This is a genomic window from Streptomyces bicolor, from assembly GCF_000719285.1.
Lineage (GTDB): Bacteria > Actinomycetota > Actinomycetes > Streptomycetales > Streptomycetaceae > Streptomyces > Streptomyces bicolor.
The window spans coordinates 115,344-171,489 of sequence record NZ_JOFS01000030.1; the positions used below are offsets into that span (position 1 = coordinate 115,344).

Below are 56,146 nucleotides of genomic sequence, written 5' to 3' on the forward strand. Positions count from 1 at the left end.
CCGGATCTCGATCAACGACCTGGACCGGCGGCCAGGCCCACTGCCACACGCTGATGCCCGGCGTGCGGGAGAACCGGATCTTCCCGCGGGTGCCCTCGACTGCGACGCGCGGCCAGGATTCGGCAATGCGCGCCCGGTCCGAGCCGTGGGACCGCAGCACATCGGCGAGGACGGTGACCGTGTCGTAGCCCTCGAAGGCGACGAAGGAGGGCGCTTCGGCCAGCCGCTCGTGGAGGGCGGTCTCGATGCGCGCGCCCAGGGGGCTGAAGCGCTCGGGCAGGTAGCGCAGGTACGGGATCCCGGCGCCGTCGCCGCCCAGTAGCGTCGCCCACTCGGCGAACTCCGGTTGTCCGGCCGGCGCACCGATCATGATCTCGGTGAGGCGCGGGTCGCGGCGGACGGCCTTGACGATCGGCACCGCCGGCTCCGGGTGGCCGACCAGAAGGAGCAGGGCTGTCGCGCCGTTGTCGACGAGTGCGTCGCACACGGCCGTGGGGGCGAGCGCGCTCATGTCGAGCTCGTCGACGGTGCCGCCGCGTGGAGCCAGGTAGTTCCGGAGGATGCCGACTCCGGATGCCCAGTAGACACTCGGCTGGACTGCCACGGCGATACGACTGTGGCCCGCGCCGAGGAGGAAGTCCGCGTAGATCTGCCAACCGTGCGACTGCGCCGGGCAGAGGCGGGCGACCCATTGCGTCGGCTGTTCGGTGAGCGCGTCGAGGACCGCTGACGAGCAGAGGAACGGCAGGCCGAGGGCATCGGTCCTGGCGGCAGCGGCGCGAGCGACGACGCTGTGATATTCCCCCGCCAAGGCAGCCACGCCCAGGCGAGCCAGTTCGTCCACGGCCGCCGCGGCCCTCCGCGGATCGGCCGCGGTGTCCCGGACCAGCAGCTCGAGCGGTCTTCCGCCGATCCCGCCTGCGTCATTGACGTCGCGAACGGCCAGCTCGAGTCCGGCGAGCAGATGTCGGCCGGCCGCGACCCAGCCAGGCCGAGTGAGCGGAACGAGAGCGCCGATCCGGACGGATGATCCGTCGGTACGCTCCGCTGCAGGTGACGATGGTGGCGCATTCATGGGTGGGCGTCTCCAGTTGGGATCCGGTTCTCAGCGCCACCGGCGCGAATGCCGGCGGAGATTGCATAAACGTACATCGAAACGTATAGTCATGCCCTCTAGGAGGAGGATTCCATGGCGGTACGTGCGGCAGTGGCCGGAGCGAGCGGATACGCGGGCGGGGAACTGCTGCGTCTGCTCCTGGCGCACCCCGAGGTCGAGGTGGGGGCCCTGACCGGCCACTCGAACGCGGGACAGAGGCTCGGATCACTGCAGCCGCATCTGCTGCCGCTCGCCGACCGCGTGCTCCAGGAGACCACGGCCGAGGTACTGGCCGGCCATGACGTCGTCTTCCTCGCCCTGCCGCACGGGCAGTCCGCCGCCGTCGCCGAGCAGCTCGGCCCGGACGTGCTGGTCGTCGACATGGGCGCCGACTTCCGGCTGAAGGACGCCGGTGACTGGGAGAAGTTCTACGGCTCCCCGCACGCCGGCACCTGGCCGTACGGCCTTCCCGAACTGCCGGGTGGCCGCGCCGCGCTGGAGGGGTCCAAGCGCATCGCGGTACCCGGCTGCTACCCCACCGCCGTCTCCCTCGCCCTCTTCCCGGCCTACGCCGCCGGACTCGCCCGGCCCGAGGCCGTGATCGTCGCCGCCTCCGGCACCTCCGGCGCGGGCAAGGCCCTCAAGCCCCATCTGCTGGGCAGCGAGGTGATGGGCTCCATGTCGCCGTACGGCGTCGGCGGCGGCCACCGCCACACGCCCGAGATCACCCAGAACCTCAGCGCGACCGCAGGCGAGCGGGTCTCGGTCTCCTTCACCCCGACCCTCGCCCCGATGCCGCGCGGCATCCTCGCCACCTGCACCGCCTCCGCGCAGGACGGCGTCACCGCCGAGTCCGTCCGCGCCGCGTACGAGAAGGCCTTCGCCGACGAGCCCTTCGTCCACCTCCTGCCCGAGGGGCAGTGGCCCGCCACGGCGTCCGTCTACGGTTCGAACGCCGTTCAGGTGCAGGTCGCATTCGACGCCGCCGCGAACCGCATCATCGCGATCAGCGCCATCGACAACCTGACCAAGGGCACGGCCGGCGGCGCCGTCCAGAGCATGAACATCGCCCTCGGGTTTCACGAGAACACCGGGCTTTCCACGATCGGAGTCGCACCGTGAGTGTCACGGCAGCAAAGGGATTCACGGCGGCGGGCATCGCCGCCGGGATCAAGGAGAACGGCAACCCGGACCTGGCCCTCGTGGTCACCAACGGCCCGCGCCGCGCCGCCGCCGGCGTCTTCACCTCCAACCGTGTGAAGGCCGCACCCGTCCTGTGGTCCGAGCAGGTCCTGAAGAGCGGTCAGGTCTCCGCCGTCGTCCTCAACTCCGGTGGCGCCAACGCCTGTACGGGCCCGAAGGGCTTCCAGGACACCCACGCCACCGCCGAGAAGGTGGCCGAGGTGCTCGGCCGGGGCGCCATCGAGGTCGCCGTCTGTTCCACGGGCCTCATCGGAGTGCTGCTGCCCATGGACAAGCTGCTCCCCGGCGTCGAGACCGCCGCCGAACAGCTCTCCGAGCACGGCGGTGAGAAGGCCGCCATCGCCATCAAGACCACCGACACCGTCCACAAGACGTCCGTCGTGACGAAGGACGGCTGGACCGTCGGCGGGATGGCGAAGGGCGCCGGCATGCTCGCCCCGGGCCTCGCCACCATGCTCGTCGTCCTCACCACCGACGCCGAGCTCGACAACGACGTACTCGACAAGGCCCTGCGCGCCGCCACCAAGGTCACCTTCGACCGCGTCGACTCCGACGGCTGCATGTCCACCAACGACACCGTGCTGCTGCTCTCGTCGGGCGCCTCGGGGATCACCCCCGCCTACGACGAGTTCGCCGAGGCCGTACGGGCCGTCTGCGACGACCTCGGACAGCAGCTGATCCGGGACGCCGAGGGCGCGAGCAAGGACATCCGGGTCGAGGTGATCAACGCCGCGACCGAGGACGACGCGGTGGAGGTGGGCCGCTCCATCGCCCGCAACAACCTCCTCAAGTGCGCGATCCATGGCGAGGACCCCAACTGGGGCCGTGTCCTGTCCGCGATCGGCACGACGTCCGCCGCCTTCGAGCCCGACCGGCTCAACGTCGCCATCAACGGCATCTGGGTGTGCAAGAACGGCGGCGTCGGCGAGGACCGCGAGAAGGTCGACATGCGCTACCGCGAGGTGCACATCGTCGCCGACCTCGCCGCCGGCTCCGAGACGGCCACCATCTGGACCAACGACCTGACCGCCGACTACGTCCACGAGAACAGCGCCTACTCCTCATGAGCAACGTACCCGCGCGGAAGCACACCGCCCTTCCCAAGGCCCAGATCCTCATCGAAGCGCTGCCCTGGCTGGTCCGGCACAACGGCAAGACCGTCGTGATCAAGTTCGGCGGCAACGCCATGATCGACGAGGAGCTGAAGGCCGCGTTCGCCCAGGACGTCGTGTTCCTGCACCACGCCGGCCTCAAGCCGGTCGTCGTGCACGGCGGCGGCCCGCAGATCAGCGCCGCCCTCGACAAGCACGGCATCGTCAGCGAGTTCAAGGCCGGCCTGCGCGTCACCACCGAGGACGCCATGGACGTCGTACGCATGGTCCTCGCCGGGCAGGTGCAGCGCGAGCTGGTCGGCCTGCTCAACGAACACGGGCCGCTCGCCGTCGGGTTGACCGGCGAGGACGCGCACACCATCACCGCCACCAAGCACCAGCCCGAGATCGACGGCGAGTTGGTCGACATCGGGCGGGTCGGCGAGATCACCGACATCGACACGGGCGCGATCGAGGCACTGCTGGCCGACGGCCGGATCCCGGTCGTCTCGTCGATCGCCCGTTCCCAGGACGACGGACATGTCTACAACGTCAATGCTGATACGGCGGCTGCGGCACTCGCTGCTGCGCTGGGCGCCGAAACCCTCATGGTCCTCACGGACGTCGAGGGTCTCTACGAGGACTGGCCCAACTCCGACGAGGTGATCAGCCGCCTCACCGCTTCCCAACTGGAGAAGCTGCTGCCGGAGTTGAGCTCCGGCATGGTGCCGAAGATGGAGGGCTGTCTGCACGCCGTGCGCAACGGTGTGAACACCGCCCGGGTGATCGACGGCCGGGTCCAGCACTCGATCCTGCTGGAGATCTTCACCGACGAGGGAATCGGCACGATGGTCGTGCCGGACGCGCCAGAGGGGGACGCGCAATGACCGGGAACCAGGAGTACGCCCAGCGGTGGCAGGGCTCGCTCATGAACAACTACGGCACCCCGCGGCTCCCCCTCGTGCGCGGTGAGGGCCTCATGGTCTGGGACGCCGAGGGCAGGCGGTACCTCGACTTCGTCGGCGGCATCGCGACCAACGCGCTGGGCCATGCACACCCGGCGATCGTCGAGGCGGTCAGCAAGCAGATCGCGTCCCTCGGCCACATCTCCAACTTCTTCATGGCGGAGCCGACCCTCGCGCTCGCGGAACGGCTGCTCCAGCTCTTCGGCCGGGACGGCCGGGTTTTCTTCTGCAACTCCGGCGCCGAGGCCAACGAGGCCGCGTTCAAGATCGGCCGGCTGACCGGGCGCACCCACATCGTCGCCACCGAGGGCGGTTTCCACGGCCGTACCATGGGCGCCCTCGCGATGACCGGGCAGCCCGGCAAGCGGGAGCCGTTCCTGCCGCTGCCCGGTGACGTCACCCACGTGCCGTTCGGCGACGCGCAGGCGCTCGCCGCGGCGGTGACGGAGGAGACGGCTCTGGTGATCATCGAGCCGATCCAGGGAGAGCTCGGCGTCGTGGTGCCGCCCGCCGGATACCTGAAGGCGGCTCGGGCGATCACGGCCTCCACGGGGGCGCTGCTCGTCCTCGACGAGGTGCAGACCGGCATCGGCCGTACCGGGCACTGGTTCGAGTACCAGGCCCACGAGGGCGTCCTCCCGGACGTCGTCACCCTCGCCAAGCAGCTCGGCGGCGGGCTGCCGCTGGGTGCGACGGTCGCGTTCGGGCGGGCGGCGGAGCTGCTGCAGCCCGGTCACCACGGGACGACCTTCGGCGGGAACCCCGTCGCGTGCGCCGCGGGGCTGGCCGTGCTGGACACCATCGCGAACGACGGGTTGCTGGAGAATGTCAAGCGGCAGAGCGAGAAGTTGCGTGACGGCATCGAGGGCCTCGGCCACCCGCTGATCGATTATGTCCGGGGCGCGGGCCTGCTCCTGGGTATCGTGCTCACCGAGCCGCTCGCCGCCCGCGTGCAGCAGGCGGCTCAGGACGCCGGTTTCCTGGTGAACGCGCCCGCCCCCGATGTCGTACGGCTCATGCCGCCGCTGAACCTCGGTGACGACGAAGTGGAGGCGCTTCTTCAGGCCCTTCCCGGCATCCTGGACGAGGCCGGCGTGGCCGACGGGGACAGATGATCCGGAGAATGAGACGACGATGAGTCAGGCGCAGGACCACGGGCAGACCGGGGCGAACGAGGCGAACGGCGCCGCCGGGCCTGCCGTGCCGCAGACCCGCACCGCACGTCACCGCCGGATCGTGGACATTCTCAACCGGCAGCCGGTGCGGTCCCAGAGCCAGCTGGCGAAGCTGCTCGCGGACGACGGGCTGAGCGTCACTCAGGCGACGCTCTCCCGGGATCTGGACGAGCTGAACGCGGTGAAGATCCGTAACAACGACGGTGACCTGATCTACGCGGTGCCGAGCGAGGGAGGATTTCGGACCCCTCGGGCGCCGCTGGGGGAGTCGGCGAAGGAAGAGCGGATGCGGCGGTTGTCGCAGGAGCTGCTCATCTCCGCGGAGGCTTCGGCGAATCTCGTGGTCCTGCGTACGCCTCCGGGGGCTGCGCAGTTCCTTGCCTCGGCCATTGATCAGGCTGAGCTGCATGACATTCTGGGGACCATCGCCGGTGATGACACGTTGTTGTTGATCAGCCGGAATCCGACGGGGGGTCAGGCGCTGGCCGACCATCTGTTGAGGTTGGCGCAGAACGGCCACTGAGTGGGGTGGTGGCGGGCGACTGCGGGTGGATCGTGGCTGGTCGCGCAGTTCCCCGCGCCCCTTGGGGCGTTGCCCTCGCCTGCGACGCCTTGTCACCCTGCTCCAGCCGCGGGCAGTCGTGCCGCTGGGGCGGCTCCCGACAGAAGGGCGGCACCCCGTTGGCGCCGGGCTGCGCGATACCCCTGCCCAGCCCCCACGTACGGTCACCGTTCAACCGAGCCGCGCCGCCAGTCCCCCCGTGCACCGCACCTCGTCACCCGCCGTGATCAGCAACGCCTCCACCCCCGGCAGCGACTCCAGCCACCGCAACCCCTGCCGCGACCCCATCGCGAACGCCGCCGTGGCCCAGCAGTCCGCCCAAGTCAGGCGAGGGGCCACCACGGTCACCGCAACCAGATCGGTCACCGCCGAGCGCCCCGTGCGCGGGTCGACGATATGCGCGCCCCGCTCCGCCGTACCGGACGTGGCCACCGCCAGTTCGTCCAGCCCCGCCGCCGAGATCACCGCGGCCAGCCCGCCCGGGCGCAGGGGATCGGACACGCCGACCCGCCACGGTCGCTGCGGACCCGGCACGCCCAGCAGCTGCACGTCGCCGCCGCCGTTGACGCTCACGCCGGTCACGCCGGGGACGTCCGCGAGGAGGCGGGCCGACCGTTCCACCGACCAGCCCTTGACGATGCCGGTCGGGTCGAGGCGGCCCTCGTACGTCGTGCTGAACCAGCCCTCGCTGAGCCGCTCCGCCTCGGCGGCGAGGTCGAGCACCTCGGCCACCTCCGGATCGCAGTCGCCGACGGTCAGCTCACCGCGTGCCAGCCGGGAGACCTGGCTGTCGTCGCGGTAGGTGCTGAACACCTCGTCGACCCGGTGCAGCCCGGCGACCGCCTCTTCCAGTGCCGACCGCACGGCACCGGGATCCCCGCCGCGGACGTCGAAGGAGAAGACCGTCCCCATGACCTCCTCCGCATGACGTACCGCGGCGGGAGCTTGTGTCGGTTCCGCCACCGTGTCAGCCACCGGCCTGGTCCAGTGCCGACTGGAGGGATTCCTTGTAGCCGGCGCTGGTGTAGGTGGCGCCGGAGACGGCGTCGATGTCGGCGCTGCCGGCTGCCACGGCCGCCTGGTTGAGTTTCGGTACGGCGTTGGCGGTGATGTTGGTGCTCTGGCCGCCGCTGGGTGCCTGGACGGTCTCGGCCTTGGTGATCTTGCCGCCGCTGACGGTGATGCGGACCTGGACGGGCCCGTACTGGGTCTGGACGGCGTCGCCGGTGACCGTACTGGCCTGTGCGGCGCCCGCATCCTGCGAACCGGAGCCCTGCGACGAACCGCCGCTCGCCTTCGCCTTGTCGATCGCCGACTGGAGGGATTCCTTGTAGCCGTTGCTCGTGTACGTCGCCCCGGACACGGCGTCGATGTCGGCGCTGCCGGCTGCCACGGCGGCTTGGTTGAGCTTGGGTACGGCGTTGGCGGTGATGTTGGTGCTCTGGCCGCCGCTGGGTGCCTGGACGGTCTCGGCCTTGGTGATCTTTCCGCCGCTGACGGTGATGCGGACCTGGACGGGCCCGTACTGGGTCTGGACGGCGTCGCCGGTGACCGTGCCGGCCTGGGCGGCGCCCGACCCCTGCGAACCGGCGCTCGCCTTCGCCTTGTCGATCGCCGACTGGAGGGACTTCTTGTAGCCGGTGCTGGTGTACGTCGCCCCGGACACCGAGTCGATGTCGGCGCTCTGTGCGGCGACCGCCGCCTGGTTGAGCTTGGGCACGGCGTTCGCGGTGATCTGGTCGCTCTGGCCGCCCTTGGGGGCCTGGACCGCCTCCGCCTGGGTGATCTTGCCGTTGCTCAAGGTCAGCCGTACCTGCACGGCCCCGTACTGGGTCTGCGCCGCGTCACCGGTGACCGTGCCGGTCCCGGCCGCCTGGGCGCCGCCCTGGGCCGAGGCCGCCGGCGGTGCCCCGATGCCCGCCGCCTGCGCGGAACCCGGGTCCGTCGCCGGCTTCAGCGACAGCAGCAGCACGATCCCGGACACGGTGGCGGCACCGGCCAGCACGACACGCCGGATGGGGTGACTCTTCCTCATCGCTTCAACAGCTCCTGAAGTCTTTAAGTCCCGTCGCTCACATCTCGAACGACTCGTGATGGATGCGGCGGGCGGGCACACCCGCGCCGCGCAGTGCTTCGTACACGGTCTGCGCGAAGCCGGCCGGCCCGCACATGAACACGTCGTGCTTGTCGATGTCCGGCAGCTTCTGCTTCAGCCGCTCCGCCGAGATGTCCGGCCGCTCCCCGTCCGGGCTGTTCACCGCGTACATCAACCGGGCACCGCGCTCGTCGGCGATGGCCGCGAGCTCGTCCCACAGCGCCAGGTCCTGGGTGCTGTTGGCCCGGTACAGCAGGGTGATGTCGCCAGCCGCGCCCGGCAGCGTCTCGAACAGCGCCCGCATCGGCGTGATGCCGACGCCGCCCGCCACCAGCAGCACCTTGCCCCGGCTGCGGCGCTGGGCGGTCAGCGCGCCGTACGGGCCCTCGGCCCACACCTTGGTACCCGGCTTCAGGTCACGCAGCCGGGACGTGTGGTCGCCGATCGCCTTGACCGTGATCCGCAGCATGTCGGGGCGGGGCGCCGCCGACAGCGAGTAGGGATGCGAGCTGAACCGCATGCCCGGCGCCTTGAACCGCCAGCGGAAGAAGTGCCCCGCCTCCGCGCCCATGCGGTGCAGCTTGCGCCCGCCGATCAGCACCGACACGACGCCCGGCGTCTCCTCGATGACCGCCTCGACGTACATCCGGTGCCGCAGGTTCAGGCGGATCGGGGTGAGGATCCGGTACCAGACCACGGCCGCGGTCACGGCGCCGTACAGCCCGTACCAGAAGGTCTTCGCGGCAGGCTCGACGGCGAACTCGTTGCCGGTGGTGATCTGGTGCCAGAACGTCAGGTACACGGCCGCGTATGTCAGCAGGTGCACGTGGTACCAGGTGTCGTACGGGATCCGGCGGCGGACGCCCCCGACCGAGATGAACGCGATGAAGAACAGCAGGCCGGTGCCGATGGCCGCCTTGCCCATGTCCGGCAAGGTGTTGATCGAGTCGATCGTCTGCTGAACGATGTCGCCGAGCGTCTTGCCGGCCTGGAGCGCGTACGCCCACATGGTGAGGAAGACGTGCGCGATGACCAGGCACACCGTGTACCGGCCGCTCATCGCGTGCCAGCGCGCCACCCGGTCCGAGCCCACCCGCCGCTCCAGCGCGGGCACCCGGGCCATCTGCAGCACGACGAGCGCCATCAGATAGCCGGCGAGCAGGCCGGTGATCCGGCCCGCGGCGAGGATCTTGGCGGTGTTGTCCGCGAGGGACGGCGTGTTGTCCCACCACAGCCACAGCACCGCCGCCGCGCCCGCCCATAGGGCGATGACCAGCGGTACGGCCGGGGAGCGGCGCGGACGGATGCGGCGCATCGTCTGGCGTCGGGCGGCACGGCCGCCCGCGAGCGTGGTGGTCACGGTTCCTCCGGGGACGGGAGCAAGGGGAGTGCGTGGTTGACGTGGTCCCTTGGCCCAGAGATACGTGCGGGGAGGTCCGTGTGTTCAGTGGTGTCGGCTCCGTGCTCGCTCAGTACCGGGTGATCGCCGTGGGGCCGTCCGCCGTCCCGATCGCCATGTGCGGCCTGCGCCGCGGATCGGCCCACTGGAGGATCCGCCTCATCGCGTCCTGCGGCACCGAGACACAACCGGCCGTCGCCCCACGCCCCTTGACATGGAGGAAGATCCCGGCGCCTCGACCCTTCACCGGACGCTGGTAGTTGAAGTCGATGACGAGCGCGTACGCGTACAGCGCCCCGTACGAGATCAGGTGCTCGGACTCGGCGGCCCGGCAGTCACGCGCCAGCGGCTCGGTCCAGCGGTTGTAGGCGCGGGAGTCGTTGTCCTGGCACCACCAGGAGTCCTCGTGAACGCGGCGGTAGGTGTACGTCGTGGGCGGCGCCGCCTCGATGCCGAAGGCGTACGGCAGTCCGTACAGCCCCGTCGGCGTCGTGTTCGTGCCCTGCTTCCGCTCGGTCCCCTCGACGAGCCCCTTCGCCCCGAACCGGGCCGTCGCCGAACCGGCCTCCACCCACTGCCCGTCCACCCGGTCCCACCACGTGACCGTCCCCGACGTCGAGCCGGCCTCCGGCGCCACGGCGGTGATCAGCTGGCTGCCGCCCCCGGTGTCGGCCATCCGCGCGGGCAGCGGCTGCGGCGGGGCTCCGCCGGGCGCGGCACCGAGCACGAGGAGGGACGCGGACGCGAGGGCTACGACACCGGGGCGCATGGCTCAGACGCTAGAGGGAGGCAGCGGCAACGGCAGCCCGGGTAGGCCATCCAGGCTGGTCGCGATGTGCTCCTTCTTGGCGAAGTAGGCGCTGAGCGAGTCGTCGTCCTCGCGCGCGAACCGCTTGCCGTGCAGGTCGCGGTCCTCGTCGTACGTCATGAGGGGCACCGCGTACCCGCAGGAGTCGCGAACGACTTCGGCCCGCACCACGATGATCGCGCGCAGGCCGTGCAGCGACGGGTCGATGTCGGGGAAGTGGCCGAGCAGTTCCTCGAACCGTGGGTCGTCGCGGAAGACGGCCTCACCGCGGCCGTGCACACGGACGATGTTGGGCGGTCCCTGGAAGGCGCACCACATGAGGGTGATCCGGCCGTTCTCCCGCAGATGGGCGATGGTCTCGGCGTTGGAGCCGGCGAAGTCGAGGTAGGCCAGGGTGACTTCGTCGAGGATCGCGAAGGAGCCCTTGAGGCCCTTGGGGGAGAGGTTGACCGTCCCTTCGGCGGACAGGGGAGCGGTCGCAGTGAAGAAGAGGGGCTGCTCCTCGATGAACGTGCGCAGCCTGCCGTCTATGCGTTCGTAAGTCTTTCCCACGTCAACCGAGTATGAACGGTGATCGTTCGACTGTCTGAGGAATTGAGGGGTCCCTTTGCCGTCACCACGGCCGCCCCGGCCGGCGTGCCAACGGGGCGGCCATGGCTGCCTCTCACCTCACTTGACGAGGGTGCAAGCGGCCAGGGAGTTCAGGCCCTGCGGCTTCGCGGCGGTGCGGCCGATCGAGATGGCGATGCGCTCGATGGCGGCCGTGCGCTTGTCCTTCAGTGGGCCGAGGATGGCGTTGTTGACGAAGTTGGGTCCGCCCTGGCCGACGGTGTTGACCAGGCGCGTGTTGGCCTCCTGGATCTGGGTGTTCAGGAGCGCGAGGTTGCGGTCGACCTCGGCCTTGGCGGAGGCCGGGACCGCGGGCAGCTTCGACCGCACGTCGGGGCAGCTGATCGTGCCGACACGGCCCGCGTTGCCGCCGTTGCCCGTGTTTCCGCCGGCCTGCTGTCCGGCGGTCGCCTTCGCGCTGGGCGTGGCCTTGGCGCCGCCGCCCGCATTCGTCCCGGCGGCGTTCAGGGTGCACGCCGCCAGCGCGTCCAGCCCCTGCGGCTTGGCCGCCGTACGTCCGATCGCCGTTGCGATGCGGTTGACCGTCGCCACGCGCTTGTCCTTCAGCGGGCCGAGGATGGCGTTGTTGACGAAGTTGGGTCCGCCCTGGCCCACCGTGTCGACGAGTCGCTTGTTGGCCTCCTGGATCTGGGTGTTCAGGAGCGCGAGGTTGCGGTCGACCTCGGCCTTGGCGGAGGCCGGGACCGCGGGCAGCTTCGACCGGACGTCCGGGCATGTGATCGTGCCGGGGCTCGCCAGGGTGCGGGCGCCGGTCCCGTTGTTCTTGGACGTCTCCCCCGCGAGGGCGAAACCGGCGATCACCGTGCCGGACAGTGCCACCGCGGCAGCGCCGCCGATGAACGTGACGCGACGCTTGTTGTACTTCGGAAGAGCCCTGGACATGCGGATGCCTCACTCGGGTCAGGTGGTCGTGGTTGACAAACGCGGCGCCTGCGTTCGGCGAGAGATACGGGTAAGCGGTTTCCCGCGTTCAAAGGCGCCTCGGATTTCCCACCGCCGTCGACCCAGATCGACGCCAGATTGACGAATCATGCAGAGCTCTGCATACTCATGCAGGTCACTGTGTGGTGAGTTCGCACTAGCCTGACGACCGCCTCCCCGTTCACGCCACGGGGAGGCGGTGCCACACCAGACCCTCCCGAGGAGCACGCAAGTGAGCAGCAACAGCGGTGACGTACGGCTCTGGGGCGGCCGTTTCGCCGACGGTCCCGCCGAGGCCCTGGCCAAGCTGTCCGCGTCCGTCCACTTCGACTGGCGGCTGGCGCCGTACGACATCGCCGGTTCGCGTGCCCACGCGCGCGTGCTGCACAAGGCGGGGCTGCTCACGGAGGACGAGCTTCAGCGCATGATCGCGGGCCTCGACCAGCTCGAGGCGGATGTGGCCTCGGGTGACTTCGTGGGCACCATCTCCGACGAGGACGTCCACACCGCCCTGGAGCGCGGTCTGCTGGAGCGCCTCGGCCCCGACCTCGGTGGCAAGCTGCGCGCCGGCCGCTCCCGCAACGACCAGGTCGCCACCCTGTTCCGGATGTACCTGCGCGACCACGCCCGGATCATCGGCGGTCTGATCGCCGACCTCCAGGACGCGCTGATCGGCCTGGCCGAGGCCCACCCGGACGTGGCGATGCCCGGCCGCACCCACCTCCAGCACGCCCAGCCGGTGCTCTTCGCCCACCACGTCCTGGCCCACGTCCAGTCCCTGTCCCGGGACGCCGAGCGGCTGCGCCAGTGGGACGAGCGCACGGCGGTCTCCCCGTACGGCTCGGGCGCCCTGGCGGGCTCCTCCCTCGGCCTGGACCCGGAGGCGGTGGCGAAGGACCTCGGGTTCGAGCACGGGTCGGCCGCCAACTCGATCGACGGCACGGCGTCCCGTGACTTCGTCGCCGAGTTCGCCTTCATCACCGCGATGATCGGGGTGAACCTCTCCCGGATCGCCGAGGAGGTCATCATCTGGAACACGAAGGAGTTCTCCTTCGTGACCCTGCACGACGCGTTCTCCACGGGCTCGTCGATCATGCCGCAGAAGAAGAACCCGGACATCGCGGAGCTGGCGCGCGGCAAGAGCGGCCGCCTGATCGGCAACCTGACGGGCCTCATGGCCACCCTCAAGGCCCTCCCCCTCGCGTACAACCGCGACCTCCAGGAGGACAAGGAGCCGGTCTTCGACTCCTGCGACCAGCTGGAGGTCCTGCTCCCCGCCTTCACCGGCATGATGGCCACCCTCACCGTCAACCGCGAGCGCATGGAGGAACTGGCCCCGGCCGGCTTCTCCCTCGCCACCGACATCGCCGAGTGGCTGGTCAAGCAGGGCGTCCCGTTCCGCGTCGCGCACGAGGTCGCGGGCGAGTGCGTCAAGGTCGCCGAGGCCGAGGGCAAGGAACTGGACGACCTGACGGACGAGCAGTTCGCGAAGATCTCGGCTCATCTGACGCCGGAGGTGCGCTCGGTGCTGAACGTGCCGGGTGCGCTGGCGTCCCGTAACGGCCGTGGCGGTACGGCGCCGAGCGCGGTCGCGATCCAGCTGGCCGAGGTGAAGGCTGACGTGGCGGCACAGCACGCGTGGGCCACGGCCAAGCAGAGCTGACCCGTTCCAGCGTTCCGAAGGGGCCCGGACCTCCGTCCATCGGGCCCCTTCGTGCTGCCCGCCTGCTCGGTAACGGAAGGAAATCAGCCACTGGCCGAAACCTTGACTTGCCCTTACTCGGAAGTAACGATTCCGGTTCCGGTCGACATGGTCGAACGCCGACCGGTTGCTGCCGAGCATGAAAGGGACGTCATGCGCGCAAGACGTACAAGACGAACTGCCCGCCTCCTCGCCCTCACCGTCATGGCCGCGCTCTGCGCATTCGGCCTCAGCGCCCCCGCGGGCGCCAACAACTGGTCCTGCAAGACGGACTCCGCTCATCCGCAGCCCGTGGTCCTGGTGAACGGCACCTTCAAGACCTCGTACGAGAACTGGCTGACCCTGTCGCCCGCCCTCGCGAACGCCGGTTACTGCGTCTTCTCCTTCGAGTACGGCGGCCTGGAGACCGCCCCGGTCGCGGACTCGGCGGCCGAACTGCGCGACTTCGTGAACGCCGTGCTCGGCGCGACCGGCGCCAAGAAGGCCGACATCGTCGGCCACAGCCAGGGCGGCATGATGCCCCGCTACTACGTCAAGTTCCTCGGCGGCGCGACCAAGGTCGACGACCTCGTGGGCATCGTGCCCTCCAACCACGGCACCACCAACCCGCTCGCCCTCGTGGCCGGCGCCACCGCCTGCCCCTCCTGTGTCGACCAGACCGCCGGCTCGGACTTCCTGCAGAGGCTCAATGCCGACCCGGAGGCGCCGGTGGGTCCCGACTACACGTCGATCGCCACCCGCTACGACGAGGTCGTGCTGCCCCACACCAGCTCCTTCCTCGACGGCCCGGGCTCCTACGTGACCAACGTGCTGCTCCAGGACCGCTGCCCGCTCGACGTCACCGAGCACGACCAGGCGCCCAAGTCCCCGCTGGTCAAGCAGTGGGTGCTCGACGCCCTCAAGCAAAGGGGACCGGCCGACCCGGCCTTCGGCCCGCGCTGCGCCGGCTCCGGCTGAACCGCCCGGGGCTGGGTAGATTGGTGCCGGATCCCTCTTCGCCGATCGTGCCGGGAGCGCCCCATGCCCTTCAGTCGTCTGGCCACCGTGACCACCCCCACAGCGCACATCGGTCTGGGCCTGGCTGCCGTCGGCCGCCCCGGCTACATCAATCTCGGCCGGGAGGGCGACCTCCCGGCGGAGCGCACCGTCGACGCCCTGCGCCATCGCACCCACGAACTCCTCGACGCCGCCTACGTCCAGGGCGTCCGCTACTTCGACGCCGCCCGCTCGTACGGCCGCTCGGAGGAGTTCCTCGCCGACTGGCTCAAGGCCCGCCCCGCGTTCGACGACATCGTCGTGGGCAGCAAGTGGGGTTACACCTACACCGCGGACTGGACGACCGACGCCGACAAGCACGAGGTCAAGGACCACAGCCTCCAGACCTACGAGCGTCAGCGTGCCGAGACCGACGCCCTGCTCGGCGACCGGCTCGACCTCTACCAGATCCACTCGGTGACCCCGGACAGCCCCGCGCTCACCGACAAGGACCTCCACGCCAGGCTCGCCGAAGCCGCCGCACAGGGCCTCACCATCGGCTTCTCCACCAGCGGCCCCGCCCAGGCCGACGCCATCCGCGCCGCCCTCGCGGTGACCGTCGACGGCGAGCCCCTCTTCCGTACCGTCCAGTCGACGTACAACGCCCTGGAGACCTCGGCCGCCCCCGCCCTCGCCGAGGCCCACGACGCCGGGCTCACCGTGATCGTCAAGGAGGGCATGGCCAACGGACGGCTGGCGGACCCGTACGCGCCGGACGCGCTGAAGGCCGTAGCCGAGGAAACCTCGCTGGGCTCCGACGCGGTCGCCCTCGCGCTGATCCTGCGCCAGTCCTGGGCCGGCGTGGTGCTCTCCGGCGCGGCGACGACCGTGCAGCTCGCGTCCAATCTGCACGCGGCCGTCGTGGATCTGGACGAGGATCAGCTGGAACGGTTGGCCGCGCTGGTGGAGGAGCCGGGCGCGTACTGGGAGCGGCGCGGGCAGCTGCCCTGGCACTGACGGCGGACCCCTGTTGATCAGCGGCTATGAGCCACACATGCCTGCTATGAGACATCAATGTCTCACATGCGCTACTCTTGTCTCATGGCTGTCGATCGTGACCACGTGCTGCGCACTGCGGCCGCCCTGCTGACCCGTAAGTCCACCGCGACCATGGACGAGGTCGCCAAGGCGGCCGGGATCAGTCGTGCCACGCTGCACCGGCACTTCGCCGGGCGCGACGCCCTCGTCCGAGCGCTGGAGTCGCTCGGCATCGCCGAGTGCGAGGCCGCGCTGGACGCGGCCCGCCTGGACGAGGGGGCGGCGCGGGACGCCGTACACCGGCTGGTCCGCGAGATCGAGCCCGCGGCCGGACTGCTCGCCTTCCTCTACACGGAGAACCAGCTCTTCGAGGGCGAAGAGCAGAACGCGGGCTGGGCGCGCATCGACGAGCGCATCGCCGCGCTGTTCCGGCGCGGTCAGCAGAGTGGTGAGTTCCGCATCGACCTCACCCCGGCCTGGCTCACCGAGGCGCTCTACGGCCTGCTGGCCTCCGGGGCCTGGGCGGTCTCGGAGGGCAGGGTCGCCCGCAACGACTTCACCCACATGATCGTCGAGCTGCTGCTCGGCGGCGCACTGCGCCAACCCGAACAACCGAGAGAGGAATCATGACCAGCACCCTGCAGCCGGCGGAGACGACCGAGGCGGTGAGCAAGCGCCCCGGCCGATGGCTCGCGCTGTCCGTCCTCGTGCTCGCCGTGCTGCTGGTGGCCGTCGACGCGACCGTCCTCGGTCTCGCGACCCCCTACATCAGCGAGGACCTGAAGCCCTCCGGCACCCAGCTCCTCTGGATCGGCGACGTCTACTCCTTCGTGATCGCGGGTCTGCTCGTGTCGATGGGCAGTCTCGGAGACCGAATAGGCCGCAAACGGATCCTGCTCGTCGGCGCCACGGCGTTCGGCGCGATATCCGTGCTCAACGCCTACGCGACGACACCGGAGCTGATGATCGTGGCCCGGGCGCTGCTCGGTGTCGCGGGCGCGACCCTGATGCCCGCCACCCTCGCCCTGATCCGCAACCTCTTCCACGACCCGCGCGAACGCAGCCTCGCCATCGGCATCTGGGGCGCGACCGCCTCCGCCGGTACCGCCGTCGGCCCGATCGCCGGTGGCTTCCTGCTCGAACACTTCTGGTGGGGCTCGGTCTTCCTGATCAACCTGCCGGTGATGGCGGTCCTGGTCGTCGTCGGGATCAAGCTGCTGCCCGAGTCGCGCAATCCGAACCCCGGCCCCTGGGACATGATCAGCGTCGCCCTGTCCCTCGTCGGCATGATCGGTGTCGTGTACGCCGTCAAGGAGGCGGCCGCACACGGCTTCACGTGGCCCACGCCGGCCGCGGGCCTGCTGGGCGCCGCCGCGCTGTACGGCTTCGTCCGTCGCCAACTCACGCTGCCCACCCCGCTGCTGGACATGCGGCTGTTCCGCAGCCGAGGCTTCAGCGGCGCGGTGCTCGCCGACCTGCTGACCATCCTCGGCCTGTCCGGCCTGGTGTTCTTCCTCTCCCAGTTCCTGCAACTCGTGCAGGGCCGGGGCCCGTTGGAGGCGGGTCTTGCCGAACTACCCGCCGCGATCGGCGCGGTGGTGGCCGGACTGATCGCCGGCCGTGCGGCGCGCCGCTTCTCGGTCCGGGCCGTGGTCTCCGGCGGCCTCGCGGCGATCGGCCTCGCCCTGGCCGCGCTCACGGTGATCGACCGGTCGACGGGCTACCCCCTGCTGGGCGCCGCCCTGCTGGTCGTCGGCATCGGCGCGGGCTTCTCCTTCACGGTGACCTCGGACGTGATCCTCTCCAGCGTGCCGAAGGAACAGGCGGGAGCGGCGAGCGCGGTGTCGGAGACGGCGTACGAGCTGGGCGCGGCCATGGGAATCGCCGTACTCGGTTCGATCGTCACGGGCGTCTACCGGGACTTCACGGGCCCGGCGGGCACACCGGCGGAGGCCCACGAGTCGCTGGGCGGCGCGGTGGAGGCGGCGGCGGGCCTGCCGGCGCAGACGTCCGAGGCGATGCTGGACGCGGCCCGGAGTTCGTTCGTCGACGGTCTCGCCCTTGCGGCGGGAGCAGGAGCGGCCGTACTGCTCGCTGCGGCGGTGGCCGCCTGGTTCCTCCTCCGCGGCCAACGGCTGGACAACGCCGCTTAAGCGGCGCGGGGCGTCGTGGTCGCCGAGACGATGGGGGAGGGATCGACGTTCGTACTGTGCCTGCCGGCTCCGGGCATGGAACACACGAATGGCGGGCCGCCTGATGAGCGACCCGCCTCAGAAGCGCCCCCTCAGGGGCGCGGGGCTGTGTTCACTATGCGGCTCCGCCGCGCGGGCGCGACGAGCCACAACGGACCGGTGGCCAAGAACCCGCCCGCAGCCCCCGAACCCCCTCGGCCCAACCAGCGGAGCTACGCCGCCTCTTTCGCCTTGCTCGCGTACATGTCCACGTACTCCTGCCCGGACAGCCGCATGACCTCCGCCATCACCGAGTCGGTCACCGCCCGCAGGACGTAACGGTCCCGGTCCATCCCCTCGTACCGCGAGAACTCCATCGCCTCGCCGAAGCGCACCGTCACCTTGCGCGGCCGCGGCATGCCCGCACCACCCGGCTGGATCTTGTCCGTGCCGATCATGGCGAAGGGCACGACCGGCGCCCCGGTCATCAGCGTCAGGCGCGCGATGCCGGTACGGCCCCGGTACAGCCGCCCGTCGGGCGACCGTGTGCCCTCGGGGTAGATGCCGAAGACCTTGCCCTCCTCCAGGACCCGGCGCCCGGTCATCAGCGCCGCCACGCCGCCCCGGCCGCCGTCCCGGTCCACCGGGATCATGCCGACGCCCGTGAAGAACCAGGCCATCGCACGGCCCTTGAGGCCCTTGCCGGTGACGTACTCGTCCTTGCCGATGAAGAAGACCTGACGGTCGCAGACCAGCGGCAGGATCATCGAGTCGATGAACGTGAGGTGGTTGCCGGCCAGGATGACCGGACCGTCGCCCGGGATGTGCTCCGCGCCCTCCACCTGTGGGCGGAACATCAGGCGCATGATCGGTCCGAGCACTGCCTTGATGAGCGCGAAGCGGGACAACGTGCCCTCCGGTGTCACGGGATTCGGATAAGTCTGTGCAGGTGAGGACGATACTCGCGGTCCCGGGTGTCCCGCACATCGGGTGGGCCGACTTCACCGAGGTCTTACGCACTGTTGACGCGGGTTTACCTGCGGTGGCGTGCCGATGGCGGGGCGTAACGCGCCCGCCACGGTGTGACGGACATCGCCCCCGGGCATACCGGACGCGTTCCCCGCGTCGCCGAACCGAATCCGACGGACCGTCACCACTCCCTTCACGTACGACATCCAGCGTCACCCGCGAGTTCCGCCGCAGGTCTCCCGTCCGTCATGTGCGCGCACCTACGATCGGCCCGCACTGATGATGGAACGGGCAGAGAGGTGCTCATGGGAACCCAGGAGAACGAGCAGACGGGCGTAACCGGACGGCGGATGCTTCTCGGCGCGGCCGTGCTCGGCGCGGGCGGAGCGGTCCTCGGGCTGTCCGGTACGGCGAAGGCCGCCGAGGCCCGGCACAGTGGCGGTGTGAAGAGCCTGCCCAAGCCGACGATCATCGGCCACCGCGGCGCCAGCGGCTACCGTCCCGAGCACACTCTCGCCGCGTACCAGCTGGCCCTCGACATGGGCGCCGACATCGTCGAGGCCGGCGACCTGGTCCCGACCAAGGACGGCCACCTCGTCTGCCGTCACGAGCCGGAGATCGGCGGCACGACCGACGTCGCGAACCACCCCGAGTTCGCCGACCGCAAGAAGACGAAGTCCCTGGACGGCGTCTCCACGACCGGCTGGTTCACCGAGGACTTCACGCTCGCCGAGCTGAAGACCCTGCGCGCCGTCGAGCGCATCCCGGCCAACCGCCCGCACAACACCCTCTACAACGGCCGCTGGGAGATCCCGACCTTCGAAGAGGTCCTGAAGTGGCAGGACGAGCAGACACGCAAGAGGGGCAAGCAGGTCTGGATCTACCCCGAGCTCAAGCACCCCACCTACTTCCGCAAGCAGGGCCTCGCCCTGGAGGAGCGGATCGCCAAGGTGCTGCACAAGCACGGCAAGGACAGGCGGAACTCGCCGGTCATCATCCAGTCCTTCGAGCCGACCAGCATCCAGCGCCTGAACAAGCTGGTCGACAACCCGCTGGTGGTCCTGCTCTCCGGCGCGACGACCCGCCCCTGGGACTTCGTCGAGACGGGTGACCCGCGCACGGTCGCCGACCTGGTCAAGCCGGCCGGCCTGCGCGAGATCGCGTCCTACGCCCAGGGCATCGGCTGCACCCTGGACCTGATCATCCCGAAGGACGCGAACGGCAACCTCACCACGCCCACCACGCTGGTGGCCGACGCGCACAAGGTCGGCCTGCTCCTGCACCCCTGGACGCTGCGCAACGAGAACCCCTTCCTCCCCGCGAACTTCCGCAAGGGCACCGACGCGGACGCCTACGGCGATGTCTTCGGCGCCTACAAGGCGTACTTCGCGACCGGCATCGACGGCATCTTCACCGACCAGCCCGACACGGGCCTGCTGGCCCGCGAGGACTTCGTCAACAGCTGAGCGAAACGCCCCGGTTGGGGTGACCGTAGGCCGCCCGGGCAACCCAGCGCCCGGGCGGCCGCGTCGTGCCGGATATGACGGACGACCTGGTTGCCGCGCTGCGGCCCCTGCTCACCGCCGAGGCCTCAGCCGAGGCGCACGCCTGTGGAGCGGAGCCCGGCGACCTGGAACAGGCGGTCTGGCTCCGCCTCCTCGAACGCCTCGACTCGCACGGCCCGCCCGTCGACCCGCCGGGCTGGCTGCGCAGGGCGGTCCGCTCCGAGGCACGCCGAAGCCGCCGTACGACTCGGCTCGAACGGCCGTATGAGAACGAGCCCGCGGACGAGAGCGCCGACGATCCGGAACACCTCGCCCTCGCGGCCGCCCGCCGGCGCGCCCTGCGCGAAGCGGTCCGCCGCCTCCCCGGCCGCTGTCCCCGCCTCGTGGAGGCGCTCCTCTCCCCGAACGACCCGACATACCGGGAAATCGCGGGGGAGTTGGGTATCTCACAGGGCAGTCTCGGCCCGGAACGTTCCAGATGCCTGGGATGTCTGCGTCGTTTGCTCACACCGGAGGTTGCGGCCCGCGGAGCGCGGGGATAGGAGTGAGGAACGACAGGCGATCAGGTGAGCGGGAGGCGTGCGCACATGGGCATGAGCGTTTCCATCTCGGCGGCGACCGAGCAGGATGCGGAGCAGATCTTCAGGCTGCAGTACCTGTGCTTCCAGAGCGAGGCGGCGCTGTACGGCAATTACCGCATCGACCCGCTCGTCCAAACCCTGGACTCGGTCCGCGCGGAGGTCGCCGCGGACTGTGTCTTCGTGGCGCGGCTCGGCGAGGAGGTCGTCGGCTCGGTCCGCGGCAGCGTCACCGCGGACGGCGCCGCCGCCATCGGCAAGCTCTGCGTCCACCCCCGCCTCCAGGGCCACGGCATCGGCGCGAGGCTGCTGCGCGCGGCTGAAGCGGCCCTGGCCGAGCAGCGCGGCGCCAAGAGGTTCCGCCTGGAAGCGGGCCACCGCAGCGAGGGCAACCTCCGCCTGTACCGCAAGGTGGGTTACGAGGCGGTGGGCACGTCGAAGGGCGCGGACGGGGTACCGATGATCGTCCTCGAGAAGCCGGCGGAGGCGTACGCCACTACTGCTTGACGGTTCGTGCCTTGCGGAGCCAGTACATCGCCGACAGGGGCAGCAGTACGGGGATGAACAGGTACCCCATGCCGTAGTCGGACCAGACCGTCGCATCGGGGAACGCCGAGGGCTCCACCAGCGTCCAGGTGCCGACGATCAGCACACCCGCGAGCTCGGCGGCGCAGCACACCAGCGCCGCCTTGCGGGCCGTTTCGCCGCCCCTGACAAGGGTGTACGTGATGAAGCCGTAGACGAGACCGGCGACCGCCGACAGCGCGTACGCCAGCGGCGCCCGGTCGAACTCCGTCGCGATCTGGTACGCCGATCGCGACACGGCCCCGACCACCATCACGCCGTACAGCCAGACGAGCAGGATCCCCGGCCCGCTGATCAGCCGAGTCGGCTTGTCCTCCGTCACGGCCACCTCAGCCTCCCCAGATGTCGAAGAGCCGTACCTCGAGGACGGCCAGCACCACACCGCCGGCGGCGACCGTCACCGACCCCCACTTGGTCCGCTCGGCCAGCGACATGAACCCCGCGGCGGGGATGCACGCGAACGCGCCCAGCAGGTACGCCACGAAGATCGTCGTGCCCTGCTCCGGCTCCTCGCCCCGCGCCAGCAGCACGATCCCGACCACCAGCTGCACCAACGCCAGCACCGTCACCACGGCCATGCCGATGAAGTGCCAGTCCTTGGTCGGCTGATCACGGTACGCCGCCCACCCGCACCACGCGGCGAGCAGCAGCGCGGCGACCCCGGTCACCAGCGTCAGGGCATCAAACATGCGGCGAGCCTATTACGGCCCAAAAGGCCTGGTGCGGCCGCCCCCGGCGGGCACCGTAGGGTCGAGGGCATGAAGATCCGTGCACAGGCCCTCCTGTTCGACAACGACGGCACCCTCGTCTCCTCCCTCGACTCGGTGGACCGCTGCTGGGCGCGCTGGGCCGAGGAGTACGGCATCACGGAGGAGTTCGGCAGGGTCGAACTGCACGGACGCCCGGCCGTCGAGATAGTCGCCGAGCTGCTGCCCGCCGACGTCGTGCCGGAGGCCCTGGCCCGGATCGAGACCCTCGAGGTCGAGGACGTACCGAACGGCGGCGTGCACCTGCTGCCCGGCACGAAGGAGTTCCTCGACTCGCTGCCCTCCCCCAACTTCTCGGCTTCGCTCGAAGCCGGGGGGACCCCCATCCGCTGGGCCGTCGTCACCTCCGCCACCCGCCGCCTCGCCGAGGCCCGGCTCGACGCCGTCGGCATCCTCCCCAAGACCATGGTCACCGCCGACGACATCAAGCGAGGCAAGCCCGACCCCGAGCCCTACCTCCTCGCCGCCCGCGAACTGGGCGTTGACCCGGCCCGGTGCGTCGTCTTCGAGGACGCCCCCGCGGGCCTCGCGGCCGGTCGGGCCGCCGGCATGACCACCGTGGCGTTGACCACAACCCACCGGCCCCACGAACTCGACGCCGACCTCGTCGTGCCGGATCTGTCGGCCCTGTCCGCGCTGGTCACCGACGGGGGCGTGGAGATCTCCGTCCACGCCTGAAGACTGTCCGCCGGGTGTCCACCGCTGTCCAGAATGCGGACAGCGGCGGCCGGTAAGGACCGTAGGTCTGGTTTACTGATCGCATGACCACGACGAGCTACCGCACTGCTGCGACCGAGGCGACCATGACGCCCGGTGCTCGTTGTCTGTGTCGAATGTGCGCCTTCTAGAGGGCCCCTGCACCACCCCTGAGCCTCGCGCCCCGAAGCGAGCCGCCGTGGCATGTCCGTACGCAGTTCGCCGTACGTGACCACGTTGCCCCGCGCACATCTTCTCTCCCGTACCAGGGCACACCCACGCCCGCGTACTCGACAGTGACGGAATCCCCAGTGATCACCACATCGGGCCTGACCAAGGTCTACCGCTCGCGCGGCCGCGAGGTCACCGCCCTCGACGGCGTCGATCTGCACGTCCGCGAAGGCGAGGTGTACGGCGTCATCGGCCAGTCCGGCGCCGGCAAGTCCTCGCTCATCCGCTGCGTCAACCTGCTGGAGCGCCCCACTTCCGGGACGGTGACCGTCGCCGGACAGGACCTCACCGCCCTGGCGGGACGCGGTCCCCGGGCCGGCAAGGAGCTGCGCCGGGCGCGCAGCCGTATCGGCATGGTCTTCCAGCACTTCAACCTGCTGTCCTCCCGCACCGTCCAGGACAACGTCGAGCTGCCGCTGGAGATCCTCGGCAAGTCGGGCAAGGAACGCTCCCGCAAGGCGCTCGAACTGCTCGACCTGGTCGGTCTCGCGGACAAGGCCAAGGCCTACCCCGCCCAGCTCTCCGGCGGCCAGAAGCAGCGCGTCGGCATCGCCCGCGCCCTGGCCGGCGACCCCAAGGTGCTGCTCTCCGACGAGGCCACCAGCGCCCTCGACCCGGAGACCACCCGTTCCATCCTCCAGCTGCTGCGCGACCTGAACCGGCAACTGGGCCTGACCGTCCTGCTCATCACGCACGAGATGGACGTCGTGAAGTCGATCTGCGACTCCGCCGCGCTCATGGAACGGGGCCGCGTCGTCGAGTCCGGCACGGTCAGCGAACTGCTCGCGACCCCCGGTTCCGAACTGGCCTCCGCGCTCTTCCCGTTGGGCGGCGAGGCCCCCGCCGACGACCGCACGGTCGTCGATGTGACCTTCCAGGGCGAGGCCGCCACCCAGCCGGTCATCTCCCAGCTCTCCCGCACCTACAACATCGACATATCGATTCTCGGCGCCGCCATCGACACCGTCGGCGGACTCCAGGTCGGCCGGATGCGCATCGAACTGCCCGGCCGCTACGAGGACAACGTCGTGCCGATCGGGTTCCTGCGCGAACAGGGCCTCCAGATCGACGTGCTGGGCCAGGAGCCCGTTCTGCTGAAGGAAGGTGCCCAGCTGTGACCTGGTCCGAGATGCAGCCCCTGCTGGAGCAGGCGTGTTGGGACACCCTTTATATGGTCGGCTGGTCCACCCTCATCGCCGTGGTCGGCGGCCTTCCGCTCGGCATCCTCCTGGTCCTGACCGACCGGGGCGGCCTGCTCCAGAACGTGCTGGCCAACAAGGTCATCGGGCAGATCGTGAACGTCGCCCGCTCGATGCCGTTCATCATCCTCATGGTCGCGCTGATGAGCTTCACGCGCTGGGTCACCGGGACGACCATCGGTCGCGAGGCCGCCATCGTGCCGCTCGCGATCGGTGCGATCCCGTTCTTCGCACGCCTGGTTGAGACGGCTGTCCGCGAAGTGGACGGTGGGCTGGTCGAGGCCGTGCAGTCGATGGGCGGCAACACCTGGACGGTCGTACGCAAGGTCCTCGTACCCGAGTCCCTGCCGTCCGTCATCGCCAGCACCACGACCACGATCGTCGCCCTCATCGGCTACTCCGCCATGGCCGGCACGGTCGGCGCCGGCGGCCTCGGCGACATCGCCATCCGCTACGGCTACCAGCGCTTCGAGACCGAGCTGATGTGGCTCACCGTCGCCATCCTCGCCGTCGTCATCTCCCTCATCCAGTTCGCCGGCGACTACGCGGCGCGCTCCCTGCACCGCCGCGGCGGCCAGTCGGGTCCGGCGCCGAAGCTGCGGCTGCTGAAGGCGTCCACGGCCACGAGCAAGACCGTCTGAGCCCCCCAGATCTCCCCGTCATACCCCACGGGGCTGCACCACCCATAAGGAAAGGCACTTTTCGTGCGTAACACCGCCAAGTTCACCACTGCCGTCCTCGCCGCCGGAGCCCTCACCCTCGGGCTCACCGCGTGCGGCTCGGACAAGGACTCCGGTTCCGACGCGAGCGGCCCGCTGACCGTCGCCGCCACACCCACCCCGCAGGGCGAGATCCTCACCTACATCAAGGACAACCTCGCGCAGAAGGCCGGCCTCGAACTCCAGGTCAAGGAGTTCACCGACTACGTGACGCCCAACACGGCCGTCCAGCAGGGTGAGGTCGACGCCAACTACTTCCAGCACCAGCCGTACCTGGACGACTTCAACAAGAAGAACGGCACCGACATCGTCGCCGTGCCGAACGCCACGGTGCACCTGGAGCCGCTCGGCGTGTACTCACAGGGCGTCAAGAAGCTGACGGACCTCAAGAAGGGCGCCACGATCGCCCTGCCGAACGACACCACCAACGAGGCCCGTGCGCTGAAGCTGCTGGAGGCCAACGGCGTCATCAAGCTCAAGGCGGGCGCCGGCTACGAAGCGACCCCCAAGGACATCGCCGCCAACCCGAAGAACATCGAGTTCAAGGAGCTGGAGGCCGCCCAGCTGCCGCGCTCCCTCGGCGACGTCGACGCCGCCGTCATCAACGGCAACTACGCGCTGGAGGCCGACCTCAGCCCGGCCGAGGACGCCATCGCCGCCGAGTCGCCCGAGAACAACCCGTACGGCAACTTCCTCGCCGTGAAGAAGGGCAACGAGGACGACCCGCGCGTACAGAAGCTCGCGAAGCTGCTCACCTCGCCCGAGGTGAAGAAGTTCATCGAGGACAAGTACGACGGAGCGGTCGTCGCCGCCTTCTGACGGCGCGTATACGGCGTATCGCCACGCACGGGGTCCACTCCTTCACTTGGTGTGGACCCCGTAGTGCGGTTCGGTGCTTTCATGCTGCATGCTGGGCAGTTCAGCAGCCCTTGAACATTTTTCGAAGGTTACGGAGCGGCGCATGACTAGCACCTTCCCCAACATCTCCATCAGCACGGAGCGGTTGGTGCTGCGTCCCCTCGACGAGGACGACGTGCCCGCACTGGCCGAGATGATGAACGACGAGCAGGTCGGCGCCTGGACCGACGTCCCCCAGCCCTACAGCGAGGACCGGGCCCGCACCTGGATCACCGAGTACGCGCCCACCGAGCGTGAGGCAGGCCGCGGGCTCGACCTCGCCGTCACCGAGTTCCTCACCCAGCGCCTGGTCGGCATCGTCCAGCTCGCCAAGACCAACTGGCATGTCCGGTCCACCGAGATGTCGTACATCGTCGCCCCCTGGGCGCGCGGCGAGGGCTACGCCTCCGAGGCGGCGCTGGCCACCGCCCAGTGGCTCCTCGGCGACCAGAAGTTCGAGCGCATCGAGCTGCGCACGGCCGCCGACAACACCGCCTCGCAGCAGGTCGCCCAGAAGATCGGCTGTATCAGCGAGGGCGTCCTGCGCAACGCGTGCATAGCGCACGTCCGCAGGGAGGACGGCACCTGGACCGACGTACGCACCGACTTCATCGTGTGGAGCCTCCTCCCGGAGGACCTCGACGGCGCCGGGGAGCAACTCGCCGACACCGGCGGCTTCACCTCGTTCGGCGACTGGAACTGACGGGAACCGAACCCCCGGGCACGGGCGGCGCCGACCCGCCGAACAGGTACTCTCACGGAGCCCCCTCGGGCTGCCCATGACGACCTGCGCAAATCCTGGAGACTGACGACGATGGCCGACCGCGTCACGGTGATCGGCTGGGACGGCTCGCCGCTGACCGCCGCGGCACGCTCCGCCCTCGGTGCCGCCACGCTGGTGGCCGGTGCCGCGCACCACCTGGCGCTTCCCGAGGTGCCCGCCGCCGCGGAACGCGTCCGTCTCGGCAGCACAGCCCTCGCCGCCCGCCGCATCGCCGGCCACCGGGGCACCGCGGTCGTCATCGCCGACGGGGACCCGGGCTTCTTCGGAGTCGTACGAACCCTGCGCGCACCCGAGTTCGGCCTGGAGGTCGAGGTCGTCCCCGCCGTCTCCTCGGTCGCCGCCGCCTTCGCCCGGGCCGGCATGCCGTGGGACGACGCACAGGTGGTCGTCGCACACCGGCGCACCCTGCGACGCGCGGTGAACGTGTGCCGCGCCCACCCCAAGGTCGCCGTCCTCACCTCACCCGGCGCCGGACCCGCCGAACTCGGCCTGCTCCTGGAGGGCGTCCACCGCACCTTCGTCATCTGCGAGGCCCTGGGCACCGAACACGAGCAGGTCACCGTCGTCACTTCCGACAAGGCCGCCGACCACGCCTGGCGGGACCCGAACGTCGTCATCGTCATCGGCGGCCCGGCCGGCGCGGGGGAGTCCGGGGGCTGGATCGCCGGACGAGACCCGTCCGCCGCCCCGCGCGGCTGGACGCTGCCCGCCGAGGCTTACGGCGGCCTGATGGGCGAAGGCGAACTGGAACCGCTCCGCACGGCCCAACTCGCCCGGCTCGGCCCGCGCGTCGGCGACCTCGTGTGGGACATCGGCTGCGGCAGCGGCGCCTTCGCCACCGAGGCCGCGCGGGCCGGAGCCGCCGTCATCGCCGTCGACAGCGACCCGCGGGCCTGCGAGCGCACCCGGGCCAACGCGCGCGCCTTCGGGGTCCAGCTGCAGATCGTCCAGGGCACCGCACCGCACGTCCTGGAGAACCTCCCCGAGCCGGACGTCGTACGCGTCGGCGGCGGGGGAGCCGCGGTCGTCTCCGCCGTCGCCGACCGGCGCCCGCAGCGCATCGTCACGCACGCCGCGACCCGCGACGACGCCGAACTCGTCGGCCGCGACCTGACCGAGCACGGCTACGACGTGGAGTGCGCGCTCCTGCAGTCCGTGGAACTCGACACGCGGGCCTGGACGGAGCGGGAGCGCACGGTCGCGTTCCTGCTCAGCGGGGCACTTCCCGACCGTTCGGTATGACCGAGTACCTCTCCCCGTGATCCTGTTGTCGTACCGCGCGCGGTAGGCTGGCCGATCGTTGTACCGCACTCGGTCGCCCGGCTTTTCGTCGGTCAATGTCCGGAAAAACACGCCCCGTTTGGGGTGTGTGTGGTACGGCGGAACCGGAGGACGCGCAACGTGGCGCAGTCCACAGCGGCCTGTCGCGGATCAACCTGTCGCGACGGCCGAATGGCCACGACAATGCCACTCAATGGCTTTGTCGCCTTTTTGGGCGGGTCGTTCGTGCCGCTGGGCATGCACGCTCGTTCTTCACTACGGGGGCGGTCGGTGCGCCGTTCCCGGGTGAGCTGGTCGTAGAGGCACTAACCGATGGGCGAGGGGTACGCATGACCGACACCGGCCAGGTCCCGGGCGAGGGACTGCCGGAGAGCGCAGGCATGGAGCAGCCGGGCGTCCCCGCGGCGCACGGTGCGTACACCTACCTCTCCGAGACCACCGCCGAGGACGAAGACCTGCTGTTGCCCGGCTCCCAGGGTGCCTGGGGCAACGAGGTCGCCCCGCCCGCGCCGGAGCCGGTCGTCGAGGCCCTCCACGAGCCGGGCCCGCACGAGATCTCCGGCCGCGACAGCGGCTCGGTCGACCTCAGCGGCGTCCGCCTCCCGAACCCGACGCCCCCGTCGACTCCGATCCCGCCCATCACGCCCCGACGCCCCCTGCACCTCGGTCCGCCCATCCCCGACGCCTCCGCCAGCCCGGTCCGCTCCCTCGCCGACCGCGGCGCCGTCGGCGCGCCCTCACGCCACCCCGGCGCGACGGGCCCCGAGTACCTCGACGTCCCGCAGCACCGCGAGGCGTCGACCCCTCAGACGGCGGCACCCTGGGGCGCGCAGGCCCCCGCGCCGGTGAGCGTCGAGGCCCCGGCTGCCGAAACGGTTGTTCCGACCGGGCAGCCGGCAGGCGCGGCGCAGGCGGTGGTGGCCCGGGTCGCCACCGAGGCCGTGGCCGCGGGGGGCGCTCCGCAGGGTACGGCGGAGGCGGCGCGGGTTGCGGCGTCGGACGGTCCGCAGGGTGCGACGGATGTCGCGCAGGTCGCGGCTTCCGACGGGCCGCAGGGCGCTACGGACATCGCGCAGACGGCTGCTTCGGACGCGCCGCAAAGTGCCGCAGTGGATGTGGCAGTTCCGCAGGAGGGTGCGTACGGCGTCGAGGTGCCGCCGGCCGGTGATGCCTCACCGGCCGTTGGTGCGGAGCCGGGCGCGGAGAGCGGCCACGCTCCGGGAACGGAGTCGGCCGCGAGTGCCGGGGAGCCGGCCGGCGGTGCTCAGGGTCCGGCCGGGGAGATGCCGGGCGGCGGGCAGGTTCCGGACGCCGGGGAGATGCCGGGTGCCGCGCAGGCACCGGGTGCCGAGGCGGCGCACGGCCAGGACGCCGGTCAGTCGGCGGTGGCCGCGGCTGATCCCGGCGTCGGGGACGCCGCTGCGGCCGGGGCCGGTGACGCCGTGGCGGGCGTGGCCGATTCCGGTGCCGGTACGGCCGAGGTGGCCCCGTCCGATACCGACGGCGGGGAGGCCCCGGTGAGCGGGGTCGACCCGGATGCCGGGCAGGTGCCTGGCGCTGCCGGTGCCCCGGATGCCGTACAGAGCCCGGGAGTTGGCAGCGCTGAGGAGGGGAACGGAGCTGGGCCCGAGCAGGTTCCGGCAGGCGTGCCGGTTGCCGAGGGCACTGCGGACGAGGGCGCGCAGGCCGCCGGTGCGGGCGTTCAGGCTTCCGGGGGCCCCGTGATTGACGCCGCCCCGGCCTCCGAGATCCCTGTGAGAGACGCCGCCCAGACCCACGAGCTCGCCGTGCCCGAGGCCGCCGAGGTTTCCGGCCAGGCCGTGCCGGGGGCCGCGCCGACTGGCGAGGATGCTGCGGCTGACCCCGAGGACGTCGTCGAGACAGCCGCGCCTGAGGCCGTGCAGGCAGTCGCGGCGCCCGCCGCTGAGGGCGAGCAGGCCGTGGTATCGCCCGCTGAGGGCGACCAGGCCGTGGCAGCGCCCGCTGAGGGCGAGCAGCCCCTCGCAGCCGCCGCCGTTGAAGGCGAGCAGCCCCTCGCGGCGCCCACCCCCGAAGCCGAGCACGCCCTCCCCGCGCCCACCCCTGAAGCCGCGCAGATGCCCGAGACGCCCGTCGCCGATGCCGAGCAGAACCCCCGAGTTTCCTCCGCCGAGGCTGCTCAGGTCGCCGACGCCGAGGCGCCCGAGGTTCTTGCCCAAGTCGGCGGAGAGCCCGTGCCCGAGGGCGCCCCGGCCCCCGAGGCCGTTCCGGCAGTCGATGTTGCCCAGATCCCGGCCGAGGGTGTCGCCCCGGCTCACGTCCAGCCGGTCCCCGAAGCCACCCCCGACCCTACGGCCCCCGAAGCGGCGTCGGCTCCCCAACCCGGCGATGCCGAGCAGCCCGCCCACGACGCCTCCGCCGCCGTAACGCCCGACCCGACCGCGCACCCCTCGGACGCCGGGCAGGCCCCTCAGCAGCAGACGGACTTGGCCGCCCCGGTCGCGGACCCGGTGGCGGAACCGAGCCTCGCGCAGGCCGCGCCGCCGACTCAGGACGGCACACCGACGGACGCCGACGCAGCCGCCGCCGCACAGGCCGTGGCCGCGAGCGCGACCGCCCCCGAAGCGCAGCCCCCCCTCGCGGACGCGGCAGCCCAGATGCCGGCCGCCCAGCAGACCCCGGACATGCCGACCGAGTCGGCCGAGGCCCCTCAGCCGCTCGCCGCGGCCGCCGCCTCGCACACCTCCGCCCCGGACTCCACCACCCCCGACGCGGCCACCTCAGCCCCGGCGACCCCGGACTCGTCCGACCCGCAGCCGTCCCCTACGGACGTCGCACCCGCCGAAGCCCCCGAGCCGTTCGTCGCGGAACCCGCCGGACCGCAGCGCCAGCCCGCGGCCCACTCCGCGCCGACGCCCCAGGATGTCCAGGACCCGGCCCAACCGCCCCTCTCACCCGCGGAGTTCAGCGGCGACGGCGGCGCCACGGCCGTCCTCCCGACCGGCACCCACCTGGAGCCCACGCCCGAGCAGCCCCTGGGCCAGTTCGTCCCGGTCGACGGCTCGGTGCCGACCACCCCGCACCTCGCGCCGACCCCGCCTCAGCCGCTCGTCCTCCCCACGGAGGAGGCGGCGGCCACCGTCCCCGCACCCCGTGAGGGCGACCCCGGACTCGTACAGCACGCGGAGGACCTGGACACCCGGGCCGCCGACCAGGAAGACCTTCGAGAAGAGAGCACGGCCGCAGTGGAAGAAGTACGTGAGTCCACCGGCCCCGCCGCGCCCGCCTACGACGACGCCGAGCGCGAGGCCGTCCTCAAGGTCATGCGCGAACGGCGCGACATCCGCAACGGGTTCCGCAGCGACCCGATCCCGCATGAGGTCCTGCTGCGTGTCCTGGAGGCCGCCCACACCGCGCCCTCCGTGGGTCACTCGCAGCCCTGGGACTTCGTCGTCATCCGCTCGGCCGAGACTCGGCGCACCATGCACGAACTGGCCCAGCGTCAGCGCGAGGCGTACGCCAAGTCCCTCCCCAAGGGCCGGGCCAAGCAGTTCAAGGAACTGAAGATCGAGGCCATCCTCGACACCCCGGTGAACATCGTCGTCACCGCCGACCCGACCCGCGGCGGCCGCCACACCCTCGGCCGGCACACCCAGCCGCAGATGGCGCCGTACTCCGCCGCGCTCGCGGTGGAGAACCTGTGGCTCGCCGCACGCGCTGAGGGCCTCGGCGTCGGCTGGGTCAGCTTCTTCGACGAGCGCGAGATGGTCCGCGCCCTCGGCCTGCCCGAGCACCTGGAGGTCATCGCCTACCTCTGCGTCGGGTACGTCGACGAGTTCCCGGACGAGCCCGAGCTGATGCAGGCCGGCTGGTCCAAGCGCCGCCCGCTGTCGTGGGTCGTGCACGAGGAGACGTACGGCCGTCGCGCCCTGCCCGGCGAGGAGCCGCACGACCTGCTCGCCGAGACCGTCGCCCAGATCCGCCCGCTGGACGCCAAGGCGCTCGGCGAGGCCTGGGAGCGGCAGAAGCGCATGACCAAGCCGGCCGGTGCGCTCGGCATGCTGGAGATCATCTCCGCCCAGCTGTCCGGCCTGTCCCGTCAGTGCCCGCCGCCGATCCCGGAGCCCGCGGCCGTCGCGATCTTCGCCGGCGACCACGGTGTGCACGCCCAGGGCGTCACCCCCTGGCCGCAGGAGGTGACGGCGCAGATGGTCGCCAACTTCCTCGGCGGCGGCGCGGTCTGCAACGCCTTCGCCGGTCAGGTGGGTGCCGAGGTCTGCGTCGTCGACGTGGGCGTCGCGGCCGACCTCCCGGCCACCCCCGGTCTGCTGCCCCGCAAGGTCCGCGCGGGCACCTCCGACATGACGACCGGCCCCGCGATGACCCGCGAGGAGGCCAAGCAGGCCATCGAGGTCGGCATCGAGACCGCCCGCGACCTGGTGGCGGCCGGCAACAAGGCCCTGCTGACGGGTGAGATGGGCATCGCCAACACGACGGCGTCGGCGGCCCTGATCTCCGTCTACACGGACACCGACCCGGCCGAGGTGACGGGCCGCGGCACCGGCATCAACGACGAGACCCTCGCCCGCAAGACCGAGGTCGTCCGCCGCGCCATCGAGCTCCACCAGCCCGACCCCGCCGACCCCATCGGCGTCCTGGCGGCGATCGGCGGCTTCGAACACGCCGCACTGGTCGGCCTCCTGCTGGGCGGCGCCTCCCTGCGTACGCCGGTGATCCTGGACGGCGTCAGCGCCGGCGCGGCCGCCCTGGTCGCCCGCGCGATCGCCCCCGAGGTCCTGGCCGCCTGCATCGCGGGCCACCGCAGCGCGGAGCCGGGCCACGTGGCGGCCCTCAACAAGCTGGGCCTGCGCCCCCTGGTCGACCTGGACCTGAGGCTGGGCGAAGGCACGGGCGCGCTGCTGGCCCTGCCGCTGGTCCAGAGCACGGCGAGGGCGATGCACGAGGTGGCGACGTTCGATTCGGCGGGGGTAACTGAGAAGTAGCGAATGCCACGGTGCGGGCGAGGGACTCCGGTACGACAGCGCCGGGTCCCTCGTAGAAGTGCCGCATGGCAGCAGTTCGTCCGTTGGTCTGTGGGCAGTCGTTCCGCAGGGCGGAACGGGTGGGCACAGACCAACGCACCCGCACCCGGCAACGAAGCTCAGCCACCGGACACCCAAGCCGCCCTCCCCACCCGCCCCGTAAAATCCGCACGTCAGGGCCACTGCACCGCCGTACAGAGGAGCCGCACCCTCATGGCCGAAAACCCCGCCTACCCCGTAGGCCTCCGCCTCACCGGCCGCAAAGTGGTCGTCCTCGGCGGCGGCCAGGTCGCCCAGCGCCGCCTCCCGGCACTGATCGCAGCGGGCGCGGACATCCTCCTCGTATCCCCGGAAGCCACTCCCTCGGTCGAGGCCATGGCCGACGCAGGCGAGATCACGTGGCAGAAACGCCCGTACGAGGACGGCGACCTCGCCGACGCCTGGTACGCCCTGATCGCCACCGGCGACAAGGAAGCGAACACCCGGGCCTCCGCCGAAGCGGAGCGACACCGCGTCTGGTGCGTCCGCTCCGACGACGCCGACGCCGCCACCGCCTGGACCCCCGCCACCGGCCACAGCGAGGGCGTCACGGTCGCCGTCCTCACCACCAGCGCCCGCGGCCGCGACCCCCGCCACACCGCGGCCATCCGCGATGCCGTCGTCGAGGGCCTGCGCGACGGCACCCTCGTCGCCCCCCACCACCGCACCCGCACCCCGGGCGTCGCCCTGGTCGGTGGCGGCCCGGGCGACCCGGACCTGATCACCGTCCGGGGCCGCCGCCTCCTCGCCGAGGCCGACGTCGTCATCGCCGACCGGCTCGGCCCGCGCGACCTGCTCGCCGAACTGCCGCCGCACGTCGAGGTGATCGACGCGGCGAAGATCCCGTACGGCCGCTTCATGGCCCAGGAGGCCATCAACAACGCCCTGATCGAGCACGCCAAGCAGGGCAAGTCGGTCGTACGGCTGAAGGGCGGCGACCCGTACGTCTTCGGCCGCGGCATGGAGGAGCTGCACGCCCTCGCCGAAGCCGGCATCCCCTGCACGGTGGTCCCCGGCATCTCCAGCTCGATCTCGGTGCCGGGCGCGGCCGGCATCCCGGTCACCCACCGGGGCGTGGCCCACGAGTTCACGGTGGTCAGCGGCCACGTGGCCCCCGACGACGAGCGTTCCCTCGTCGACTGGCCGTCGCTGGCCAGGCTGACCGGGACGCTCGTGATCCTCATGGGCGTCGACAAGATCGGCAAGATCGCCGAGACCCTCGTCGCCCACGGCAAGTCCGCCGACACACCGGTCGCCCTGATCCAGGAGGGCACGACCGCCGCCCAGCGCCGCGTCGACGCGACCCTTGCGACGGTTGCGGAGACCGTACGGACCCAGGACGTGAAGCCCCCGGCGGTCATCGTCATCGGCGAGGTCGTGAACCTAGGACCGAACCTCTCCACGTAACCGCGGGTAACTCAACCCGTCCCAAGCCGTTGGCACCGCACCCAGGACAAGGCAGTATCACCCTGTGGCCGATCTCATCACCGTCGATGACCCCGACGACCCGCGCCTGCGCGACTACACGGGCCTGACCGACGTCGAACTGCGCCGCAAGCGCGAACCGGCCGAGGGCCTGTTCATCGCCGAGGGCGAGAAGGTGATCAGACGAGCCAAGGAAGCCGGCTACGAGATGCGGTCGATGCTGCTCTCCGCCAAGTGGGTCGACGTCATGCGCGACGTCATCGACGAACTCCCGGCCCCGGTCTACGCGGTCAGCCCGGAGCTCGCCGAGCAGGTGACCGGCTACCACGTGCACCGCGGCGCGCTCGCCTCCATGCAGCGCAAACCGCTGCCGACCGCCACGGAGCTCCTCCAGTCCGCCCGCCGGGTGGTGGTCATGGAGTCGGTCAACGACCACACCAACATCGGCGCCATCTTCCGCTCGGCCGCCGCCCTCGGCATGGACGCGGTCCTGCTCTCCCCGGACTGCGCCGACCCGCTCTACCGCCGCAGCGTCAAGGTCTCCATGGGCGCGGTCTTCTCCGTGCCGTACGCCCGCCTGGACACCTGGCCCAAGGGCCTGGAGTCGGTGCGCGAGGCCGGCTTCACCCTTCTCGCCCTCACCCCCGACGAGAAGGCCAAGACCCTCGACGAGGCCGCTCCGCACCGGATGGAACGGGTCGCCCTCATGCTCGGCGCCGAGGGCGACGGCCTCTCCACGCAGGCCCTCGTCGCCGCCGACGAATGGGTCCGCATCCCGATGGCCCACGGCGTCGACTCCCTCAATGTCGGCGCGGCGGCCGCGGTCGCCTTCTACGCAGTGGCAACGGGCCGCCCGCAGGTCTAGGGCCTACGACGATGACGCAGCGCGAGGCAATCGTGGCGGTCCTGCTCCGCGCCGACCGCGTCCTCGCCATCCGCCGTGGCCCCGCCGTCGCGCGCCCCGGCTACTGGCAGCCCCTCAGTGGCAAGGTCGAGCCGGGGGAGACCCAGCGGCAGGCCGTCGTCCGGGAGGTCCGCGAGGAGGTCGGCCTCACCGTCGTACCTCTGGCGAAGGTCTGGGAGTCCGAGACCGACGACGGCCGCTTCCGCCTCCACTGGTGGACGGCACGGGCCGACACCGGCGAGGTGATCCCCGATCCGGACGAGGTCGGCGAGGCCCGTTGGGTCACGCCGGAGGAGTTCCTGTCCCTGGACCCGGTCTTCGACGGCGACCGGGAGTTCTTCGAACGGATCCTGCCCGGCCTGTGACACCCGTGAGGCCGTCCCAGGACAGCGGTTGACCCCCGCTACTCGGAGATGTCGAACGTCGTCTCGTACCGCTCGGACATCAAGTCCCCGTCCAACGGCTGATAGCCCGGCTCCACGCGCTCTTGCCGCTGCCGTACGTCCCCGTCGTCGCCGAGCCCCCGCTGCGGACCCTGGCAGCCCTGCGCGGCCGCGATGCCGAGTGCCACGAGCAGCGTCACCACCACGAACACGAAGAGCCGCTGCCGCAGCAGCTGCGGATTGGCGGGCCGCCGCCCCGTCCCCGTCGTCCGCTGCGCCGGACGGCCGCCGCCACCGCGCTGGACGGGCCGGTTGCCGTTGCTGGAGCGCGGGGATTTCCGCGCGGAGGGCACCGGCCGGGCTCCGGGCCGGGACGCCGCCGTACCGCTGTGCGGGGCACCGCCGCCCCTGGATACGGCTCCGTCACGAGCGGGGCCGGGCACTCGCGGGACGCCGCTGCCGCGCGGCAGGCCGGCGCCGCGCGGCGGGGGAGTGCCCTGCACACGTCGCTGGGCGCGCTGCTGGTCGGGGTAGGTGTCGGCGAGCCGCCCGGTCGGGCGGTCCGTCTCGGGGGAACGGGGAGCGGGCGGGCGTACGTCGCCGAGCCCCTGTGCCTCCCGGGCCGCGATCTCCTTGAGGCGCAGCGACAGCTGGAGTGTGCTGGGCCGCTCCTCCGGGTCCTTCGCCAGACACGCCCGTACGAGTGGCGCCAGAGCGTCCGGGACGCCGTGCAGCTGTGCTTCCTCGTGTACGACGCGGTACAGCATCACCTCGGAACTGCCATGGCCGAAGGGCGAGTCGGCCATGGACGCGTACGCGAGTGTGGCGCCGAGGGAGAAGACGTCCGTGGCCGGGGTGACGGCGGCGCCGCGCACCTGCTCCGGGGCGAGGAAGCCGGGGGAGCCGACCGCGGTGCCGACGTGGGTGAGGGTCGAGGCTCCTGTCGCCCAGGCGATGCCGAAGTCGATGATCCTCGGCCCCTTGGGGGACAGGAGGATGTTGGAGGGCTTGAGGTCGCGGTGCACGACCCCGGCCTCGTGCACGGCGACCAGGCCCTCGGACAGGGCGGCGCCGATGGCGGCGACCTCGGCCGCGCCGAGCGGGCCCTCGTCGGCGACCTTGTCGTGCAGGGAGGGGCCGGGCACGTACTGCGTGGCGAACCAGGGACGCTCCGCCTCGAGGTCGGCGGCCACGAGCCGTGCCGTACAGCCGCCGCGAATCCGCCGTGCCGCCGAGACCTCACGCGCGAACCGCGAGCGGAACTCCTGATCCTCCGCCAGGTCGGGCCGGATCACCTTCAGTGCGACCCGCTGCCCCTTCTTGTCGGAGCCCAGGTAGACGACGCCCATGCCGCCCGCGCCAAGCCGTCTGTGAAGCCTGAACGAGCCGACGACGCGCGGGTCCTCGCGCCTCAGGCGCATCATCGCCATGTTCATCCCCGCTGCCCGGTCCGTCTGACGAGCCACAGCTTACGTTTCCACGGGCCGCCGTGCGCAGAGGCCGCGCCCTCTCGAGCCGATGGATTGTCAGTGCTGGGTGGGAGACTTGAAGGGTGGTCAGGGGGCGGGTGAGCAGGGCGACTTACGCTCTGCCGCACGCTCAACCAGCCGTCGCAGAAGGGGGATTGAGCCCGTGAAGGGTGATCGCGTGGAGATAGTCGTGGACGCCGGGGACACGACACGCACGTACGAGGTGGTGGCGAGCAGGGCGGGCCGCCGGGTGGAGACGGCGGTGCGTCGTGGTGTGGTGGAAGTGAGCGAAGTCACCCGGAACGGTTCCGTCGTGCGTACGGCCCGTTTCATGGCAAACCGGGTCCTGGCGCTGGTCGAGCAGCCCGTGCCGCGTGAGGACAGCTCGGAGAGAAGCCCGGAGTAAGGGCCGAAGAAAGCGGCCGGAGAAAGCCGGGCACACCGGGCGTCCCCTCCGGGAAGACCCGGAGACCTAGGACCACGTCTCCACCCAGGGGAGTACTTCGCAGGTCATGGCTCATCCTCCGGGAGGCCCGGCAATCGGTACGAGGGCATGACGCCCGGGGCGGCCCGGCCGCCTAGATTTGAGGTCAAGCGGCGGGTGCAGCACTCGTCCCCCGAGGTCAGACACCCGCCGCTGCCAACGACAACTGACACAGGTCAGGAGAGGGACCATGGCCCAGACGGCACCGCGGACACTGATCCGCATGCAGCAGCGCACGGTGCTGCGCCCCCGCCGCCAGGGCCGCCGCCACCCCTTGGTGGCGACGCTCATGGCCCTTCCCCTGGCGGCCCTGCTCCTCCTCGTCTTCGACGGCTGGGAGACAGTGGCCACACAGGCGTCGTCCGTGGGCGTGATGCTGGGGCGCTGAGCGGCGACCCCAGGCCCGGAAGAGCGGTCCGGGCGGGGACATCCACCCATGAAACCCCGTGGGGACGGGGGTGCGGCGGACGGCACAAATGCCGGCGCAGCTGGGGAGCTGCGCCGGCATTGCTTTTGTCCGGGACGTGCACGTCGAACCACGGAATCCACCACGCCACCCAGCCGCACCCCGCAACAGCCCACCCGGCCTGCAGGGTGCAGGACCGCGCGCAGCCTGCCGCGCTTCGCACCTGCCCAGCCTGCGGGCAGTCGTGCCGCTGGGGCGGCGCCCGTCCCAAAGAAGGCGGCACCCCGTCAGCGCCGGGCCGCGCGACCTCACCCCGCCCAGCCCCCACGCCGCGCGCACCCAGCAGACCGGCCGCACCCGGACGTACGGCCAAGCCGACGCCGCCGCCCCACATACCCTCGCCTCAACGCCTCCGCACCCAAGGGACCCCAGTGACCTCCAACCCCCTCCTCCCCCACCTCACCGCACGAGCCGAGGCCACCGCCCACTCCCGCACATCGGCCTGTCCCTGCGGAGCAACCGTCACGCTCGCCGACCGCCCCGACGCCACCGTCGTCCGTCACGCCGACACGGTCGCCAAGGCCCACGCCCCGGACATCACCCCCACCGAGCTGACCCCCCGCCTCACCACCGCCACCCACCTCCCCGACCTCCTCCTGCCCCCGCTCACCCCCACGCCCGTCAACCTGCACGGCCGACTGGTGACCTTCTGGCCGTACGGCACCCCGGTGGATCCGGCAGACCCCGACGCGGCCCCCTGGGAAGCGGCCGCCACCCTCCTCGCCCGCCTCCATCGCACCCCCGCGCCCACTCCGCTGCCTCCCGCGCGCGGCCCCGTCAAAGCCGCCCTCGCGATATCCCGCCTCCGCGCTGTCGCCGGCCCGGAACCGATGACCACCGGCATCGCATCACCGCCGACCGGCATCACATCCGCCGACACCACATCCCCACCGACCGCCACCACGTCCGTCCTCCGCGCCTGGGACACTCTCCCCGCCTGGGCCCGCGCCGAGGCCCCCCAGCCCGACAGCACCACCCTCTGCCACGGCGACCTCCACCTCGGCCAACTCGTATGTCACCCGGCCCCGGACGGCCCTTGGCTGCTCATCGACGTCGACGACCTCGGCGTAGGCGTGCCGGCCTGGGATCTCGGGCGGCCCGCCGCCTGGTACGCGTGCGGGTTGCTCGCGCCCGAGGAGTGGCACCGGTTCCTGACCGCCTACCGCGCCGCCGGCGGCACGGCCGTCCCCGCCGAGGGAGACCCCTGGCCCGCGCTGGACGTCCCGGCCCGTGCCCTCACCGTGCAGACCGCCGCCCGGGCGATCACCAAGGCGCTGGCGGAGGGCCGTCCCCTCGACGAGGTCGAGGAGTCCTTCGTCGACGCCTGTGACCGAATGGCGTCCGTCCCCCTTGAGTTGACCCACGGACACGCGAAGTAGGGTGCAACCGACCGCAGCCGGACAGAGTCTGTCCTGGCGATAGTCGAAGCAGGACCGACCGGCGAGGAGTTGAGCCGACCATGCAGTGTCCGAAGTGCCATGCGCCGATGCACACCTACAACCGCAACGGCGTCCAGATCGAGCAGTGCAGCGGTTGCCGCGGCATCTTTCTCGACTACGGCGAGCTGGAGGCGCTGACCCGCCTGGAGTCCCAGTGGTCCCAGCCGGCCCCGCCGCCCCCGGCAGCCCCCCAGGCCTACCCGGCCCCGCCGCAGGCTCCGGCCTGGGGCGCCCCGCACGGCGGCGGCCACCACGGCGGTCACTACGGCCACAAGCGCCACAAGAGCTTCGGCCACATGCTGTTCTCCAGCTGAGCCCCCGGTACCACAGCGAAGCCCCCGGTCATGAGACCGGGGGCTTCAACGCGTGGACGATACTGGGATTGAACCAGTGACCTCTTCCGTGTCAGGGAAGCGCTCTCCCGCTGAGCTAATCGTCCTCGGGCCGTGATCGACGATCATCCGTCGGAGATCACGAGTACTGCGTGCGCGATACTGGGATTGAACCAGTGACCTCTTCCGTGTCAGGGAAGCGCTCTCCCGCTGAGCTAATCGCGCGGGCCAGACCTTCGATGATCTGTCGAAGATCCAGTGGACGATACTGGGATTGAACCAGTGACCTCTTCCGTGTCAGGGAAGCGCTCTCCCGCTGAGCTAATCGTCCTTGGAGGTGGAGACGGGATTTGAACCCGTGTAGACGGCTTTGCAGGCCGTTGCCTCGCCTCTCGGCCACTCCACCAGGAGTGCAGGGGTTCGGGAAGATCCCCTTGTTCCTTCGAGCGGACGACGAGGCTCGAACTCGCGACCTCAACCTTGGCAAGGTTGCGCTCTACCAACTGAGCTACGTCCGCTTGTCGTTTCGTTCCGCTCCCGCGGCCCGGCGACGTGTTGAACTCTAGCGGATTCCGGGGCCAGTACAAAAACGCGTTTGTGCAGCGTGCTGCGCTGCACCTGCTCAGGGACCCGATGAAGGTCCCCCGAGGGGACATGGCCAGGTCACCCGCGGGACACCGGCCATAGACTCGACTGCGTGCTCGACCTCCCTCCTCTCGCTCGCTTCGGCGCCCGCGTCGCCACCGGTCTCCTCGATGTCACCAGCGACCCCGCGGCCCTGGACTCCAGCGGTTTCTGGGCCGTCTGCGCCGACTTCGAGGGCGGTCTGACCTGCGCTCGCTTCCGTGACGTACGAGAGGCGCCCGTGCCCGCCCCGGTGCCGGGGGAGTGGCAGGGCCCGGCGGTCGGTGACTGGACGTCCTCGCTCGATCGCGCCGCGTACACGGCTGGCGTACGGCGTATCCGGGAGCACATCGCGGCCGGCGAGGTGTACCAGGCGAATCTCTGCCGCGTCCTGAGCGCGCCCATCGGCCCGGACGCGGATGTGGACTCCCTCACCGCCTTGTTGGCCCGTGGCAATCCGGCGCCGTACGCAGGAACGATCCGGCTGCCGGGGCACGGGGTCGAGATAGCCACCGCGTCTCCCGAGCTCTTCCTGCGGCGCGACGGGCGGGTCGTCGAGTCCGGGCCGATCAAGGGCACCGGGCGCACCGAGGCGGACCTGCTGGAGAAGGACTACGCCGAGAACGTGATGATCGTGGACCTGGTGCGGAACGACATCGGCCGGGTGTGCGCCACCGGGACCGTGACCGTGCCCGATCTGTGCGTCGTCGAGAAGCATCCGGGGCTTGTCCATCTGGTGTCCACGGTGCGTGGTGAGCTGCGTCCCGGGGCCGGCTGGCCCGAACTGCTCGATGCCGCCTTCCCACCTGGCTCGGTCACCGGCGCCCCGAAGTCCAGTGCCCTGCGGATCATCGACGCGCTGGAGACGGCGCCCCGAGGGCCGTACTGCGGCGGCATCGGCTGGGTCGACGCCGACCGGGGCGTCGGCGAGCTGGCCGTGGGGATACGTACCTTCTGGATCGACCGGGCCGAGGGGGTGCTGCGCTTCGGGACCGGTGCGGGGATCACCTGGGGGTCGGATCCCGAGGGGGAGTGGCGGGAGACCGAACTGAAGGCGGCCCGGCTGCTCGCGGTAGCGTCGGGGGCGTACGCGGTGAGTGGAGAGGGAGCGCGAGCGGGCGTTGCGGGACCAGGGGGCACCCTCCCGGGCCCCGGTCGGCTCGACGCCCCCGGTGTGGACTTGCGAGGAGACCAGTGAAGCTTTGGCTCGACGGCGGGCTGCAGGACATCGAGTCCGCCCGCGTCTCCGTCTTCGACCACGGGCTGACCGTGGGCGACGGCGTCTTCGAGACGGTGAAGGCGGTGGACGGCCGCCCGTTCGCGCTGACCCTGCACCTCGACCGGCTGACGCGTTCGGCGCGGGGTCTCGGTCTGCCCGACCCCGACCACGACGAGGTCCGCCGCGCCTGCGCCGCCGTCCTGGCGGCCAATCCGATGCCGCTCGGCCGGTTGCGCATCACCTACACCGGCGGCCACGGCCCCCTCGGCTCCGACCGGGGCGAGCACGGCCCGACCCTCGTCGTCGCCCTCGGTGAGACCGCCCGGCGCGCCGACTCCACGGCCGTGATCACCGTGCCGTGGACCCGTAACGAACGCGGCGCTCTCGCCGGCCTGAAGACGACTTCGTACGCCGAGAACGTCGTCGCCCTCGCCCGCGCCCACCAACACGGCGCCACCGAGGCCCTGTTCGGCAACACGGTCGGGCAGCTCTGCGAGGGCACCGGGTCGAACGTCTTCGTCGTCCTGGACGGCGAGATCCACACACCGCCGGTCGCCTCGGGCTGCCTCGCGGGCATCACGCGCGCGTTGACGGTCGAGTGGACCGGTGCCAAGGAGACCGACCTGCCGTTGGACGTCCTGGAGCGGGCCGAGGAGGTCTTCCTCACCTCCACCCTGCGGGACGTCCAAGCCGTGCACCGCGTCGACGACCGTGAACTGCCGGGCGCGCCGGGCCCGGTGACCGCCAAGGCCATGCGGATCTTCGCCGAGCGGTCCGGGGACGACCTGGATCCGTAGAGCAGGAAAATGGGCTGCCGTGGGGCGGTGCGGTGGGTAGAACCCCTCTGATGACCACGACCCTGCGGCCGACCGAGCCGCTTCAGCGCAACGCCGACGGGACGCAGTCACGCCGGTACCAGGTGTGCGTGAACAGCCGTCCCGTCGGCGGGATCCGCCTGTCCACCGGCCCCGACGGGCCGTCCGTGGCCTGCGTCTCGGACCTGCACATCGCGGAGCCGGACCGCAGGCGGGGGCGCGGCACGGTGGCGGTGCTCGCCGCCGAGGAGATCGCACGGAGCTGGGGCTGCAGGAGCATCGACGCGCGTGTGCCCGGCGACGCCCAGGTCGCACTGAGGCTCGCCACGGCCCTCGGGTACGTCCTGCGCAGCCGGAACATGTCCAAGTCGCTGGATCCGACTCCGCCCGAGCTGCCCGTCGGTACACGGGCCCGGCCGATGACCGAGGCCGAGTACGGGCCCTGGCTGGTGCACGAGCGTGAGGAGGTCGCCCGCAGCCTGATCGGCGTGGGGGTGCCCGCCGAAGCGGCCTACGCCAGGGCCGACCAGGGGCACGCCAGATTCCTGCCGGACGGACTGGCCACCGAGAACACCCTGATCAGCGTGCTGGAGCACGAGGAGACGCCGGTCGGTGTCCTCTGGCTGGGGCTGTGGCCCGACACGGCTTATGTGCTCGATGTCGAGGCCGACGCCCGGTATCGAGGTCGTGGCCACGGCCGGGCGCTCATGCTGCTCGCCGAGGCCCAGGCGGTCGCCGGCGGGAAGGACCGCGTCTCCCTGCACGTCTTCGCGGGCAACGCCCCGGCCGAGCGGCTCTATGAGTCACTCGGCTACGAGACCACCCACTACAACCTGCACAAACCCCTGTTCTGAGGCTCAGGCCCCGTCGGCCAGCAGCCGGTCGGCGATCTCCTCGATCCGCTCGCGCAGCCCCTCCTGGCTCTTGCCGCCGTCGAGGCGCTCGCCGCCGATCACATACGTCGGTGTACCGGTCACGCCGATCGCCTTGCCCTCGGCCTGGTCGGCGTCGACGATCAGGATGTGCCGGCCGTCGATCAGCGCCGTGTCGAACTCCTCGGCGTCCAGGCCGAGTTCCCCGGCCACCTCGACCAGGAAGGGTTCTCCCTTACGGTCCAGCTCCTCGACCCGGCCCAGCACGGCCTCGACGTACGCCCAGCCCCGCCCTTGCTCCAGCGCCTCCTCGGCGGCCTGCGCGGCGGCGAAGGCGTGCTTGTGCTTCTCCAGCGGGAAGTGCCGCAGCCGCAGCTCCAGCCGGTCGCCGTAACGGGCGCGCAGGGCACGGAGGTCATCCAGGGCGCTGCGGCAGTCGGGGCACTGCAGCTCGCACCAGACGTCGAGGACGGGGGCGGCGGGGCGGTCGGGGGAGGAGTCGCTCATGGCCCCAGTCTCCCAGCCCCGGCGCGCACGACCCAATCCGACCTGGTGCTTCGTCCCGGAGGCCTGGGCAACGGTGTCCGCGAGTCGCGGCTGGGGAGTCCGTTGGCCGCAGCCTGGGAGTCCGCGGGCCGCTGCTCCGGTGCGGGTGGGCCGGTGCTTCGCCGCCCGCCGCTTGGTCGTCCGACGACCGCCGCCTGGTCGTACGAGCCCGCCGCCTCGGTCGTACGACTTGGACCGGCACCTGTGGAGGAGACGACCCGGAGATGTCCCTGATGTCCGGCCCAGGCATGGCCGGGCGGGGTTGCCACGGTGCAGGATGGAAGGGACGAAGTGCCCTGACCTTGAGCCGGCATGCCCTGGAGGACCGGATGATTGCCGAGACCGTCTGTTCCGCCGTCGCCGCGGCCGGCCTGGGCATCGCGGCGGTCACGGCGTACCGCAAGCGGTTCCTCGCGGCCGCGCGGATAGCCGCGTACTCACTGGTGCCCCTCGGCCTGGTGATGACCGGTGTCGTCGACTGGCTGGCGGACACCGCCTTCAGCCCGACCGCCTGGGCCGGTTTCGGAGTGCTGGGTGCCTCCTGGCTGCTGTTCGCGAGCACCCGCGCGGTGGAGCGCCGCCGAGGCGGCAGCCGCAAGGAGCGCAAGGAGGCCCGCGCCGCGGCACGGAGCGATGCCGTGGCCCCGACCGCCTCGGCGCCCTCGCTGGGACCGGGCTCCCGTCAGTCGACCCGGCCCGCGACCGCGCCCAAGGCCGAGGCCGGTGACGACTTCAGCGACATCGAGGCCATCCTGAAGAAGCACGGCATATGACTCCCGCACGCCGGACTGAAACGACACAGTGGGTCGCCGCACGTCCGTAAGCGATCACGACTCGAACCGGACATCGCGGAATTCAGCGAACTCCCGCTCATTCCGGGCGTGTTGATCGCGCGGTGCGGGGGAACTGCGCCATCATCGGCGCGAGATGCTGGACACGACTCAAAGCGAGGCCGCGCCCCCTCAGGACGAGCCTCGCGGGTGCCTCTTCGCCCTTTCCCAGCCACCGCTGATGATCTTCCTTGCGGTGATCGGGTGTCTGCTGCTCATGGCTGCGCTGCACGATCTGCTGCTGCTCTGAGCCGTACCCGCGGTCCCCGGCGTCACCCGCCGGGTCCGCGTAGACGCAGATGTCGTGTCGACCCGCGAACAGTCGCCGCTCAGCCGGCCGCTTCCTTGCGACGCGCCCGGTAGGCGGCCACATGCAGACGGTTTCCGCAGGTGCGGCTGTCGCAGTACCGCCGCGAACGGTTGCGGGAGAGATCCACGAAGGCGTGCCGACAGTCCGGCGCCTCACAGCGCCTCAGTCGCTCCTGCTCCCCGGCCACCACGAAGAACGCCAGCGCCATGCCGCAGTCGGCCGCCAGGTGGTCGGCGACGGAGGCGCCGGGGGCGAAGTAGTGCACATGCCAGTCGTAACCGTCGTGGTCGGTGAGGCGGGGGGTGGTGCCCGCGGCCGCGACCAGCTCGTTGATCAGCGCGGCCGCGCGCCGGGCCTCCGGCTCCGCGAAGATCGCGGCGAACCGCCCGCGCACCTTGCGCACCGCCGACAGATCGAACTCCGAGAGGACCCCGACATCGCTGATTTTGTGCTTTTGTACGAAATCCTCGAGAGCCGCGACGTCCGGCAGCCGGTCCGGTGTCTCGTCGTCCGGCGCGGTGTTCACCAGATCCACCACGGCATCGAGCGCACACCGGGTGTCATGGGTGATCAGCACGTTTCGCTCCCTGGCCTGGGGGGTCGGGCGGGCGCCCGCCGATGCTGGCCGATCGTAGTGGCATCCACCGGCACCGCACCGGTCCTGCCTCTGCTGTGACGTCCATTACAACGCCGCGGGAGTGCCGGTGGTTCCCGCAAGGGGCCGAGGGTCGGCGGGGGTGGGAGCGCGCCCCCTCGTCGGCGAACACGGCGGCTGTGGGACGGCTCGGCAATCGTCGGGGGCGCGCGGGCTCACGCCCCTGTGGCAGCCCGACCGTGTGCGGGGCCTCGCCCCTCCCGCAGCCCGTCGGTGCGCGGGGAGCCCCTGCCGCAGCCCGACGGCACGCGGCGGCACCGGCCCGCAGGGCCCGCAGATCCGCCTCCACCCGGGGCGCCGGCGCTCTCCACGCGGGCACACCAACGCCGCCTCCGGCGGTGCGGAGACGGCGTGGATGTGTGCCGTATGCGGTTGTCTTGGCCCGAGCCGTCTCCCCGAGTCGACGGCGCCGGGCGGCTTGTGGGGACCTCTCCCTAGCTTTCCGCCAGGATGTGCGAGAGCTCCTGATCGAGATCGAAATGCCGATGCTCCGTGCCGGGCGGCACGGCGGCATCCGTCCGCTTCAGGAAGGACTCCAGAGCCCGTGCCGGGGCCTCGAGCAGCGCCTCGCCCTCCGGAGAGCTCAGGGCGATGCAGACGACGCCCTGGCCATGGCTGCGCGACGGCCAGACACGGACGTCGCCGGTTCCGGTGGGCCGGTGCAGGCCCTCCGCGAGGAGGTCGCGGGCGAACACCCACTCGACGGTCTCCTCGGCTCCGGTGTGGAAGGTGGCGTGCACGGCGTAGGGGTCGGCCGTGTCGTACCGCAGGCCTGCGGGGACAGGCAGGGAGGACTCGCTCGACACAACGAGGCGCAGGTGCAGCTCGCAGCTGACCGTGGTGTTCATAAGCGCCAGGGCCTTTCGCTCAGTGTGCGCTCGGGGATTCGCACGTCGGCGAAATCGACATGCCACCTACGGTGCCGTTGTAAACCCCTCTGAGTGTTTTGCGTGTCTTTACGTAACTCTTCCGGCCGAGAACCCGTTCGCGAGGTACGACCATTCCGGTGACTGGTTTCGGTCCGGTAGGGTTTGGCCGTATGAATACGGGGAGTAACGAGCCTGGCGAGGTTGCCGTGGCGACTGACGGGGTCGAAGTGGATGGTGTGAAGGGCGACAGCGAGCAGGGGCTCGGCTCGAGAGCGCCGGAGTTCATCAAGGCGCGCAGGATGCTGCACCTGAGCTGGCAGGTGGGCGTCTTCATCATCGGCCTGGCGATAGTGGTCGCCGGCATCATCATGCTGCCGCTGCCCGGCCCCGGCTGGGTCGTGATCTTCGGCGGCATGGCGGTCTGGGCGACCGAGTTCGTCTGGGCCCAGCTGGTGCTGCGCTGGACCAAGCGCAAGGTCACCGAGGCGGCCCAGAAGGCCCTCGACCCGAAGGTGCGCCGCCGCAACATCATCCTGACGTCGATCGGCCTCGTGATCATCGCCGTGCTGGTCGGCATCTACCTGTGGAAGTTCGGCATCGTCATGCCCTGGAAGATCAAGGACCAGTGATCCGCGACGGGGGTGCGGGTGTCGGCCGGGCAGGGTCCGCGCTGGTCACACGCACCCCCTGACATGGGGTAATGTTCTTCCTGCGTCCGGGCGATTAGCTCAGTGGGAGAGCGCTTCGTTCACACCGAAGAGGTCACTGGTTCGAACCCAGTATCGCCCACCCGGATCGGCGGCCCGCCTGCGACAGTGCAGGCGACTCCGCGGCGTCGCGTGGGTGACGCCCCGTAAGGTCTGGTCCGCATACTTGTCCCCGCCGGGCGACATCCCGTCAACTCACCGGCGACCAGACGAATTCGGCCGACCGGCATACGCGTGCGACAGCCCACCTCTCGTTCGATCAGCCGACCGCACACCTCTCACCTGCGACATCGCGCCGCTCGTTCGACCGCTGCACCCTCACGAGCCGTCAACTCGCCCATCGGGCCCACAAGAAATTCCTGTCCGAATCATTGACGCACCCCGAGGCCCTCCGTAACTTGTGCCAGCAAGCGCTTACTTGAAACGATTCATGCAGGCGGCAACGACGCTGCGGGGAGGGCCCGACTGTGGGAACCAGCAGGAATGTTGAGAGGCGTACGATCCTGAAGGCGGCCGGTGCATCGGCGGCCACGCTCGGGCTGGCCGCGACGACCGGGTGTGGTGGGGGCAGTGGTTCCGGCGACGGGACGGTGACACTCCGTTACGCGTGGTGGGGTGGCGAGCCGCGCACCATCGCCATCAAGAAGACGATCGCGCTCTTCGAGAAGAAGTACCCGAAGATCAAGATCAAGCCTGAATTCACGGATTATGAGGCGTTCTGGGAGAAGTTCCAGACCCAGGCCTCCGGCGGAAATCCCCCGGACGTTTTCCAGAATGCCGTCGGCTTCCTCCGCAAGTACGACAAGCGCGGTGTTCTGATGGATCTCAAGTCCCAGGCGGACGCCGGGAATCTGAGCCTGGACGACTTCCGCAACGGCGTCCTGGCGAACGGTCAGGTCGACGGCAAGCAGATCGGCATTCCCGTCGGTGCCAACACCATGGCGCTCGTCATCGACCTCAAGGCCTTCAAGAAGGCGGGCGTGGAGGCGAAGTTCGGTTGGACCTGGGACGAGTACTTCGACGCGTTGCAGACCATCCAGGACAAGCTGAAGATCGCGGGTGACACCGGCTACTTCAGCATCATGTATCTGTACGACCTGTACCTGCGGCAGAACGGCAAGGCCTTCTTCACCGACACCGATCTCGGGTTCACCGAGGACGATCTGACGCAGTGGTGGGAGGACGGCTACAAGCGCGTCAGGTCCGGCCTCGTCGCCGACCCGAAGAAGGTCGAGCAGGTCAAGCCCAAGTCCGCCCTCTCAGCGGGGCTCGCGGCCTCCGAGTTCACCTGGGACAACTTCTCCATCCGCTACGAGGGCGAGGGCGAGTCGGACTACGGGCTCGCGCCGATCCCCACCACGGACGGAAAGCAGACCGGCCAGTACCTCGGTTCGCTGATGCTCAGCGCCTTCTCCGGGACCAAGCACCCCAAGGAGGTCGCCCAGTTCATCGACTTCATGGTCCACGACCCCGAGGTCGGCAAGATCATGGGCTACGACCGCGGCATCCTCGCCACGACCGAGCAGTACGACGCGTTCACGCCCACCGACGCCAACAACAAGGGCGTCAAGGCGTACGAGGAGGAGGTCGCCAAGGCCGACGTCCTCGGGAAGATCACGCCGCACCCGTCCGGCGCCGATGTCATCGAGGCGGCGTTCCTGCGCATCGGCGGCGAGGTCGCCCAGGGCAAGACCAAGCCCGCCGACGCCGCCAAGGCGCTGTTCAGCGAGGCCAAGGCCGCGTTCGCGGGCTGAGGGGACGTACCACCATGACGCTCGTCAAGGAAACGCCCGTGCGCCCGGCCGGGAAGCGGTCCGCCGCTCCCGCCGCCGGGCGGCGCGGGCGGCGCCGCGAGAACCTCGCCGGCTATCTCTTCATGTCGCCGTGGATCGCGGGGTTCCTGCTGCTCACGGCGGGGCCGATGATCGCGTCGCTGTACTACGCGTTCACCAGCTACAACCTGTTCACGCCGCCCCAGTGGGTGGGGCTGGACAACTTCACGACGATGTTCCAGGACCCGCGCTGGCAGAAGTCGGTCGAGGTCACGTTGAAGTACGTCGTCGTGGCCACCCCGCTGAAGCTGCTGCTCGCGCTCGGCGTCGCGCTGCTGCTCGCGCAGAAGCGGCGCGGACAGGGCCTGTACCGGGCGGCGTTCTACATGCCCTCGCTCATCGGTGCCAGCGTCTCCGTGGGCTTCGTGTGGCGGGCGCTGTTCTCCGACGACGCGATCGTGGACCGTGGGCAGAAGGTCTTCGGGCTCGACGTGGGCGGCTGGATCGGCAACCCAGACTACGTCATCTACGCCCTGGTGGCCCTGAGTATCTGGCAGTTCGGCGCGCCGATGGTCATCTTCCTGGCCGGCCTCAAGCAGGTCCCGCGGGAGCTGTACGAGGCCGCCGAGGTGGACGGGGCCGGTCCTCTGCGGAGGTTCTGGAACATCACGCTGCCGATGATCTCCCCGGTGCTGTTCTTCAACGTGCTGCTGGAGTCCATCCACGCGTTCCAGGTGTTCGGCTCCGCGTACGTCGTCTCCGACACCCGGTGCGGGCCCGCCGACGCCACGCTCGTCTACACCTGTTACCTGTACCAGAAGGGCTTCAAGGAGGCTCAGATGGGCTTCGCCTCCGCGATGGCCTGGACGCTGGTGGTCGCGGTGGCGCTGGTCACGGCGGTCCTGTTCTGGTCGCAGAAGAAGTGGGTGCACTACGAGGAGGCCGCCAAGTGACCAGTGCCACCAGTACTCCCGTCGTGCACAGCGCGGGTGGGCGACGGCGCGCCGGATCGATCGCCTGGCACGTGGGCGCGCTCGTCGTCCTCGCGGTCGTCCTGTATCCCGTGGTCTGGGTGATCGGTGCCTCGTTCAAGCCGAGCAAGGACATCATCGCCAGCCTCGACCTGCTGCCCACCAAGCCGGTCTGGGCGAACTTCTCCGGGCTCGCCGACGGCATCTCCGGCATCTCCATCAGCAGTTTCTTCTGGAACTCGCTGATGTACGCGGTCCTCGCCGTGGTCGGTGTGGTGCTGTCCAGCTCGCTGACCGCGTACGCCTTCGCCAAGATCCGGTTCGCCGGGCGGAACCTGCTGTTCACGCTGATGATCGGCACCCTGCTGCTGCCGTACCACGTGCTGCTCATCCCGCAGTACGTGCTCTTCCGCAACCTCGAGCTCACCGACACGCTGGTGCCGCTCGTCGCGGGCAAGTTCCTGGCCGTGGAGGCGTTCTTCGTCTTCCTGATGGTGCAGTTCATGCGGGGGCTGCCGCGCGAGCTGGACGAGGCCGCCAGGCTCGACGGCTGCGGGCACTTCAGGACCTACTGGTCCATCGTGCTGCCGCTGAGCCGCCCCGCCATCATCACCAGCGCCATCTTCACCTTCATCAACGCGTGGAACGACTTCATGGGGCCGTTGATCTACCTCAACACCCCCGAGAAGTACACCGTCTCGCTCGGCCTGATGATGTTCCGCGACCAGGAGGGCATCTCCAACTACGGCAGCATGATCGCGATGTCACTGGTGGCGCTGGTGCCGGTCATCGCCTTCTTCATGGCCTTCCAGCGGTACCTGATCGACGGTATGGCGACCTCCGGACTGAAGTGAAAGGGCTGAGGCGGTCAGCATGGCGCAAGCACGCGTGAAACCCCGTAGGGAGCCGGTGTTCGGCGAGCGCTTCGCGGTCTTCGCCGAGTGTCTGCTCACCGGCGTGTGGATCGCCGTGGCCTGCCTCGGAGTCGTCACCTATCCCGCCGCCCTCGCCGCCGGCGCCCGGCATCTGCGGCGTCGTACCGCCCACGAGGGCGGTGGGCGGCGGGAGTTCGTCGCGGACTTCAGGGCGGCCCTGCGCGGGGGATGGGTCGTCGGGCTCGCGGGCTGGGCGGTGGCCGGGGCGGTCTGGGTGGACGTCCTGGCCGCGCGGGCCGGGATACCCGGAGGGCCGCTCGTCGGGGCCGTCGGGCTGTTCGCGCTGATCGGGCTGGTCGTGGCCCTGCTGCGGGCGGCGGCCGTCTGGACGCCCGGTGTCTCCTGGCGGGGGCTGCTCGCGGACGCCGGGCGGCGGACCGTGCTCGATCCCGCCGGGTCCTTCCTCGTCGTCTGCGGGCTGGGCGTCGTTGCCCTGTCCGGGGCGTTCATCACGCCGCTGGCGGTTCCCGTCCTGGGGGCCGCCGTGGCGGCGGCCGTCGCCGTGGAGGAGCGGTACCGGCGCCGCTGACCGGCGGTGCCCTCGTCAAGGTCGGCGCCCCGGGCACCGTACCTCTCTCTGTCATGCCCCTGTCCAGCTGCACGGAAAGCTTCCCGCACGGAAAGGAAAGGCTGAACTCTCATGTCTCCCATCCCCCGCAGGTCCATCCTGAAGGCGGCTGCCGTCGCCGGAGCCGCCGCGCAGTTCAGCTGGGCCCTAGGAGCCAAGGACGCCCAAGCCGCTACCGGAGCCGAGGCCGCGGACGCCGATCCCGTGACCCTGGACTGGCTGGAGGACGGCGGGCTCGGCGCCGCCCCCGGCTCCACCCTCGGCGTGCCCTGGCCGAAGGGCGTCCACCAGGAGGACCAGACCTTCGCGCTGACCGACGCGGAGGGCAAGTCCGTTCCCGTGCAGTCCTGGCCGATCGCCTACTGGCCGGACGGATCGCTCAAGTGGACGGCCCACGCGGTGAGTTCGGGAACCGGCAAGCTCACGCTCGCCGCCGGTGAGGCCGCCGTACCGGACAAGAAGGTCACCGTCGACAAGAGCGGCGGCACCATCGACATATCGACCGGTGTCATCACCGCCAGGATCGGCAAGTCCGGGGCCACCCTGATCAAGTCGGTCACCCGGGGATCGACGGAGATCGCTCGCAACGGTCGGCTCGTGCTGATCCGCCAGCCCGAGATCGAGGACGAGGACCAGGGCGCCGTCAAGACCGAGCGCTTCGAGGGTGCCATCTCCGAGGTCACCGTCGAGCAGGAGGGCCCGGTCCGCGCGGTCGTCCGCATCGACGGCAAGCACCGCAAGGGCAGCCGCAGTTGGTTCCCCTTCTCCCTCCGTCTCTACTTCTACGCGGGCGCCGACTCCTTCCGCATGGTGCACACCATCACCTATGACGGCACCCAGGAGCCGGGCAAGGCCGGCGGCGACTTCATCCGCGGCATCGGCGTGCGCTTCACCGTGCCGATGCGCGACCGGTCCTACGACCGCCACATCCGCATCGGCGGCGAGGGCACCGGCATGCTCCGCGAGGCCGTCAAGGGCATCACCGGACTGCGCCGCGACCCGGGGGCGGCCGTACAGGCGGCGCAGTTCGCGGGGGAGAAGCTGCCCGACCCGGCCACCTGGGACCAGCGGGTGACGACCCGGCTGCAGTACATCCCCGAGTGGGGCGACTACACGCTCTCCCAGCTCTCGGCCGACGGCTTCACCCTGCGCAAGCGCACGAAGAAGGGCTACGGCTGGATCGGCGCCGGCGGTGGCCGACGGGCCTCCGGGTTCGGGTATGTCGGCGGCGTCAGCGGCGGGCTGTCGTTCGGGCTGCGGGACTTCTGGGAGAAGTTCCCCGCGCAGCTCGACATCCGCGACGCCCACACCGACGAGGCCGAGGTGACCATGTGGCTCTGGTCGCCCGAGGCGCAGCCCATGGACCTGCGCTTCTACCACGACGGCATGGGCCAGGACACCTACCCCGAACAGCTCGAAGGTCTCAACATCACCTATGAGGACTACGAGCCGGGGTTCGGCACCCCGTACGGCATCGCCCGCACCTCCGAACTCCTCTTCTGGGCCAACGAGTCGACCCCTTCGGCGGAGGTCCTGGCCCAACAGGTCGAAGCCGTACGGGTGCTGCCGCAGCTGGCCGCCCCGCCCAAGCAGCTGATCAAGGCCAAGGTCTTCGGCCCGGGGCTCTACTCCGAGCCGGACCGGTCCACGCCCGCAAAGGCGAAGATCGAGGACCACCTCGACTTCCTCTTCACCTACTACAAGGACCAGGTGGAGATGCGCCGTTGGTACGGCTTCTGGGACTACGGCGACATCATGCACACCTACGACACCGTCAGACACCAGTGGCGGTACGACATCGGCGGCTACGCCTGGGACAACTCCGAGCTTTCGCCGGACCTGTGGTTGTGGTTCGCGTACCTCCGCAGCGGCCGCGCGGACATCTTCCGGTTCGCCGAGGCGATGACCCGGCACACCGGCGAGGTCGACGTCTACCACCGCGGCAAGTGGGCCGGTCTCGGCACCCGGCACGGCGTCCAGCACTACGCCGACAGTGCCAAGCAGCAGCGCATCGCCAACACCACCTACCGCCGCTACTACTACTTCCTCACCGCCGACGAACGCGTCGGCGACCTCATGCACGCCAACGTCGACTCCGACGAGACCTTCCTCGTCCTCGACCCGATCCGCAAGATCCGCACCGAGCCGTACACACCCGACCGGCACGCGCTGTCGATCGGCTTCGGCACGGACTGGAGCGGGCTGGTCTCGGCGTGGCTGACGGAGTGGGAGCGCAAGGGGCCCAAGTGGGAGAAGGCACGCGCGCGCGTGCTGTCCACGATGGAGACGATCGCCGCCCAGCCGAACGGGTTCGTGCAGGGCAGTGGGCTGTACGACCTCGACACCGGCAAGTTCGCGGTCGCCGACAAGCCGGTGGTCGGGGTTTCCCACCTCTCCGCCGTCTTCGGCCTCAACGAGCTGTGCGCCGAGCTCATCGATCTCGTCGACATGCCGAAGTTCAACGAGGCGTACTTCGACTACTGCCGCTACTTCAACGCGACGAAGGCGGAGCAGGCGGCGCGTTACGGCTCCAACTTCGGCACACTGCTGCTCTTCCAGGGGCACTCGCGGCTCGACGCGTACGCCGCCGTCCAGACCGGGGACGAGAAGCTGGCCAAGCGGGCCTGGGAGAAGTTCTACAACTCCGACGGGTACAAGGAGTCGGCGCCGTGGAAGACGGTGGAGGTGAGCGGGCCGGATGCGCTGGTGCCGGGTAGCGAGGCTTCGTGGGTATCTACCAACGACACCGCGCTGTATGGCCTCGCAGCCATCGAGAACTTGGCGCTGCTCGGGGACAAGATGCCGTAAGGGTCTGTGGGGAACTGCGGGTCCGTTGTGGCTGGTCGCGCAGTTCCCCGCGCCCCTATCGGGGCGCTTCAGTGCATGTTCCCCAAGAAATCCCGCATCCTTCGGGCATCCCTGAGGCGTTGTTCGTACGTCGCTCCCATCGCGAGCAGCAAGAGGCCGGCGAGGGCCGGAGGTACCCAGCGGGGGAGTGCGTCGGTCACCTGGGCGATGTACGGGGCGAGTTCGTGCAGGGCGTCCAGGGCGAGCACCGTGCCGCCGAGCAGCAGCGGTGCCAGGAGGTGGTGGCGGGCGCCCAGCAAGGTGACCGCCAGGGCCGTGAGGCCCAGCAGCAGGGGGCGCGTCCAGTGCGGGTCGCCCCAGGCCGTGAGGAGGCTCGGTACCAGGGTGGCGGCGAGGCCGGGGCCGTACGCCGTCCAGGACGAGGTCTGTGGATCGCGGCGCCTGCGCAGGGCGCCGACGAGCAGGGCCGGGACGGTGACCGGCAGCGTGTACGCCTCGGGCGTTCCGATGTCCCAGGCCGCCAGCCGTACCCAGGTGGCCAGGACGAAGAGCGCGGCGGCGGCGTAGCCGACGGGGCGGCGGTCGGGACGGATCGCCGTACCGGCGGTGACCACACCGCAGAGCGCCAGGACCAGGGCGAGCATCGGCAGGTCGGCCGAGACCGCCGCCAGCCCGATGGCGAGCAGTGCGGCGATCCCACCCGCCACCTCGACCGGCACCGTCGCCCTCGGGTCACCGAGCCGTGCCGCGAGCAGGGCCGCCGCCAACGGGACCGCCAGGACCAGCAGGGCGGTGTACTGCGGCTGCCAGTCGGCCGCGGCTCCCGTCGCGCAGGCGAGCGCGGCGGCGTACCCGAGTGCGGCCGGGGCCGTGACCGGGGCGAGGTGCGGCTTCCAGGAGGCTGCCGCGAGCAGTGCCGTCAGTGTGGCGAGCACGGCCAGGGTGGCGGGCTCCGTGGTCAGGGAGAGGAAGGCGAGGGAGAGTGAGGTGAGGAGGGCGAGGACCGTGGCGGTGGGGCCGGGGGTCGGGAAGTCGACAGTTGTGGCCTTCTCCGTGGAGGCCGCTGAGGGCTCCTCCCTTGCGGTCTCCGTCTCCGGGCGCTCGGACGGCCGCATCCACGCGGCTGCCGCGAGGGCGCCGGCCGTCGTGATCCCCAGAGCCACCAGGCCCACGACGTAGGGGACTTCGAGCACCGCCGGAAGCACCAGCGCCGTCGCCCACGCCAGCACCAGCACACCGGTCAGGGCCCGGGGCCGCCAGACCGCGTCACGCGCAGCGAGGACCAGTACGACGGCGACGACCGCCAGGACGACAGGCACCGTCTCCATGTCCACAGGCCATGGCGCGGAGACCGCCAGCGCCTCCCGGAGGCCTCCCGGCGCCCCGGACCACACCCGCTCCGCCCACGCGACCGGGCCCACCAGCACGATCCCCACCAGAGGCACAGTCCACAGCAGGGCAAGCCCCTGTACGGCGGCGGAGGCCCGGGCGAGCCCGCGCCGTACCGTCTCCGGCAGCCGGTCCAGCCGTACCGCCGCGAGCAGCGCGATTCCGCACGCCAGATACGCCGGGACCGTCCAGGCGTCCGGCAGCGCGGGTCGGGCGGTGCCGCCGAGTGCGGCGACCGTGAGGAGGCCGGCG

At 70.7% G+C, this 56,146-nt stretch carries 53 protein-coding genes and 6 tRNA genes (2 of these 59 only partly in view); 39 read left to right on the forward strand and 20 right to left on the reverse strand.

What is annotated here, in order from left to right:
* Nucleotides 1-1,075: the 5' portion of an ABC transporter substrate-binding protein gene (locus IF78_RS0132160; protein WP_031486738.1), read on the reverse strand. 38 nt of this gene lie to the left of the window's left edge; the window shows 1,075 of its 1,113 coding nt (coding positions 1-1,075); its start codon is at nt 1,073-1,075; its stop codon lies beyond the left edge, outside the window.
* 114 nt (nt 1,076-1,189) lie between these two features.
* Here IF78_RS0132160 and argC point away from each other — a divergent pair, with 114 nt between their 5' ends.
* Genes argC through IF78_RS0132185 form a run of 5 tightly spaced genes read left to right on the forward strand, consistent with a single transcriptional unit; the run spans nt 1,190 to nt 6,053 of the window.
* Nucleotides 1,190-2,218, forward strand: coding sequence for an N-acetyl-gamma-glutamyl-phosphate reductase (argC, locus tag IF78_RS0132165; protein ID WP_031486739.1), 1,029 nt, complete (start codon nt 1,190-1,192; stop codon nt 2,216-2,218).
* Nucleotides 2,215-3,366: a bifunctional glutamate N-acetyltransferase/amino-acid acetyltransferase ArgJ gene (argJ, locus tag IF78_RS0132170; protein WP_031486740.1), complete on the forward strand. Its 1,152-nt coding sequence runs from the start codon at nt 2,215-2,217 to the stop codon at nt 3,364-3,366. The genes argC and argJ overlap by 4 nt, the downstream gene beginning before the upstream one ends.
* Nucleotides 3,363-4,277, forward strand: coding sequence for an acetylglutamate kinase (gene argB / locus IF78_RS0132175; RefSeq protein WP_031486741.1), 915 nt, complete (start codon nt 3,363-3,365; stop codon nt 4,275-4,277). The genes argJ and argB overlap by 4 nt, the downstream gene beginning before the upstream one ends.
* On the forward strand, nt 4,274-5,470 hold the full coding sequence (locus IF78_RS0132180) for an acetylornithine transaminase (RefSeq protein WP_031486742.1): 1,197 nt from the start codon (nt 4,274-4,276) through the stop codon (nt 5,468-5,470). The genes argB and IF78_RS0132180 overlap by 4 nt, the downstream gene beginning before the upstream one ends.
* A 19-nt stretch (nt 5,471-5,489) precedes the next feature.
* Nucleotides 5,490-6,053: an arginine repressor gene (locus IF78_RS0132185; protein ID WP_031486743.1), complete on the forward strand. Its 564-nt coding sequence runs from the start codon at nt 5,490-5,492 to the stop codon at nt 6,051-6,053.
* Between the two features lie 210 nt (nt 6,054-6,263).
* Here IF78_RS0132185 and IF78_RS0132190 read toward each other — a convergent pair whose 3' ends face one another.
* From IF78_RS0132190 to IF78_RS0132215, 6 genes are all read right to left on the reverse strand, one after another.
* Nucleotides 6,264-7,004, reverse strand: a complete 741-nt coding sequence (locus IF78_RS0132190) for an FAD:protein FMN transferase (protein ID WP_031486744.1) — start codon at nt 7,002-7,004, stop codon at nt 6,264-6,266.
* 55 nt (nt 7,005-7,059) lie between these two features.
* Complete coding sequence (locus IF78_RS0132195) at nt 7,060-8,127, reverse strand: FMN-binding protein (protein WP_031486745.1); 1,068 nt, start codon at nt 8,125-8,127, stop codon at nt 7,060-7,062.
* Nucleotides 8,128-8,164: 37 nt separating this feature from the next.
* Nucleotides 8,165-9,547 (reverse strand): ferredoxin reductase family protein, encoded by a 1,383-nt coding sequence (locus IF78_RS0132200; protein ID WP_031486746.1) that lies wholly within the window; start codon nt 9,545-9,547, stop codon nt 8,165-8,167.
* Between the two features lie 109 nt (nt 9,548-9,656).
* Nucleotides 9,657-10,355 (reverse strand): L,D-transpeptidase family protein, encoded by a 699-nt coding sequence (locus IF78_RS0132205; protein ID WP_031486747.1) that lies wholly within the window; start codon nt 10,353-10,355, stop codon nt 9,657-9,659.
* A gap of 3 nt (nt 10,356-10,358) precedes the next feature.
* Nucleotides 10,359-10,946, reverse strand: coding sequence for a pyridoxamine 5'-phosphate oxidase family protein (locus tag IF78_RS0132210; protein WP_031486748.1), 588 nt, complete (start codon nt 10,944-10,946; stop codon nt 10,359-10,361).
* A gap of 117 nt (nt 10,947-11,063) precedes the next feature.
* Complete coding sequence (locus IF78_RS0132215) at nt 11,064-11,906, reverse strand: hypothetical protein (RefSeq protein ID WP_031486749.1); 843 nt, start codon at nt 11,904-11,906, stop codon at nt 11,064-11,066.
* Nucleotides 11,907-12,177: 271 nt separating this feature from the next.
* Here IF78_RS0132215 and argH point away from each other — a divergent pair, with 271 nt between their 5' ends.
* From argH to IF78_RS0132240, 5 genes are all read left to right on the forward strand, one after another.
* Nucleotides 12,178-13,608, forward strand: a complete 1,431-nt coding sequence (gene argH, locus IF78_RS0132220; protein ID WP_031486750.1) for an argininosuccinate lyase — start codon at nt 12,178-12,180, stop codon at nt 13,606-13,608.
* Nucleotides 13,609-13,800: 192 nt separating this feature from the next.
* Nucleotides 13,801-14,604 carry an alpha/beta fold hydrolase gene (locus IF78_RS0132225; protein ID WP_031486751.1) on the forward strand — a complete coding sequence of 268 codons (804 nt, stop codon included), beginning with the start codon at nt 13,801-13,803 and terminating at the stop codon, nt 14,602-14,604.
* 63 nt (nt 14,605-14,667) lie between these two features.
* Nucleotides 14,668-15,639, forward strand: coding sequence for an aldo/keto reductase (locus tag IF78_RS0132230; protein WP_031486752.1), 972 nt, complete (start codon nt 14,668-14,670; stop codon nt 15,637-15,639).
* Between the two features lie 84 nt (nt 15,640-15,723).
* Nucleotides 15,724-16,290 (forward strand): TetR/AcrR family transcriptional regulator, encoded by a 567-nt coding sequence (locus IF78_RS0132235; protein WP_031486753.1) that lies wholly within the window; start codon nt 15,724-15,726, stop codon nt 16,288-16,290.
* Nucleotides 16,287-17,813: an MFS transporter gene (locus IF78_RS0132240; protein ID WP_031486754.1), complete on the forward strand. Its 1,527-nt coding sequence runs from the start codon at nt 16,287-16,289 to the stop codon at nt 17,811-17,813. The genes IF78_RS0132235 and IF78_RS0132240 overlap by 4 nt, the downstream gene beginning before the upstream one ends.
* 251 nt (nt 17,814-18,064) lie before the next feature.
* Here the strand turns inward: IF78_RS0132240 and IF78_RS0132245 are convergent, their stop codons facing one another.
* Nucleotides 18,065-18,739, reverse strand: a complete 675-nt coding sequence (locus IF78_RS0132245; RefSeq protein ID WP_031486755.1) for a lysophospholipid acyltransferase family protein — start codon at nt 18,737-18,739, stop codon at nt 18,065-18,067.
* A gap of 366 nt (nt 18,740-19,105) precedes the next feature.
* Between IF78_RS0132245 and IF78_RS0132250 the strand changes: the two genes are divergently transcribed.
* The 3 genes from IF78_RS0132250 to IF78_RS0132260 all read left to right on the forward strand — a co-directional run bounded on the left by IF78_RS0132250 (nt 19,106) and on the right by IF78_RS0132260 (nt 21,390).
* Nucleotides 19,106-20,266 (forward strand): glycerophosphodiester phosphodiesterase, encoded by a 1,161-nt coding sequence (locus tag IF78_RS0132250; protein ID WP_031486756.1) that lies wholly within the window; start codon nt 19,106-19,108, stop codon nt 20,264-20,266.
* Nucleotides 20,267-20,340: 74 nt separating this feature from the next.
* Nucleotides 20,341-20,847 carry a sigma-70 family RNA polymerase sigma factor gene (locus IF78_RS0132255; protein ID WP_031486757.1) on the forward strand — a complete coding sequence of 169 codons (507 nt, stop codon included), beginning with the start codon at nt 20,341-20,343 and terminating at the stop codon, nt 20,845-20,847.
* A 45-nt stretch (nt 20,848-20,892) separates the two neighbouring features.
* Complete coding sequence (locus IF78_RS0132260; protein WP_031486758.1) at nt 20,893-21,390, forward strand: GNAT family N-acetyltransferase; 498 nt, start codon at nt 20,893-20,895, stop codon at nt 21,388-21,390.
* Here IF78_RS0132260 and IF78_RS0132265 read toward each other — a convergent pair.
* Complete coding sequence (locus IF78_RS0132265) at nt 21,380-21,796, reverse strand: hypothetical protein (RefSeq protein WP_031486759.1); 417 nt, start codon at nt 21,794-21,796, stop codon at nt 21,380-21,382. The two genes, IF78_RS0132260 and IF78_RS0132265, sit on opposite strands and share 11 nt — an antisense overlap.
* Before the next feature lies 1 nt (nt 21,797).
* Complete coding sequence (locus tag IF78_RS0132270; protein ID WP_031486760.1) at nt 21,798-22,157, reverse strand: hypothetical protein; 360 nt, start codon at nt 22,155-22,157, stop codon at nt 21,798-21,800.
* A gap of 69 nt (nt 22,158-22,226) precedes the next feature.
* On the opposite strand from IF78_RS0132270, the gene IF78_RS0132275 reads away from it, so the two are divergent.
* The 10 genes from IF78_RS0132275 to IF78_RS0132320 all read left to right on the forward strand — a co-directional run bounded on the left by IF78_RS0132275 (nt 22,227) and on the right by IF78_RS0132320 (nt 35,796).
* Complete coding sequence (locus tag IF78_RS0132275; protein ID WP_031486761.1) at nt 22,227-22,913, forward strand: HAD family hydrolase; 687 nt, start codon at nt 22,227-22,229, stop codon at nt 22,911-22,913.
* A gap of 329 nt (nt 22,914-23,242) precedes the next feature.
* Nucleotides 23,243-24,280, forward strand: a complete 1,038-nt coding sequence (locus IF78_RS0132280; protein ID WP_031486762.1) for a methionine ABC transporter ATP-binding protein — start codon at nt 23,243-23,245, stop codon at nt 24,278-24,280.
* Nucleotides 24,277-25,002 carry a methionine ABC transporter permease gene (locus IF78_RS0132285; RefSeq protein ID WP_031486763.1) on the forward strand — a complete coding sequence of 242 codons (726 nt, stop codon included), beginning with the start codon at nt 24,277-24,279 and terminating at the stop codon, nt 25,000-25,002. Before IF78_RS0132280 ends, IF78_RS0132285 begins: the two co-directional genes overlap by 4 nt.
* Nucleotides 25,003-25,065: 63 nt before the next feature.
* The gene (locus IF78_RS0132290) at nt 25,066-25,899 is read left to right on the forward strand and encodes a MetQ/NlpA family ABC transporter substrate-binding protein (protein WP_031486764.1); all 834 of its coding nucleotides are present in this window, start codon (nt 25,066-25,068) and stop codon (nt 25,897-25,899) included.
* 142 nt (nt 25,900-26,041) lie between these two features.
* On the forward strand, nt 26,042-26,680 hold the full coding sequence (locus tag IF78_RS0132295) for a GNAT family N-acetyltransferase (RefSeq protein ID WP_031486765.1): 639 nt from the start codon (nt 26,042-26,044) through the stop codon (nt 26,678-26,680).
* 111 nt (nt 26,681-26,791) lie between these two features.
* Complete coding sequence (gene cbiE, locus IF78_RS0132300; protein ID WP_031486766.1) at nt 26,792-28,003, forward strand: precorrin-6y C5,15-methyltransferase (decarboxylating) subunit CbiE; 1,212 nt, start codon at nt 26,792-26,794, stop codon at nt 28,001-28,003.
* Nucleotides 28,004-28,371: 368 nt separating this feature from the next.
* On the forward strand, nt 28,372-33,024 hold the full coding sequence (gene cobT / locus IF78_RS46695; RefSeq protein WP_031486767.1) for a nicotinate-nucleotide--dimethylbenzimidazole phosphoribosyltransferase: 4,653 nt from the start codon (nt 28,372-28,374) through the stop codon (nt 33,022-33,024).
* A gap of 252 nt (nt 33,025-33,276) precedes the next feature.
* The gene (gene cobA, locus IF78_RS0132310) at nt 33,277-34,509 is read left to right on the forward strand and encodes a uroporphyrinogen-III C-methyltransferase (protein ID WP_031486768.1); all 1,233 of its coding nucleotides are present in this window, start codon (nt 33,277-33,279) and stop codon (nt 34,507-34,509) included.
* Nucleotides 34,510-34,573: 64 nt separating this feature from the next.
* Nucleotides 34,574-35,392 carry a TrmH family RNA methyltransferase gene (locus IF78_RS0132315; RefSeq protein ID WP_031486769.1) on the forward strand — a complete coding sequence of 273 codons (819 nt, stop codon included), beginning with the start codon at nt 34,574-34,576 and terminating at the stop codon, nt 35,390-35,392.
* 11 nt (nt 35,393-35,403) lie between these two features.
* Entirely contained in the window at nt 35,404-35,796 is a 393-nt protein-coding gene (locus tag IF78_RS0132320; RefSeq protein WP_031486770.1) for an NUDIX domain-containing protein, read from the forward strand.
* 38 nt (nt 35,797-35,834) lie between these two features.
* On the opposite strand, the gene IF78_RS0132325 is transcribed toward IF78_RS0132320, so the two are convergent.
* A complete protein-coding gene (locus IF78_RS0132325) occupies nt 35,835-37,250 on the reverse strand; it encodes a serine/threonine protein kinase (RefSeq protein ID WP_051828328.1) in 1,416 nt (471 codons plus the stop codon).
* Nucleotides 37,251-37,446: 196 nt separating this feature from the next.
* Here IF78_RS0132325 and IF78_RS0132330 point away from each other — a divergent pair, with 196 nt between their 5' ends.
* From IF78_RS0132330 to IF78_RS0132345, 4 genes are all read left to right on the forward strand, one after another.
* Nucleotides 37,447-37,689, forward strand: a complete 243-nt coding sequence (locus IF78_RS0132330; RefSeq protein WP_031486772.1) for a hypothetical protein — start codon at nt 37,447-37,449, stop codon at nt 37,687-37,689.
* 268 nt (nt 37,690-37,957) lie between these two features.
* On the forward strand, nt 37,958-38,155 hold the full coding sequence (locus IF78_RS0132335; protein WP_031486773.1) for a hypothetical protein: 198 nt from the start codon (nt 37,958-37,960) through the stop codon (nt 38,153-38,155).
* A gap of 449 nt (nt 38,156-38,604) precedes the next feature.
* On the forward strand, nt 38,605-39,612 hold the full coding sequence (locus IF78_RS0132340) for a phosphotransferase (RefSeq protein ID WP_031486774.1): 1,008 nt from the start codon (nt 38,605-38,607) through the stop codon (nt 39,610-39,612).
* 80 nt (nt 39,613-39,692) lie between these two features.
* Complete coding sequence (locus IF78_RS0132345) at nt 39,693-39,986, forward strand: TFIIB-type zinc ribbon-containing protein (RefSeq protein ID WP_078662661.1); 294 nt, start codon at nt 39,693-39,695, stop codon at nt 39,984-39,986.
* A 53-nt stretch (nt 39,987-40,039) separates the two neighbouring features.
* Here the strand turns inward: IF78_RS0132345 and IF78_RS0132350 are convergent.
* The 5 genes from IF78_RS0132350 to IF78_RS0132370 all read right to left on the reverse strand — a co-directional run bounded on the left by IF78_RS0132350 (nt 40,040) and on the right by IF78_RS0132370 (nt 40,522).
* Nucleotides 40,040-40,111, reverse strand: a tRNA-Val gene (locus IF78_RS0132350).
* Between the two features lie 46 nt (nt 40,112-40,157).
* A tRNA-Val gene (locus tag IF78_RS0132355) sits at nt 40,158-40,229 on the reverse strand.
* A 34-nt stretch (nt 40,230-40,263) separates the two neighbouring features.
* Nucleotides 40,264-40,335: transfer RNA gene (locus IF78_RS0132360), tRNA-Val, on the reverse strand.
* 1 nt (nt 40,336) lies between these two features.
* A tRNA-Cys gene (locus IF78_RS0132365) sits at nt 40,337-40,410 on the reverse strand.
* A gap of 39 nt (nt 40,411-40,449) precedes the next feature.
* Nucleotides 40,450-40,522: transfer RNA gene (locus tag IF78_RS0132370), tRNA-Gly, on the reverse strand.
* Between the two features lie 179 nt (nt 40,523-40,701).
* Between IF78_RS0132370 and IF78_RS0132375 the strand changes: the two genes are divergently transcribed.
* The 3 genes from IF78_RS0132375 to IF78_RS0132385 are packed head-to-tail and all read left to right on the forward strand — an operon-like array spanning nt 40,702 to nt 43,516.
* Nucleotides 40,702-41,826: a chorismate-binding protein gene (locus IF78_RS0132375; RefSeq protein WP_037641759.1), complete on the forward strand. Its 1,125-nt coding sequence runs from the start codon at nt 40,702-40,704 to the stop codon at nt 41,824-41,826.
* On the forward strand, nt 41,823-42,644 hold the full coding sequence (locus IF78_RS0132380; RefSeq protein ID WP_031486777.1) for an aminotransferase class IV: 822 nt from the start codon (nt 41,823-41,825) through the stop codon (nt 42,642-42,644). The genes IF78_RS0132375 and IF78_RS0132380 overlap by 4 nt, the downstream gene beginning before the upstream one ends.
* A 50-nt stretch (nt 42,645-42,694) precedes the next feature.
* The gene (locus IF78_RS0132385; protein WP_031486778.1) at nt 42,695-43,516 is read left to right on the forward strand and encodes a GNAT family N-acetyltransferase; all 822 of its coding nucleotides are present in this window, start codon (nt 42,695-42,697) and stop codon (nt 43,514-43,516) included.
* A 3-nt stretch (nt 43,517-43,519) separates the two neighbouring features.
* Here IF78_RS0132385 and IF78_RS0132390 read toward each other — a convergent pair whose 3' ends face one another.
* Nucleotides 43,520-44,041, reverse strand: coding sequence for a DsbA family protein (locus tag IF78_RS0132390; RefSeq protein ID WP_031486779.1), 522 nt, complete (start codon nt 44,039-44,041; stop codon nt 43,520-43,522).
* Between the two features lie 368 nt (nt 44,042-44,409).
* Between IF78_RS0132390 and IF78_RS0132395 the strand changes: the two genes are divergently transcribed.
* Both IF78_RS0132395 and IF78_RS48980 read left to right on the forward strand, forming a co-directional pair.
* Nucleotides 44,410-44,853 (forward strand): hypothetical protein, encoded by a 444-nt coding sequence (locus tag IF78_RS0132395; RefSeq protein WP_031486780.1) that lies wholly within the window; start codon nt 44,410-44,412, stop codon nt 44,851-44,853.
* A 154-nt stretch (nt 44,854-45,007) separates the two neighbouring features.
* Nucleotides 45,008-45,160 (forward strand): hypothetical protein, encoded by a 153-nt coding sequence (locus tag IF78_RS48980; RefSeq protein ID WP_004002639.1) that lies wholly within the window; start codon nt 45,008-45,010, stop codon nt 45,158-45,160.
* Between the two features lie 79 nt (nt 45,161-45,239).
* Here the strand turns inward: IF78_RS48980 and IF78_RS0132405 are convergent, their stop codons facing one another.
* Together IF78_RS0132405 and IF78_RS0132410 are read right to left on the reverse strand one after the other, a co-directional pair.
* The gene (locus tag IF78_RS0132405) at nt 45,240-45,797 is read right to left on the reverse strand and encodes a CGNR zinc finger domain-containing protein (protein WP_031486781.1); all 558 of its coding nucleotides are present in this window, start codon (nt 45,795-45,797) and stop codon (nt 45,240-45,242) included.
* Nucleotides 45,798-46,309: 512 nt separating this feature from the next.
* Nucleotides 46,310-46,723, reverse strand: coding sequence for an SsgA family sporulation/cell division regulator (locus IF78_RS0132410; protein ID WP_004002642.1), 414 nt, complete (start codon nt 46,721-46,723; stop codon nt 46,310-46,312).
* Nucleotides 46,724-46,914: 191 nt separating this feature from the next.
* On the opposite strand from IF78_RS0132410, the gene IF78_RS0132415 reads away from it, so the two are divergent.
* The 7 genes from IF78_RS0132415 to IF78_RS0132445 all read left to right on the forward strand — a co-directional run bounded on the left by IF78_RS0132415 (nt 46,915) and on the right by IF78_RS0132445 (nt 54,505).
* On the forward strand, nt 46,915-47,373 hold the full coding sequence (locus IF78_RS0132415) for a TIGR02611 family protein (RefSeq protein ID WP_031486782.1): 459 nt from the start codon (nt 46,915-46,917) through the stop codon (nt 47,371-47,373).
* An 88-nt stretch (nt 47,374-47,461) separates the two neighbouring features.
* Nucleotides 47,462-47,533 (forward strand) — tRNA-Val (locus tag IF78_RS0132420).
* A gap of 385 nt (nt 47,534-47,918) precedes the next feature.
* Nucleotides 47,919-49,205, forward strand: a complete 1,287-nt coding sequence (locus IF78_RS0132425) for an ABC transporter substrate-binding protein (protein ID WP_031486783.1) — start codon at nt 47,919-47,921, stop codon at nt 49,203-49,205.
* A 14-nt stretch (nt 49,206-49,219) separates the two neighbouring features.
* Nucleotides 49,220-50,176, forward strand: coding sequence for a carbohydrate ABC transporter permease (locus IF78_RS0132430; protein WP_031486784.1), 957 nt, complete (start codon nt 49,220-49,222; stop codon nt 50,174-50,176).
* On the forward strand, nt 50,173-51,048 hold the full coding sequence (locus IF78_RS0132435; RefSeq protein WP_031486785.1) for a carbohydrate ABC transporter permease: 876 nt from the start codon (nt 50,173-50,175) through the stop codon (nt 51,046-51,048). Before IF78_RS0132430 ends, IF78_RS0132435 begins: the two co-directional genes overlap by 4 nt.
* Nucleotides 51,049-51,067: 19 nt before the next feature.
* Nucleotides 51,068-51,658, forward strand: coding sequence for a hypothetical protein (locus IF78_RS0132440; RefSeq protein ID WP_031486786.1), 591 nt, complete (start codon nt 51,068-51,070; stop codon nt 51,656-51,658).
* Nucleotides 51,659-51,769: 111 nt separating this feature from the next.
* Nucleotides 51,770-54,505 carry an exo-rhamnogalacturonan lyase family protein gene (locus IF78_RS0132445; RefSeq protein WP_031486787.1) on the forward strand — a complete coding sequence of 912 codons (2,736 nt, stop codon included), beginning with the start codon at nt 51,770-51,772 and terminating at the stop codon, nt 54,503-54,505.
* Between the two features lie 68 nt (nt 54,506-54,573).
* Here IF78_RS0132445 and IF78_RS0132450 read toward each other — a convergent pair whose 3' ends face one another.
* Nucleotides 54,574-56,146: the 3' portion of an SCO7613 C-terminal domain-containing membrane protein gene (locus tag IF78_RS0132450; RefSeq protein WP_031486788.1), read on the reverse strand. Its footprint extends 878 nt past the window's final position; only the last 1,573 of its 2,451 coding nucleotides appear in the window; its start codon lies beyond the right edge, outside the window — the gene reads right to left on this strand; it ends in the stop codon at nt 54,574-54,576.

Bases quoted from the DNA above. Each gene is read 5' to 3' on its own strand.
- argC (WP_031486739.1), top strand. From the start codon at position 1,190: ATGGCGGTACGTGCGGCAGTGGCCGGAGCGAGCGGATACGCGGGCGGG.
- argB (WP_031486741.1), top strand. From the start codon at position 3,363: ATGAGCAACGTACCCGCGCGGAAGCACACCGCCCTTCCCAAGGCCCAG.
- IF78_RS0132180 (WP_031486742.1), top strand. From the start codon at position 4,274: ATGACCGGGAACCAGGAGTACGCCCAGCGGTGGCAGGGCTCGCTCATG.
- IF78_RS0132185 (WP_031486743.1), top strand. From the start codon at position 5,490: ATGAGTCAGGCGCAGGACCACGGGCAGACCGGGGCGAACGAGGCGAAC.
- IF78_RS0132190 (WP_031486744.1), bottom strand. From the start codon at position 7,004: ATGGGGACGGTCTTCTCCTTCGACGTCCGCGGCGGGGATCCCGGTGCC.
- IF78_RS0132195 (WP_031486745.1), bottom strand. From the start codon at position 8,127: ATGAGGAAGAGTCACCCCATCCGGCGTGTCGTGCTGGCCGGTGCCGCC.
- IF78_RS0132205 (WP_031486747.1), bottom strand. From the start codon at position 10,355: ATGCGCCCCGGTGTCGTAGCCCTCGCGTCCGCGTCCCTCCTCGTGCTC.
- IF78_RS0132215 (WP_031486749.1), bottom strand. From the start codon at position 11,906: ATGTCCAGGGCTCTTCCGAAGTACAACAAGCGTCGCGTCACGTTCATC.
- IF78_RS0132225 (WP_031486751.1), top strand. From the start codon at position 13,801: ATGCGCGCAAGACGTACAAGACGAACTGCCCGCCTCCTCGCCCTCACC.
- IF78_RS0132230 (WP_031486752.1), top strand. From the start codon at position 14,668: ATGCCCTTCAGTCGTCTGGCCACCGTGACCACCCCCACAGCGCACATC.
- IF78_RS0132235 (WP_031486753.1), top strand. From the start codon at position 15,724: ATGGCTGTCGATCGTGACCACGTGCTGCGCACTGCGGCCGCCCTGCTG.
- IF78_RS0132240 (WP_031486754.1), top strand. From the start codon at position 16,287: ATGACCAGCACCCTGCAGCCGGCGGAGACGACCGAGGCGGTGAGCAAG.
- IF78_RS0132250 (WP_031486756.1), top strand. From the start codon at position 19,106: ATGGGAACCCAGGAGAACGAGCAGACGGGCGTAACCGGACGGCGGATG.
- IF78_RS0132255 (WP_031486757.1), top strand. From the start codon at position 20,341: ATGACGGACGACCTGGTTGCCGCGCTGCGGCCCCTGCTCACCGCCGAG.
- IF78_RS0132260 (WP_031486758.1), top strand. From the start codon at position 20,893: ATGGGCATGAGCGTTTCCATCTCGGCGGCGACCGAGCAGGATGCGGAG.
- IF78_RS0132270 (WP_031486760.1), bottom strand. From the start codon at position 22,157: ATGTTTGATGCCCTGACGCTGGTGACCGGGGTCGCCGCGCTGCTGCTC.
- IF78_RS0132275 (WP_031486761.1), top strand. From the start codon at position 22,227: ATGAAGATCCGTGCACAGGCCCTCCTGTTCGACAACGACGGCACCCTC.
- IF78_RS0132295 (WP_031486765.1), top strand. From the start codon at position 26,042: ATGACTAGCACCTTCCCCAACATCTCCATCAGCACGGAGCGGTTGGTG.
- cbiE (WP_031486766.1), top strand. From the start codon at position 26,792: ATGGCCGACCGCGTCACGGTGATCGGCTGGGACGGCTCGCCGCTGACC.
- cobT (WP_031486767.1), top strand. From the start codon at position 28,372: ATGACCGACACCGGCCAGGTCCCGGGCGAGGGACTGCCGGAGAGCGCA.
- cobA (WP_031486768.1), top strand. From the start codon at position 33,277: ATGGCCGAAAACCCCGCCTACCCCGTAGGCCTCCGCCTCACCGGCCGC.
- IF78_RS0132320 (WP_031486770.1), top strand. From the start codon at position 35,404: ATGACGCAGCGCGAGGCAATCGTGGCGGTCCTGCTCCGCGCCGACCGC.
- IF78_RS0132325 (WP_051828328.1), bottom strand. From the start codon at position 37,250: ATGAACATGGCGATGATGCGCCTGAGGCGCGAGGACCCGCGCGTCGTC.
- IF78_RS0132335 (WP_031486773.1), top strand. From the start codon at position 37,958: ATGGCCCAGACGGCACCGCGGACACTGATCCGCATGCAGCAGCGCACG.
- IF78_RS0132345 (WP_078662661.1), top strand. From the start codon at position 39,693: ATGCAGTGTCCGAAGTGCCATGCGCCGATGCACACCTACAACCGCAAC.
- IF78_RS0132385 (WP_031486778.1), top strand. From the start codon at position 42,695: ATGACCACGACCCTGCGGCCGACCGAGCCGCTTCAGCGCAACGCCGAC.
- IF78_RS0132390 (WP_031486779.1), bottom strand. From the start codon at position 44,041: ATGAGCGACTCCTCCCCCGACCGCCCCGCCGCCCCCGTCCTCGACGTC.
- IF78_RS0132395 (WP_031486780.1), top strand. From the start codon at position 44,410: ATGATTGCCGAGACCGTCTGTTCCGCCGTCGCCGCGGCCGGCCTGGGC.
- IF78_RS48980 (WP_004002639.1), top strand. From the start codon at position 45,008: ATGCTGGACACGACTCAAAGCGAGGCCGCGCCCCCTCAGGACGAGCCT.
- IF78_RS0132410 (WP_004002642.1), bottom strand. From the start codon at position 46,723: ATGAACACCACGGTCAGCTGCGAGCTGCACCTGCGCCTCGTTGTGTCG.
- IF78_RS0132415 (WP_031486782.1), top strand. From the start codon at position 46,915: ATGAATACGGGGAGTAACGAGCCTGGCGAGGTTGCCGTGGCGACTGAC.
- IF78_RS0132430 (WP_031486784.1), top strand. From the start codon at position 49,220: ATGACGCTCGTCAAGGAAACGCCCGTGCGCCCGGCCGGGAAGCGGTCC.
- IF78_RS0132440 (WP_031486786.1), top strand. From the start codon at position 51,068: ATGGCGCAAGCACGCGTGAAACCCCGTAGGGAGCCGGTGTTCGGCGAG.
- IF78_RS0132445 (WP_031486787.1), top strand. From the start codon at position 51,770: ATGTCTCCCATCCCCCGCAGGTCCATCCTGAAGGCGGCTGCCGTCGCC.